The sequence below is a fragment of the Variovorax sp. ZS18.2.2 genome (assembly GCF_024701975.1).
Classification (GTDB): domain Bacteria; phylum Pseudomonadota; class Gammaproteobacteria; order Burkholderiales; family Burkholderiaceae_C; genus Variovorax.
Map to the genome: position 1 here is coordinate 221,186 of NZ_JANLNM010000009.1, position 57,210 is coordinate 278,395.

The 57,210-nt window shown below is 65.7% G+C and carries 51 protein-coding genes (2 of these 51 only partly in view); 36 read left to right on the forward strand and 15 right to left on the reverse strand.

All coding sequences use genetic code 11. The annotated features are described in order from the left end of the window. From NU688_RS28420 to NU688_RS28520, 21 genes are all read left to right on the forward strand, one after another. A protein-coding gene (locus NU688_RS28420; protein ID WP_042578717.1) for a PTS sugar transporter subunit IIA crosses the window boundary here: on the forward strand, positions 1 to 192 show its end. 264 nt of this gene lie to the left of the window's left edge; the window shows 192 of its 456 coding nt (coding positions 265-456); the start codon falls outside the window, past its left edge; the stop codon is at positions 190 to 192. Further along, positions 161 to 430: an HPr family phosphocarrier protein gene (locus tag NU688_RS28425; RefSeq protein ID WP_257864180.1), complete on the forward strand. Its 270-nt coding sequence runs from the start codon at positions 161 to 163 to the stop codon at positions 428 to 430. Before NU688_RS28420 ends, NU688_RS28425 begins: the two co-directional genes overlap by 32 nt. Before the next feature lie 103 nt (positions 431 to 533). Beyond that, positions 534 to 2,333: a phosphoenolpyruvate--protein phosphotransferase gene (gene ptsP, locus NU688_RS28430; protein ID WP_257864181.1), complete on the forward strand. Its 1,800-nt coding sequence runs from the start codon at positions 534 to 536 to the stop codon at positions 2,331 to 2,333. Positions 2,334 to 2,355: 22 nt separating this feature from the next. Then, positions 2,356 to 3,075, forward strand: a complete 720-nt coding sequence (locus NU688_RS28435; protein ID WP_257864182.1) for a YoaK family protein — start codon at positions 2,356 to 2,358, stop codon at positions 3,073 to 3,075. A gap of 101 nt (positions 3,076 to 3,176) precedes the next feature. Beyond that, positions 3,177 to 3,551, forward strand: a complete 375-nt coding sequence (locus NU688_RS28440) for a DUF4148 domain-containing protein (protein WP_257864183.1) — start codon at positions 3,177 to 3,179, stop codon at positions 3,549 to 3,551. Positions 3,552 to 3,692: 141 nt separating this feature from the next. Then, positions 3,693 to 4,157 (forward strand): Spy/CpxP family protein refolding chaperone, encoded by a 465-nt coding sequence (locus NU688_RS28445; RefSeq protein ID WP_257864184.1) that lies wholly within the window; start codon positions 3,693 to 3,695, stop codon positions 4,155 to 4,157. Next, the gene (locus NU688_RS28450; protein ID WP_257864185.1) at positions 4,150 to 4,626 is read left to right on the forward strand and encodes a DUF4260 domain-containing protein; all 477 of its coding nucleotides are present in this window, start codon (positions 4,150 to 4,152) and stop codon (positions 4,624 to 4,626) included. The genes NU688_RS28445 and NU688_RS28450 overlap by 8 nt, the downstream gene beginning before the upstream one ends. Before the next feature lie 2 nt (positions 4,627 to 4,628). Continuing rightward, entirely contained in the window at positions 4,629 to 5,009 is a 381-nt protein-coding gene (locus NU688_RS28455; RefSeq protein WP_257864186.1) for a hypothetical protein, read from the forward strand. A gap of 50 nt (positions 5,010 to 5,059) precedes the next feature. Further along, positions 5,060 to 5,767, forward strand: a complete 708-nt coding sequence (locus NU688_RS28460) for a response regulator transcription factor (RefSeq protein ID WP_257864187.1) — start codon at positions 5,060 to 5,062, stop codon at positions 5,765 to 5,767. Continuing rightward, on the forward strand, positions 5,764 to 7,158 hold the full coding sequence (locus NU688_RS28465) for a HAMP domain-containing sensor histidine kinase (protein WP_257864188.1): 1,395 nt from the start codon (positions 5,764 to 5,766) through the stop codon (positions 7,156 to 7,158). The genes NU688_RS28460 and NU688_RS28465 overlap by 4 nt, the downstream gene beginning before the upstream one ends. A 283-nt stretch (positions 7,159 to 7,441) precedes the next feature. Next, positions 7,442 to 8,485 (forward strand): NADP-dependent oxidoreductase, encoded by a 1,044-nt coding sequence (locus tag NU688_RS28470; RefSeq protein WP_257864189.1) that lies wholly within the window; start codon positions 7,442 to 7,444, stop codon positions 8,483 to 8,485. A gap of 166 nt (positions 8,486 to 8,651) precedes the next feature. Next, positions 8,652 to 9,227 (forward strand): fimbrial protein, encoded by a 576-nt coding sequence (locus NU688_RS28475; RefSeq protein WP_257864190.1) that lies wholly within the window; start codon positions 8,652 to 8,654, stop codon positions 9,225 to 9,227. A gap of 207 nt (positions 9,228 to 9,434) precedes the next feature. Further along, entirely contained in the window at positions 9,435 to 10,220 is a 786-nt protein-coding gene (locus NU688_RS28480; RefSeq protein ID WP_257864191.1) for a molecular chaperone, read from the forward strand. Between the two features lie 20 nt (positions 10,221 to 10,240). Next, positions 10,241 to 12,952 carry a fimbria/pilus outer membrane usher protein gene (locus tag NU688_RS28485; protein ID WP_257864192.1) on the forward strand — a complete coding sequence of 904 codons (2,712 nt, stop codon included), beginning with the start codon at positions 10,241 to 10,243 and terminating at the stop codon, positions 12,950 to 12,952. Beyond that, positions 12,949 to 14,007 (forward strand): fimbrial protein, encoded by a 1,059-nt coding sequence (locus NU688_RS28490; protein ID WP_257864193.1) that lies wholly within the window; start codon positions 12,949 to 12,951, stop codon positions 14,005 to 14,007. Before NU688_RS28485 ends, NU688_RS28490 begins: the two co-directional genes overlap by 4 nt. 478 nt (positions 14,008 to 14,485) lie before the next feature. Next, positions 14,486 to 14,794, forward strand: coding sequence for a hypothetical protein (locus NU688_RS28495; RefSeq protein ID WP_374684700.1), 309 nt, complete (start codon positions 14,486 to 14,488; stop codon positions 14,792 to 14,794). Positions 14,795 to 15,004: 210 nt separating this feature from the next. Continuing rightward, positions 15,005 to 15,535 (forward strand): fimbrial protein, encoded by a 531-nt coding sequence (locus NU688_RS28500; protein ID WP_257864194.1) that lies wholly within the window; start codon positions 15,005 to 15,007, stop codon positions 15,533 to 15,535. A gap of 193 nt (positions 15,536 to 15,728) precedes the next feature. Further along, positions 15,729 to 16,514, forward strand: a complete 786-nt coding sequence (locus NU688_RS28505) for a molecular chaperone (protein WP_257864195.1) — start codon at positions 15,729 to 15,731, stop codon at positions 16,512 to 16,514. Positions 16,515 to 16,533: 19 nt separating this feature from the next. Beyond that, positions 16,534 to 19,203, forward strand: a complete 2,670-nt coding sequence (locus tag NU688_RS28510; RefSeq protein ID WP_257864196.1) for a fimbria/pilus outer membrane usher protein — start codon at positions 16,534 to 16,536, stop codon at positions 19,201 to 19,203. Continuing rightward, positions 19,200 to 20,276, forward strand: a complete 1,077-nt coding sequence (locus NU688_RS28515) for a fimbrial protein (RefSeq protein ID WP_257864197.1) — start codon at positions 19,200 to 19,202, stop codon at positions 20,274 to 20,276. Before NU688_RS28510 ends, NU688_RS28515 begins: the two co-directional genes overlap by 4 nt. A gap of 90 nt (positions 20,277 to 20,366) precedes the next feature. Then, positions 20,367 to 21,668, forward strand: a complete 1,302-nt coding sequence (locus tag NU688_RS28520) for a hypothetical protein (RefSeq protein ID WP_257864198.1) — start codon at positions 20,367 to 20,369, stop codon at positions 21,666 to 21,668. Positions 21,669 to 21,702: 34 nt separating this feature from the next. On the opposite strand, the gene NU688_RS28525 is transcribed toward NU688_RS28520, so the two are convergent. The 5 genes from NU688_RS28525 to NU688_RS28545 all read right to left on the reverse strand — a co-directional run bounded on the left by NU688_RS28525 (position 21,703) and on the right by NU688_RS28545 (position 26,450). Beyond that, positions 21,703 to 22,029 carry a hypothetical protein gene (locus tag NU688_RS28525; protein WP_257864199.1) on the reverse strand — a complete coding sequence of 109 codons (327 nt, stop codon included), beginning with the start codon at positions 22,027 to 22,029 and terminating at the stop codon, positions 21,703 to 21,705. A 103-nt stretch (positions 22,030 to 22,132) separates the two neighbouring features. Next, positions 22,133 to 22,984, reverse strand: coding sequence for a DMT family transporter (locus NU688_RS28530; protein ID WP_257864200.1), 852 nt, complete (start codon positions 22,982 to 22,984; stop codon positions 22,133 to 22,135). A gap of 70 nt (positions 22,985 to 23,054) precedes the next feature. Next, the gene (locus tag NU688_RS28535) at positions 23,055 to 23,762 is read right to left on the reverse strand and encodes an AraC family transcriptional regulator (protein WP_257864201.1); all 708 of its coding nucleotides are present in this window, start codon (positions 23,760 to 23,762) and stop codon (positions 23,055 to 23,057) included. A gap of 41 nt (positions 23,763 to 23,803) precedes the next feature. Beyond that, entirely contained in the window at positions 23,804 to 24,937 is a 1,134-nt protein-coding gene (locus tag NU688_RS28540; protein ID WP_374684701.1) for an SLC13 family permease, read from the reverse strand. Continuing rightward, positions 24,918 to 26,450, reverse strand: a complete 1,533-nt coding sequence (locus NU688_RS28545; protein ID WP_257864203.1) for a class I adenylate-forming enzyme family protein — start codon at positions 26,448 to 26,450, stop codon at positions 24,918 to 24,920. The genes NU688_RS28540 and NU688_RS28545 overlap by 20 nt, the downstream gene beginning before the upstream one ends. A 190-nt stretch (positions 26,451 to 26,640) precedes the next feature. Here NU688_RS28545 and NU688_RS28550 point away from each other — a divergent pair, with 190 nt between their 5' ends. Further along, the gene (locus NU688_RS28550) at positions 26,641 to 27,129 is read left to right on the forward strand and encodes a hypothetical protein (protein ID WP_257864204.1); all 489 of its coding nucleotides are present in this window, start codon (positions 26,641 to 26,643) and stop codon (positions 27,127 to 27,129) included. Between the two features lie 57 nt (positions 27,130 to 27,186). Here NU688_RS28550 and NU688_RS28555 read toward each other — a convergent pair whose 3' ends face one another. The 6 genes from NU688_RS28555 to NU688_RS28580 form a co-directional block, all read right to left on the reverse strand. Continuing rightward, complete coding sequence (locus NU688_RS28555; RefSeq protein WP_257864205.1) at positions 27,187 to 27,417, reverse strand: hypothetical protein; 231 nt, start codon at positions 27,415 to 27,417, stop codon at positions 27,187 to 27,189. A 294-nt stretch (positions 27,418 to 27,711) separates the two neighbouring features. After that, positions 27,712 to 27,834 (reverse strand): hypothetical protein, encoded by a 123-nt coding sequence (locus NU688_RS28560; protein WP_257864206.1) that lies wholly within the window; start codon positions 27,832 to 27,834, stop codon positions 27,712 to 27,714. 64 nt (positions 27,835 to 27,898) lie between these two features. Next, the gene (locus NU688_RS28565; RefSeq protein WP_257864207.1) at positions 27,899 to 28,951 is read right to left on the reverse strand and encodes a T6SS immunity protein Tli4 family protein; all 1,053 of its coding nucleotides are present in this window, start codon (positions 28,949 to 28,951) and stop codon (positions 27,899 to 27,901) included. A 134-nt stretch (positions 28,952 to 29,085) separates the two neighbouring features. Continuing rightward, positions 29,086 to 30,735 carry a triacylglycerol lipase gene (locus NU688_RS28570; RefSeq protein WP_257864208.1) on the reverse strand — a complete coding sequence of 550 codons (1,650 nt, stop codon included), beginning with the start codon at positions 30,733 to 30,735 and terminating at the stop codon, positions 29,086 to 29,088. Between the two features lie 3 nt (positions 30,736 to 30,738). Then, entirely contained in the window at positions 30,739 to 33,858 is a 3,120-nt protein-coding gene (locus NU688_RS28575; RefSeq protein ID WP_257864209.1) for a type VI secretion system Vgr family protein, read from the reverse strand. Between the two features lie 27 nt (positions 33,859 to 33,885). Further along, positions 33,886 to 34,698, reverse strand: coding sequence for a hypothetical protein (locus NU688_RS28580; protein WP_257864210.1), 813 nt, complete (start codon positions 34,696 to 34,698; stop codon positions 33,886 to 33,888). A 149-nt stretch (positions 34,699 to 34,847) separates the two neighbouring features. Between NU688_RS28580 and NU688_RS28585 the strand changes: the two genes are divergently transcribed. The 6 genes from NU688_RS28585 to NU688_RS28610 all read left to right on the forward strand — a co-directional run bounded on the left by NU688_RS28585 (position 34,848) and on the right by NU688_RS28610 (position 43,295). Beyond that, positions 34,848 to 35,693 carry a M15 family metallopeptidase gene (locus NU688_RS28585; RefSeq protein WP_374684702.1) on the forward strand — a complete coding sequence of 282 codons (846 nt, stop codon included), beginning with the start codon at positions 34,848 to 34,850 and terminating at the stop codon, positions 35,691 to 35,693. A 59-nt stretch (positions 35,694 to 35,752) separates the two neighbouring features. Further along, positions 35,753 to 36,046, forward strand: a complete 294-nt coding sequence (locus NU688_RS28590) for a PAAR domain-containing protein (protein ID WP_206175933.1) — start codon at positions 35,753 to 35,755, stop codon at positions 36,044 to 36,046. 87 nt (positions 36,047 to 36,133) lie between these two features. Next, positions 36,134 to 37,615 (forward strand): hypothetical protein, encoded by a 1,482-nt coding sequence (locus NU688_RS28595; RefSeq protein WP_257864212.1) that lies wholly within the window; start codon positions 36,134 to 36,136, stop codon positions 37,613 to 37,615. Between the two features lie 24 nt (positions 37,616 to 37,639). Next, positions 37,640 to 41,473: a type VI secretion system membrane subunit TssM gene (gene tssM, locus NU688_RS28600; RefSeq protein WP_257864213.1), complete on the forward strand. Its 3,834-nt coding sequence runs from the start codon at positions 37,640 to 37,642 to the stop codon at positions 41,471 to 41,473. Further along, a complete protein-coding gene (gene tagF, locus NU688_RS28605; protein WP_257864214.1) occupies positions 41,470 to 42,459 on the forward strand; it encodes a type VI secretion system-associated protein TagF in 990 nt (329 codons plus the stop codon). Before tssM ends, tagF begins: the two co-directional genes overlap by 4 nt. A 5-nt stretch (positions 42,460 to 42,464) precedes the next feature. After that, positions 42,465 to 43,295 carry an OmpA family protein gene (locus NU688_RS28610; RefSeq protein WP_257864215.1) on the forward strand — a complete coding sequence of 277 codons (831 nt, stop codon included), beginning with the start codon at positions 42,465 to 42,467 and terminating at the stop codon, positions 43,293 to 43,295. Between the two features lie 39 nt (positions 43,296 to 43,334). On the opposite strand, the gene tssA is transcribed toward NU688_RS28610, so the two are convergent. The 4 genes from tssA to tssJ all read right to left on the reverse strand — a co-directional run bounded on the left by tssA (position 43,335) and on the right by tssJ (position 47,314). Beyond that, on the reverse strand, positions 43,335 to 44,462 hold the full coding sequence (gene tssA / locus NU688_RS28615) for a type VI secretion system protein TssA (protein WP_257864216.1): 1,128 nt from the start codon (positions 44,460 to 44,462) through the stop codon (positions 43,335 to 43,337). After that, entirely contained in the window at positions 44,459 to 45,241 is a 783-nt protein-coding gene (icmH, locus tag NU688_RS28620) for a type IVB secretion system protein IcmH/DotU (protein WP_374684705.1), read from the reverse strand. Before icmH ends, tssA begins: the two co-directional genes overlap by 4 nt. 25 nt (positions 45,242 to 45,266) lie before the next feature. After that, positions 45,267 to 46,613, reverse strand: coding sequence for a type VI secretion system baseplate subunit TssK (tssK, locus tag NU688_RS28625; RefSeq protein WP_013543893.1), 1,347 nt, complete (start codon positions 46,611 to 46,613; stop codon positions 45,267 to 45,269). Between the two features lie 77 nt (positions 46,614 to 46,690). Next, on the reverse strand, positions 46,691 to 47,314 hold the full coding sequence (tssJ, locus tag NU688_RS28630; RefSeq protein ID WP_257864218.1) for a type VI secretion system lipoprotein TssJ: 624 nt from the start codon (positions 47,312 to 47,314) through the stop codon (positions 46,691 to 46,693). 234 nt (positions 47,315 to 47,548) lie between these two features. On the opposite strand from tssJ, the gene NU688_RS28635 reads away from it, so the two are divergent. The 8 genes from NU688_RS28635 to tssH form a co-directional block, all read left to right on the forward strand. After that, positions 47,549 to 48,226: a lipopolysaccharide assembly protein LapB gene (locus NU688_RS28635; protein WP_257864219.1), complete on the forward strand. Its 678-nt coding sequence runs from the start codon at positions 47,549 to 47,551 to the stop codon at positions 48,224 to 48,226. A 123-nt stretch (positions 48,227 to 48,349) separates the two neighbouring features. Continuing rightward, a complete protein-coding gene (gene tssB / locus NU688_RS28640; RefSeq protein ID WP_257864220.1) occupies positions 48,350 to 48,865 on the forward strand; it encodes a type VI secretion system contractile sheath small subunit in 516 nt (171 codons plus the stop codon). Positions 48,866 to 48,867: 2 nt separating this feature from the next. Continuing rightward, positions 48,868 to 50,358 (forward strand): type VI secretion system contractile sheath large subunit, encoded by a 1,491-nt coding sequence (gene tssC, locus NU688_RS28645; RefSeq protein ID WP_257864221.1) that lies wholly within the window; start codon positions 48,868 to 48,870, stop codon positions 50,356 to 50,358. A gap of 91 nt (positions 50,359 to 50,449) precedes the next feature. After that, positions 50,450 to 50,962, forward strand: coding sequence for a type VI secretion system tube protein Hcp (locus tag NU688_RS28650; RefSeq protein WP_042578745.1), 513 nt, complete (start codon positions 50,450 to 50,452; stop codon positions 50,960 to 50,962). Positions 50,963 to 51,069: 107 nt separating this feature from the next. Then, a complete protein-coding gene (gene tssE, locus NU688_RS28655) occupies positions 51,070 to 51,564 on the forward strand; it encodes a type VI secretion system baseplate subunit TssE (RefSeq protein WP_176661951.1) in 495 nt (164 codons plus the stop codon). A 6-nt stretch (positions 51,565 to 51,570) separates the two neighbouring features. Next, positions 51,571 to 53,421: a type VI secretion system baseplate subunit TssF gene (tssF, locus tag NU688_RS28660; RefSeq protein ID WP_257864222.1), complete on the forward strand. Its 1,851-nt coding sequence runs from the start codon at positions 51,571 to 51,573 to the stop codon at positions 53,419 to 53,421. Beyond that, on the forward strand, positions 53,385 to 54,503 hold the full coding sequence (gene tssG / locus NU688_RS28665) for a type VI secretion system baseplate subunit TssG (protein ID WP_257864223.1): 1,119 nt from the start codon (positions 53,385 to 53,387) through the stop codon (positions 54,501 to 54,503). The genes tssF and tssG overlap by 37 nt, the downstream gene beginning before the upstream one ends. 61 nt (positions 54,504 to 54,564) lie before the next feature. After that, a protein-coding gene (gene tssH / locus NU688_RS28670) for a type VI secretion system ATPase TssH (protein ID WP_257864224.1) crosses the window boundary here: on the forward strand, positions 54,565 to 57,210 show its 5' portion. 90 nt of this gene lie beyond the right edge of the window; 2,646 of the gene's 2,736 nt are visible here — the first part of the coding sequence; it begins with the start codon at positions 54,565 to 54,567; the stop codon falls past the right edge of the window.

The following is a 57,210-nucleotide window of genomic DNA, read 5'->3' on the forward strand; positions in this document are numbered from 1 at the left end:
AAGCTGGTGGCGGGCGTCAACCTGCCGATGCTGCTGCGCGCCGTCACCTACCGCCACGAACCGCTCGACACGCTCGTGCAGCGCGCCATCGCGGGTGGCACCGCGGGCGTGATGCAGGTGGCGGTGGCGGCTCCCCAGAACCAGGCAAAAAGAAAGCACAGTGATCAAGAAATCCGTGACCATCAGCAATAAGCTGGGCCTGCACGCACGCGCATCGGCCAAGCTGACCAAGCTCGCAGGCAGCTACCCCTGCGAGGTGTGGCTCTCGCGCGGCGACCGCCGCATCAATGCCAAGAGCATCATGGGCGTCATGATGCTGGCCGCGGGCATCGGCTCCACCGTCGAGCTCGAGACCAACGGCCAGCAGGAAGAAGAAGCGATGAACGCTATCGTCCAATTGATGGACGACAAGTTCGGCGAAGGCGAATAAATGTGGCCCCCACGCTCCGCACTGCGTGTCGTCGCTGCCCCCCGAGGGGGCTCGGCCGCCTTGGGGCGGCCCGGCGGCGGCCGATGACCTTCGGTCCACGTCCATGACCTTCGCAATCCACGGCCTCCCTGTCGCCCGTGGCATTGCCATCGGCCGCGCGGTGCTGGTGGTGTCGAGCCGCATCGACGTCGCCCACTACTTCATCAAGCCCGAGGAAATCGAGACCGAGATCGACCGCGTGCGCACCGCGCGCAACGCCGTCGCCGACGAACTCGCCAAGCTGCAGACCAGCGTCGCGCAGATGGGTCCGAACGACGCGCCGCACGAGCTCGCCGCGCTGCTCGAGGTGCACCAGATGCTGCTGCAGGACGAGGCCCTCACCGGCGGCGTCAAGCACTGGATCACCGACCGGCTCTACAACGCCGAATGGGCGCTGACCACGCAGCTGGAGATCATCGCGCGCCAGTTCGACGAGATGGAGGACGAGTACCTGCGCGAGCGCAAGGCCGACCTCGAGCAGGTGGTCGAGCGCCTCCTGCACCGCATGAAGGGCACGGCCGCGGTGCTTGCGCCCAGCCCGCCGCGCCGCAAGCGCGCCGCCACCCACGACGACGACGACGATCCCACCGCGGGCGACGGCATCGACGTGCCGCTGGTGCTGATCGCGCACGACCTCTCGCCGGCCGACATGCTCCAGTTCAAGAAGAGCGTGTTCGCGGGCTTCGTGACCGACGTGGGCGGGCGCACCTCGCACACCGCGATCGTCGCGCGCAGCATGGACATCCCGGCCATCGTCGGCGCGCGCACCGCGAGCCAGCTGGTGCGCCAGGACGACTGGGTCATCATCGACGGCGACGCCGGCGTGATGATCATCGACCCCTCGCCGATCATCCTGGCCGAGTACGGCTTCAAGCAGCGCCAGGGCGACCTCGAACGTGGCCGGCTCGCGCGGCTGCGCCACAAGCCCGCCGTCACGCTCGACGGCCAGCGCGTCGAACTGCTCGCCAACATCGAGATGCCCGAGGACACCGTGGGCGCCCTCAAGGCCGGTGCGGTGGGCGTGGGCCTGTTCCGCAGCGAATTCCTCTTCATGGGCCGCGAGTCGTCGGCGCGCCAGACCCGCCTGCCCGACGAGGAAGAGCAGTACCAGGCCTACAAGCGCGCGGTCGAGGGCATGCAGGGCATGCCGGTCACGATCCGCACCATCGACGTGGGCGCCGACAAGCAGCTGGAGAACAAGTCCGGCAGCAAGCAGGAGCACCTGAACCCCGCGCTCGGCTTGCGCGCGATCCGCTGGAGCCTGGCCGATCCGGCGATGTTCCTCACGCAGCTGCGCGCCATCCTGCGCGCCGCGGCGCACGGCGAAATTCACCTGCTGATCCCCATGCTCGCGCACGCGAGCGAGATCCGCCAGACGCTCTCGCTGATCGACTTTGCGCGCACCGAACTGGACAACCGCGGCGCCGTGCATGGCCCCGTGAAGCTCGGCGCCATGATCGAGATCCCGGCCGCCGCGCTCACACTCAAGACCTTTCTCAAGCACTTCGATTTCCTGTCGATCGGCACCAACGACCTGATCCAGTACACGCTGGCCATCGACCGCGCCGACGAGTCGGTCGCGCACCTCTATGACCCCGCGCACCCCGCGGTGCTCAAGCTGGTGGCCGACACCATCGCCGAGTGCCGCCGCCAGGGCAAGGGCGTGGCCGTGTGCGGCGAAATGGCGGGCGACGTGGCCTTCACCCGCCTGCTGCTCGGGCTGGGCCTGCGCAGCTTCTCGATGCATCCGTCGCGCATCCTGGCCGTGAAGCAGGAAGTGCTGCGCGCGGACACCAGCAAGCTCGAAGCCTGGGCCAAGGGCATCCTCGAGTCCGACGACCCTGCCACGGCCCTCGCGGGCTGATGCGCGGCGAGCGGTTGCGGGAATGACGAACGCCACGCCCGCAACCCCTGCACCGGCGCCCACCGCCGGGAACCCGCCTGACAGCGCGTGGCGCGGCATGCTGCTCGCCTTCACGGGCGGCTTCGTCGACACCCTCGGCTTCGTGGCGCTGTTCGGGCTCTTCACCGCGCACGTCACCGGCAACTTCGTGCTGATCGGTGCGGCCCTGGCGGGCGGCGCGCATTCGGGCGTGGTCGGCAAGCTGCTGGCCCTGCCGATGTTCGTGCTCGGCGTGGCGGCCACGCGGATGTTCCAGTTGCGGGGCGAGCGCCGCGGGCTCGACACCGCGGTGCCGCTGATGGCCACGCAACTGCTCTTTCTCGTGGCCTTCATGGCGGCCGGCGTGTGGGCCGGCCCTTTCGTGAGCGGCAACGGCGTGTCGGCCATCGCGGTCGGCCTGGTGGGTGTGCTGACCATGTCGATCCAGAACACCGCCGCGCGCAGCGTCTTCGCACGGCTGACGCCCAGCACGGTGATGACCGGCAACGTCACGCAGCTTGTGATGGACCTCGTCGACATGGCCGCGCGCGCACCCGCTGCAGGCGCGGCCGCGGACCGCGTGCGCAAGGCCTGGCCACCGGTCGCCGCCTTCGCGGTGGGCTCGCTGGCCGGCGGCCTGGGCTATGCGCATGCGGGCTTCTGGGCACTGCTCGCGCCCTGCGCCGCGCTGGCCGCATTGCTTCGGTTACTGCGAAAGCAATAGCGCCGCAATAAAACGAAACACGCCGAAACCGCGGCGAAAGGACTTGCCGCGCATGCGCAAGCACGATCAGGGCTCCTCCAACCCCCTGAAAGGTTTGCATCATGAAGTCCCTCTCCCTGACCCAGATCATCACCGTCGGCTCATTCGCCATGCTTGCCGCAGCGGGCGCCAAGGCCGAGAGCTACCAGGGCGTGCAGCCCGCCGTGTCGGCCAAGAGCCGCGCCGAGGTCGGCGCGGAAGCCGTGCGCACCGCATCGGCGCCGAACCAGAACATCGTGCGCGGTTCGCGCGGCCCCGAAACCGTGGCGGTGTCGACCGAACGCGCCCGCGTCGTGGCCGAAGCCGTGCGCACTGCCGCAGCGCCCGACCAGAACGTGACCTCGGGTTCGCGCGTGAACAGCAAGGTCATCTCGACGATGCAGAACCCCGTCGATGCACGCGCCGAAGCCGCGCGCAACAACAGCAGCAAGCTCTGAGCAGCAGGGCAACCGCGGCCCGCGTTGTTGCCTCGCCTGTCGCAATAAAACGAAACACGCCGAAACCGCGGTGAGAGGACTTCGGAGCGCGCCAATCGCACCATTGAGCTTCCTCTTCTTCCGACAACACAAGGACGTCTCATGAAACACTGGATCAAGCGCACTCTCTTCGGTTTCGCCGGCGCGGCGATGGTGGCTGGCAGCATCGCCGGCTGTGGAGGCCAACGCCACGGCTGGGGCGGCGACAGCGCCGAGTTCCGCAGCAAGATGGTCGAGCGCGTGGGCAGCAAGCTCGAACTCGACACCGCGCAAAAGCAGAAGCTCACCGTGCTCGCCGAGAAGCTGCAGGCGCAGCGTGAAGCCCTGCGCGGCGCGGGCGGCTCGGGCGATCCGCGTTCGCAGTTCAAGGCGCTGTTTGCGGGCAACAAGCTCGACCAAGCAGGGGCTACGCGGCTCATCGACGAGAAGACGACCGCGGTGCGCAACGGCAGCCCTGAAATCATTGCGGCCGCCGCCGACTTCTACGACAGCCTGAATGCCGCCCAGCAGCAAAAGGTCCGTGACTTCATGGACCGAGGCGGCCGCCGCTGGAGCCATCGTGGCTGAGTCAGTCTCCGCGCACAGGCTCGTGGCGCAGCGTGCTCCGGCAGCTGCGCCATGGGCGACGCGGCTCACGCCCGCGGCTGACGCGCCGAACGCAGCCGCAGGCGGCGTGCGCACCTTGCTGCGACTCGAAGGTGCCTTCGTGCTGGCCGCCGCGCTGGCCGCCTACACGCAGTTCGGCCTCGGCTGGGGCGTGTTCGCACTCTGGCTCCTCGTGCCCGACCTGTCGCTGCTCGGCTACCTCGCGGGCCCGCGTGTGGGCGCGGCGCTCTACAACACGGCGCACTCGTATGTCGGCCCTGTCGCGCTGCTCGTGCTCGGTGTGCTCGCGGCCATGCCGTGGGCCGTGGCCGGCGCGCTGATCTGGCTGACCCACATCGGCTTCGACCGCGCGCTCGGCTATGGGCTCAAGTACGCCTCGGGCTTCGGCCTCACGCACCTGGGCCGCATCGGCCGCGCCGATCCGTGGTGACGATGAACGACACGGCCCCCGTGCTGCGCCCGCAGGCCGCGCGCGCCTGGATGCTGGCCGAAGCGTTCACCCTCGGCATGGCGTCGATGGTGCACGCCGGCCTGCTCGTGCCGGGCCATGCCCATCCGCAGGCCCGCACCGCCGAGGCGGTGATCGCCGCCGTGCTGGTGCTGGCGGCGGTCGAGACCTGGCTGCGCCCCGAGCACGCGCGCCGCGCCGCGATCTTCGGCCAGGGCTTTGCGCTCGCCGGCACGCTGCTCGGCCTGTTCACCATCGTGGCCGGCTTCGGCCCGCACACGATGTCCGACGTTGTCTATCACACGCTGCTGATCGCATTGCTCGTGGCAGGCCTGGCCATGGCGGTGCGATGCCGACCGGTCTGATGGTCAGCGAAGTCATTCGCCACATGTTTGCCAAGAGGCACAATCCCGCCATGCCGCGCATCCTGCTGATCGACGACGACGAACACCTCGCCGCGCCGCTGACCACCTACTTCGCCCGCTTCGGCTGCACGCTCGAGAGCGCCGTGCGCCCGAGCGAAGGCCTCGCCAAGCTGCGCGCCGGCCAGTACGACGCGGCCATCCTCGACGTGATGCTGCCCGAGATGGACGGCTTCGCGCTGTGCCGCGAGATCCGCAAGGAGAGCGACATTCCCATCGTGATGCTCACCGCGCGCGGCGAGGTGATGGACCGCGTGGTCGGCCTGGAGCTCGGCGCCGACGACTACGTGCCCAAGCCCTTCGAGCCGCGCGAGCTGGTGGCGCGGGTGCAGACCATCCTGCGGCGCCAGCGCAGCACGCCGGCGGTGGCGAACGGGCATGGCAACAACGGCACGCAACTGCGCGTGTTCGACGGCCTCGCCATCGACCTCGACCGGCGCCAGGTGCTGCGCCACGGCGAGCGCATCGAGCTCACCGGCACCGAGTTCGAGCTGCTCGCGCTGCTGGCGGCCGAGCCCGGCAAAGTCTTCAGCCGCGACGACATCCTGAACCGCCTGCGTGGCCACGAGGCCGAGCTCTACACCCGCGCGGTCGACATCGTGGTGAGCCGCCTGCGCAAGAAGCTGGAGCCGCTGGACTGCATCAAGACGCTGCGCAATGCCGGCTACGCGCTGGCCGTCGCACGCAGCGAGCCTGCATGAGGTTCGGCGGAAGAGACCACCGCGAAGCGTGGCGCGAGATGGCCTGCCGCCGCGCCGAAATGCGCAAGCAATGGCATGCCCAGTGGCACGAAAAGGTGCAGGGCAAGCGCCGCTGGCGGCGGTCGCTGCGCATCCGTCTCGTGATGATGTTCGTGCTGCTCGCGCTGGTGATGGCCGGCGTCTTCATGGGCGGCATGAAGAGGGCCTTTTCCACCGGCTGGGCCGAGGCCGCCAAGCCGATGCTGGTGGACTACGCCGACCGCCTCGTCGCAGAGATCGGCACGCCGCCCGACGTGACGCGCGCGCAGGCGCTGGTGGCCCGGCTGCCGATCACCATCCGCATCGTCGGCCCCACCGTCAACTGGGACTCCAACCCGGGCGGCTCGAACAGCCCCGGCGGCTGGATGCACGACCGCGAAGACGTGTTCGGCGGCGAGAAGTGGTTCATCCGCCCGACAGCCGACGGCCACCGCGTGATCTTCGGCTGGGCGCCCAAGCTCTGGCAGCTCGCGCCGCGCGCAACCGGCTGGGCCACGCTCGGCGTGCTGCTGTCGTGCGTGCTGCTGGGCTACGCCTATGTGAGCCGCCTGCTGCGGCCGCTGATCGACATCCGCGAAGGCGCGCAGCGCTTCGGCCGGGGCGAGTTCACCGAGCCGATTCCGGTGCGCCGCAACGACGACCTGGGCGACCTCGCGCAGCGCATCAACACCATGGCCGACGACATCCAGGCCATGCTCGATGCCAAGCGGGGGCTGCTGCTGGCGTTGAGCCACGAGCTGCGCTCGCCGCTCACGCGCGCCCGGCTCAACGCCGAGCTGCTGCCCGCCACGCCCGAGGGCCAGGCCGAGCGCGAGGCGCTGCTGCGCGACCTGAACGAAATGCGCGACCTGATCAGCGACCTGCTCGAAAGCGAGCGCCTGGCCAGTCCGCATGCGGCGCTGCAGCGCGAACCGGTCGACCTTGCGGTGCTGGTGCGCCAGATCGTGGCCGAGATGCCCGGCGCCGAGAAGGTGCACCTCGACCTGGCCGAGGGCCTGCCGCCGCATTCGATCGATCGCATGCGCGTTCGCCTCCTGGTGCGCAACCTGCTGGACAACGCCATGCGCTACAGCACCGAGGCGCCCCGGCCGCCGTGCGTGTCGCTGCGCGCGGTGGTGGACGGCCAGGTGCAGGGCGTGGAGCTCGAGGTGCGCGACTTCGGCCCGGGCGTCGACGAGGCGCAGCTCGGGCGGCTGACCGAGCCGTTCTACCGCACCGACGGTGCGCGGGCGCGCGCCACCGGCGGCGTCGGGCTGGGCATGTATCTGTGCCGGCTGGTTGCCGAGGCGCACGGCGGCTCGCTGACCGTGCGCAACGCGAATCCGGGCCTGCAGATCGTCGTGCGGATCTGAGACAAAACTTACCCCCAGTCTTCGCGCACTTCGTGTCGCTTCGCCAACCCCCTTTCAGGGGGGCGACACCAGCGGCCCGGCAAAGCCGGTTCCGCGGTGTCTCCCGACTGGATCGCAGCAGTTTCATGTGTCACGGGTCGCGCGATAGCGTGGTGAAAAGCTGAGTTTTCCCTTGGCGCGGGCCCTGTCGCCTGCGCTACCAGCGGGCGCGATGGGCGCGGCTACGATGCGCCTCCAACCCGCGTCCGGCGCACCTGTCGCGCCCGTCAATCAAGGAGACACCATGAGCAGCTCACTCACCAACCACCAGGTCCGCCTCGCCAAACGCCCCGAAGGCACGGCCACCCGCGAGAACTGGAAGTTCACCACCGAGCCCGTCGGCGAGCCGGCCGAGGGCGGGGTGCTGGTCAAGACGCTGTCGCTGTCGCTCGACCCCGCGATGCGCGGCTGGCTCAACGATGCCAAGAGCTACATCGCGCCCGTGGCCATCGACGAGGTGATGCGCGCCGGCGGCGTCGGCCGCGTCATCGCCTCGAAGAACCCGCAGTTCGCGGTGGGCGACACGGTCTACGGCACGCTGGGCGTGCAGGAATACATCCTGATCCCCGAAGACCAGGTCAAGCGCAACGGGCTGGTCAAGATCGACCTGAGTGTCGGCACGATCACTCAATGGCTCAACGTGCTGGGCATGCCGGGCATGACCGGCTATTTCGGCCTGATGGACGTGGGCCAGCCCAAGGCGAGCGAAACGGTCGTCATCTCCGGCGCGGCCGGTGCCGTGGGGCAGACGGTGGGCCAGCTCGCGAAGATCAAGGGCTGCCGCGTGGTCGGCATTGCCGGCGGCGCTGCCAAGTGCGACTGGGTGGTGAAGGAGCTGGGCTTCGACGCCTGCATCGACTACAAGGCCGGCGCCGGTGCGGTGCGCGAAGGGCTCAAGACTCATTGCCCGAAGGGCGTGGATATCTACTTCGACAATGTCGGCGGCGAAATTCTCGATGCGGTGCTGGCACGGCTCGCGCGCAAGGCCCGCGTGATCATCTGCGGCGCGATCAGCCAATACAACAATGCCAACAGCATGCCAGGCGCCGGCCCAAAAAATTACCTGAGCCTCCTGGTGAACCGGGCGCGAATGGAGGGCATCGTGGTGTTCGACTATGCCGATCGGTACCACATCGCCATCGCGGAACTCGCCGGATACCTGAAAGATGGCCGCATGAAGAGCAAAGAAGACGTCGTTTCGGGGATTGACACTTTCCCGGAAGCGCTCAACCGGTTGTTCAGCGGTGAGAATTTTGGAAAGCTTGTTTTACAAATATCTAATGTTTAAGCTTATTTGCAATTGGGTGTTTTTCACGATCAGTCGACCAACATAATTAACTACTGTAATTTTCGATAAATTGGCGTCTCCTTGCTTCTTTAGGTTAATTAGACTGCGGCCTGCCTTGCATAAGGCAATCGCAATTCAATTAAATTCAATTCCTAGAGAACGCAAAATGAAGAAGTCTGCATTCATTAAATTCGCATCGCTGGCCGTGGCCGGCCTGTTGTCGCAGGGCGCTTTCGCCGCCGATGGCACCATCAATTTCACCGGTGAAATCACCGACGCACTTTGCTCGGTTTCGCCCAGCAGCCAGAACCTGACGGTGCCCCTGGGCAAGGTCTCGCGCAATGTGTTCGGCATTCGCCCCGCAGTTGGTACGACGCCCGCAGTCAACAATGCGACCGTCGGCACGAAGTCCACGCCTGCCAAATTCAGCATCGATCTGCTGGGTTGCGGCGCTTCTGCCACGGGCGCGACCGTGACCTTCACCGGCCCTACCGACGCCGTGGTGGCGACGGCTCTGCGTGTTGGCGCAGGTGAAGTAAACGGCGGGTTCGCCAGGGGCGTTGCCATCGAATTGGGCGACTCGAGCGGCAAAAAGATCGACGTGGGTTCGCCTTCGGGCGAGTACATCCTGACCCCTGGCGATAACTCGCTGAAATTCCAGGCTGCCTACGTTGCGACCCTACCGGGCGTGACGGCCGGCCCGGCCAACGGAAGCGCGCAGTTCACGATTGCCTACAAGTAAGTAGCACCCGAGGCATTCGCTGCCAGCCGAAGCGCCACGCGCTCCGAGCCGGCAGGCGCAGCCAGCCTTTACCGCCGCCGTGCCCGGACTGAAACGTCCCGGTCGGCGTCGGTACCCCTCTTTTACTTTTTCCCGACGGTGCCTTGATGCGCCGCGGTGCCGGGCTGCGCGCGTTTCCATGTGCCTCCCGCCAAGGATTTTTTTCTTATGTGCAGCAACAATCGCTTCCGCTGGGCCTTCGTCCTCCTGCTCACGCTGGGCCTGCAGTGGCCCGCCGTCGCGAGCGTGATGCTCGGCGGCACCCGCGTGATCCTCGGCGAGAGGGACCGCGAAGCCTCCATTCCGGCGAAGAACACCGGCACCTCGCCCTACGTGGTCCAGGCCTGGATCGACGCCGGCGAAGGCAAGAACAAGACCCCGCTATTGGTCACGCCGCCGTTGTCGCGGCTGGACCCGGGCATGGAAAACATCCTGCGCATCATGCGTGTGGCCGGCGAGTTGCCGGCCGACCGCGAGTCGGTCTTCTGGCTCAACGTCAAGGAGATTCCCGAGAAGTCGAACGAAGAGAACGTGCTGCAGATCGCGGTGCGCAGCCGCATCAAGCTGTTCTACCGGCCTTCGAAGCTCGTGGGCAAGCCCGAGGAATCGCGCGCCCAACTCAAGTGGGCGGTGAGCGCCGGCGCCGAAGGGCAGGGCGCCGTACTGAAGGTCGGCAACCCCACGGCCTATCACGTGACCTTCACCGGGCTGAACATCAACAGCGGCCAGCAGTTGATCAACGCTGACATGGTGCCGCCGTTCGGCGAGATGAGTTATCCACTGACCGCGGTGAAGGCGCCGCAGGCTGTCCAGGTCAACTTCACCACGCTCAACGACTACGGCGGCGAGACGCCAGAAGAGCGCGTGCAGGTGCCGGCAGGCGCCGAGCCCGTCGCCGTGAAGGCCGAACTGGTTCCCCAGCCTGCACCTTCCGCCGACGGCGACAAGCGCTGAAACGCGGGAGACACGCCTCCATGCGCCGCTCACCCGCGCTTCGTGCGCCATTCCGACTGACCCTGTGCGCTGCCTTGCTGGGCGCGCTTGGCGCGCCTGGCCATGCACAGGAGAAATCCCAGCAGTCGGCCGGCTCCAGCTTCAACGAGGAGTTCCTCGGCATTGGCGGCGACCAGCCGCACGCCGATCTCTCGCTCTTCTCCTTCGGCAACCGCGTGCTGCCGGGCAAGTACATGGTCGACGTGTCGCTGAACGAGCGCGGCGCAGGGCAAACCGAGATCCGCTTCGTCGCGAAAGAGGGCAAGAACGACGCCGAGCCGTGCCTCACGCGCAGCATGCTCGACGCCTGGGGTGTCAACGTCCAGGTCTTTCCCGCGCTGTCCGTGGGTACCGAGGTGATTGCTGCGCCCTCCCCGGACGACGATCGCTGTGTCGACCTGGGCGCGATCATTCCCGATGCGACCTTCTCCTACGACGCCGGCAAGCAACGCCTGTTCGTGAGCATCCCGCAGGCGGCACTCAGACGCTCGGCACGCGGCGCGGTCGGTCCCGAGAAATGGGACCAGGGCATCACCGCCGGCATGGTGGACTACCAGATCAACTTCGCGCGCTACAGCGGCGACAACACGCGCAACGACCCGAACCCCTTTGCGCCCCCGCAGAACGTGTTCGACAGCAACTCGATCTTCGACCGCAGCAGGAACCGTCAGCGCAACACCTTGTTCGCGGGCCTCCGAGCCGGCTTCAACTACGGCGACTGGCGCTTTCGCCACTTCTCGACCTACAACCGCGGCATCGACGGCAAAAGCCGCTGGCAGGGCATCAGCACCTACGTGCGGCGCGACATCGCCTCGATCAACGGCGGCCTGCTGATCGGCGACGGCAACACGCCGGGCAACTTCTTCGACAGCCTGCCGTTTCGCGGTGTGCAGCTCTCGTCCGACGACGCGATGCTGCCCGACAGCCAGCAGGGCTACGCACCCACCATCCGCGGCGTGGCGCAGACCAACGCGCGCGTCACCGTGCGGCAGAACGGCTACGTCATCTACAGCACGTTCGTGGCACCGGGCGCGTTCGTCATCGACGACCTCTACCCGACCTCATCGAGCGGTGACCTGGAGGTGACTGTCCTCGAGGCCGACGGCCGCCAGACCAGGTACACGCAGGCCTTCTCGGCCGTGCCCACGCTGCTGCGCGAGGGCACCTGGCGCTACTCGGCCACGGTCGGCAAGTACCGCAACAATTTCGGCGGTGGCAGCGTGCTGGGCATTCGGTCGTCGCTTTCGCAGCCGATGTTCATGCAGGCGACGCTCGCGCGCGGGCTGGGCAACGAGTTCTCGGTCTACGGCGGCTTGCTGATGGCGAACATGTACCAGTCGCTGCTGGTCGGCATGGGCAAGAACCTGCGCGATTTCGGCGCCGTATCGGTCGACCTGTCGAGCGCGCGCACCACCGATCGCACGCCCGTCAATGGACAGAAGACCTACGACGGCCAGTCAGTGCGCTTCCTCTATTCAAAGTCCTTCATCGACTCGGGCACCAACTTCCGCGTGGCGGGCTATCGCTATTCGACCAGCGGTTACCGCACCTTCCAGGAAGCGGTGCAGATGCAGGATCTGCGGCCCTTCGAGTCGTTCAACAGCCGCCGCAACGAAGTGCGTTTCGAGGTCTCGCAGCAGATCGGCAATCTGGGCTCGGTCTTTGCCTCGGCGCGCCAGCAGAGCTACTGGGGTACCAGTGCGAAAGATCGGCTGGTGCAGGTGGGCTACTCGGGCAATTACAAGCAGTTCGGCTACAGCGTCTTCTACAACCACACCTCCAACCTGAACGGAGCGGCCGGGCGACAGGGACCCGCCGTGCGGCAGGTGATGTTCACGCTGAGCATTCCGCTGGGCGACACGCGCGCCAGTGCGATGTACACGGTCAACCGCGACAGCACCGGGCGGGTCAACCAGCAGGCCAGCGTCTACGGCTCGGCCTTCGACGACAGCCGCCTGACCTACAACATGACGGCTGGCGCAGCGAATCAGGGCGGCGGCAGCAGCGGCAGCGCGAGCGCGAGTTACCTGTCGCAGATTGGTCGCTTCGACGTCGGCCATTCGAAGGGCCGCGGCTTCGGCCAGAGCACCTTCGGCGTGTCGGGTGGCGTGCTGATCCACGGCGGCGGCGTCACGATGTCGCAGGCGCTGGGTGAGAGCGTCGCGCTGGTGCAGGTGCCCAAGGCCTCCGGCGTTGGCTTCGAGTCGCAGCCGGGCGTGTCGACCGACTGGGCCGGCAATACGGTCATTCCCAACCTGAGCCCGTACCGGCTCAACCGGCTGGCGTTGCGCACCAGCGACCTGGGCGACACAGTGGAAGTGAAGAACGCGGCCACCGAGGTGGTGCCCACGCGCGGTGCCGTGGTGGTTGCGAAGTTCGAGACCTTGGTGGGCTTCCGCCTGCTGATGACGCTGACCGATCAGCAGGGCCGCGTGCTGCCGCTGGGCTCCAAGATCGAGAACGAGGCGGGCCTGGAGGTCGGCATCGTCGGCCCCGACGGCCAGGCCTTCGTGACCGGTGCGGCCAACAGTGGCCGGCTGACCGTGCGCTGGGGTCGCGATGCTGCCGACCAGTGCGTCGTGCCGTACAGCCTGCCTGATGAAAAGAATCCGTCGCCGATCCGTGAATTGAACGGTCGGTGTGAAGTCCCCGCGGCGGCCATGCCGAAAGAGCCTGAGCAAGGAGTGAAATGAATCCCAGCAATACATCCAGCATGGTGAAGGTGAAGGCCCTGGCCTGGAAAATGCGGTCTGTCGCGCCACTCGTTTGGGGCATGGGACTGCTGTTCACTGTGAGCGGCGTCGAGGCGGCCTGTTTCAAGCCTGACAACTACCAGATGAAGGAAATCTTGATGGATATGGGGAGGGTGATCATCCCGAACGAGACCCCCGTGGGCGCGGTTTTCAAAACCGAGCGATTCCCCATTCTTATTAATGGTGCATCGGAAGTAAGTTCGAACTGCTTCGGTGGTGGCTCCGTCAGCGGGCGCATATTGCAGGGAAACCCCGTGCCTGGCAGAGACAACGTTTTCACCACCCAAGTGCCTGGCGTAGGGATCAGGTTTTCGCGCGAAATCACCTCGGGCGATGGCCGCAGCACCCAGACTTTCTACCCACACAACCTTGCACGCATCGGCGATGTCGATACGGCTATCTACAGCCCATCGTACTTTACGGTTGATCTGATGAAGATCGCTGCCACGACGGGCAACGGGCCGCTGGCAGCGGGTACCTATACGACCTATACGAGAGATGGTGATAGCTCAGTGATCATCAACTCCTTCCTGTCCGGCTTCGGCATCACCATCATCACGCCCTCATGTTCGGTGGATGCAGGCTCGAAAAATATCGTCGTGGATTTCGGCAAGGTGCCGCAGAGCAACTTCAAGGGCAGGGGCACCACCACGGGCGACCGCAATTTCAATATCAGGCTCAACTGCAGGGCAGGTGTTGGCGAGCGAAATATCGTGCACCTACGCATGGATGCAACCAAGGACCCGGCGGCGGTGGGCGACGATGGCGTGCTGCAGATCACCCAGGGAGGCGCCAACAACGCCACGGGCGTGGGCATCCAGATCGTCGACGGAAACAGCAGGACACCTGTGAAGTTCGGCGACGAAGCGCTGGTGGGCCCGTCGAAGGACGGCGACTATGTGCTGCCCTACACCGCACGCTACTTCCAGACCGGCGAGAAGGTCACGCCGGGGCGCGCCGACGGGACGGCGACTTTCACGCTCGACTACAAGTAGCCGTCAAGGGCGCGTTCGACTGATCCCAAGGCGGTTCGTCGTCGCGCCGCATCGAAGGTCGGCGCACGGCCCAGCCTGAATCACCCCGGGGAAAGAAAAGAAGCTTTCGCACCTTGCGAGAGCATCTCTGCCGAATCGAAAAATCTGTCGTGTGATGAACGACGGGCCGCCTCGCCTTCAGAGCCGTCGCAGCAGCGCCATGCGGTCCATCGCGTCCGCGCTTCATGCTGTGCGGCAGCCATCCGTATGGCATCGACAAACGCCCCGAGCGCAAAGCGACGGGGCCACGGCCAGATTCATATCGTGATGCGTGTTGAGCCGGCAAGGCGCTCGCATCGCATTGCCAAAAGTACTGGCAGGCCACCCGAAGTGAGCCGCGCGCAGGCCTGGTGGATCGATTGCCGATCACTGTCCGCATCGCTGGCCCCGCTGGCAACTGGAACTCCAGCCCGGGCGGCGCGAGCAGCCCGGCGGCTGAATGCACGACCGCGAGGACATCTTCGCGAGTGAAAAGTGCTTCATCCGTCCGACGCTGGACGACCATCGAGTCATCTTCCACTGCGCCACGCCCTGCCTGCCGCTGTCGTGCGTGAAGAACTGGCTGAGCCTCTTGGTGACCCGGGTTCGGATGGAGGGCGTCGTGGTGTTCGACGATGCCGATCGGTATCGCATCGTCATCGCAAAACGCGCGAGGTATCTGAAAGATGGGCGCATGAAGAGCAAGGAAGACGTAGTTTCGGGCTCGGCACCTTTCCGGAGGCGCTCAACCGGCTGTTCAGCGGAATGAACTTGGCAAGCGCATTCTTCGAAGTTGCAAACAGTTCGTTTCCATTTGTTTTCTTTCGGATGTATGTCACGCTCGGTTCGACAACACTGTTAACTACTGTGAACTCACGGTAACGACTGTTTATCTTGCGTCATCGGATAACTAGACTGCGGCCTGCCCTGCATAAGGCAGGTTGCAATTCAGTTATTTCATCTCCTCAGGGAACGCAAAATGCAAAAGTCTGTAATCATCAAGTTCGCATCGCTGGCCGTGGCTGGCGTGTTGTCGCAAGGCGCTTTCGCCGCCGATGGCACCATCAATTTCACCGGTGAAATCGTCGACGCACCTTGCTCGGTCTCGCCCAACAGCCAGAACCTGACCGTGCCGCTCGGCAAGGTTTCGCGCACGGTGCTTGACGGCGGTGTGGGCAAGAAGGCCGCGCCGGCCAAGTTCAACATCGAACTGCTGAATTGCCCCGCGGCCTCCAAGGGCGCCAGCGTGACCTTCACCGGTCCCGCCAATGCAGCCGGGCAACTGCGCATCGACGCCGGCATGGCTGCTGGTTCGTTTGCCGAAGGCGTGGCCATCGAACTTCGCGACTCCGGCTCCAAGCTGTTTGCTGTCGGCGCAGAGTCACCCGTGTACGTCCTGGCTGAAGGCTCCAATGCGTTGAAGTTCGAGGCCGCCTATATCTCCACGGCCGCCAAAGTGACCACTGGCCGCGGCGACGCGACCGCCCTGTTCACGGTCAACTACAAGTAAGCAATGTTCGCGGCGCCTGCGGCCGGCTGAAGCTTTTGAGCATTCAGTCCCGCGTGCCGCTCGCCCAGGCCTGACGTCGTCCCGAGGCCTCGCTCTCGCGGTTTCGTCAGGCCCCTTTTTCCCTTTCGCTTTCTCTCGACTGTGCGTCGACACGCGCTCGGGCTCGTGCGGCTCCGTGCGTCGAGGACTATTTATGTACAGCAAGAACAGCTTTCGGTGGGCCTTCGGCATGGTGCTGATGCTTTGCCTGCAGTGGTCGGCCAGCGCGGGCGTGATGCTCGGCGGCACCCGCGTGATCCTCGGCGAGAGGGACCGCGAAGCCTCCATTCCGGTGAAGAACACCGGCACCTCGCCCTATGTGGTCCAGGCCTGGATCGACGCTGGCGAAGGCAAGAACAAGACACCCCTGCTCGTCACGCCGCCGTTGTCGCGGCTGGACCCGGGCATGGAAAACATCCTGCGCATCATGCGCGTGGCTGGCGACCTGCCGGCCGACCGCGAGTCGGTGTTCTGGCTCAACGTCAAGGAGATTCCAGAGAAGTCGAACGAAGAGAACGTGCTCCAGATCGCGGTGCGCAGTCGCATCAAGTTGTTCTACCGGCCCTCGAAGCTGGCGGGCAAATCGGTGGAGTCACGCGGCCAACTCAAGTGGGCGGTGAGCGCAGGGGCCGAGGGCCAGGGCGCAGTACTGAAGGTCGGCAATCCGACGGCCTATCACGTGACCTTCACCGCGCTGAACATCAACAATGGCCAGCAGTCGATCAACGCCGACATGGTGCCGCCCTTCGGCGAGATGAGTTATCCGCTGACCGCAGTGAAGGCGCCGCAGGCCGTCCAAGTGAACTTCACCACGCTCAACGACTACGGCGGCGAGACGCCAGAAGAGCGCGTGCAGGTTCCCGCAGGCGCCGAGCCTGTGGCCGTGAAGGCCGAACTGGTTCCCCAGCCTGAACCTTCCGCCGACGGCGACAAGCGCTAAGGCGCTGGAGATGACCGCCATGCGCCGCTCACCCGTTCTTCGCGCGCCGTTCCGGCTGACCCTGTGCGCCGCCTTGCTGGGCGCACTCGGCGCGCCTGGCCATGCGCAGGAAAAACCACAGCAGTTGGCCGGCTCCAGCTTCAACGAGGAATTCCTGGGCATCGGCGGCGACCAGCCGCATGCGGACCTCTCGCTCTTCTCTTTCGGCAACCGCGTGCTGCCGGGCAAGTACATGGTCGACGTGTCGCTGAATGAGCGTGGTGCCGGGCAGACCGAGATCCGCTTCGCCGCCAAAGAGGGCAAGAACGACGCCGAGCCCTGCCTCACGCGCGGCATGCTCGAGGCATGGGGCGTCAACGTGGCGGTGTTTCCCGAATTCGCGAGCGCCGCGGACGAGACCTGCATCGAGTTGATCAAGGTCATTTCCGATGCCGCGGTCACCTACGATGCCGGCAAGCAGCGCCTGTTCGTGAGCATTCCACAGGCGGCGCTCAAACGATCGGCGCGCGGCGCGGTCGGTCCCGAGAAATGGGACAAAGGCATCACCGCCGGCATGCTGGACTACCAAGTCAACTTCGCGCGCTACAGCGGTGACAACTACCGCAACGACCCGAACCCTTTTGCGCCCCCGCAGAACGTCTTCGACGGCAACCCCTTCGCCGATCGCAACAAGACCTTGCAGCGCAACACTCTGTTCGCGGGCCTGCGCGCGGGCTTCAACTACGGCGACTGGCGCTTTCGCCATTTCTCGACCTACAACCGAGGCATCGATGGCAAGAGCCGCTGGCAAGGCATCAACACCTACATGCAGCGCGACCTGGCCTCGATCAACGGCCAGCTTCTGATCGGAGATGGCAATACGCCGGGCAACTTCTTCGACAGCCTGCCGTTCCGTGGCGTGCAGCTCTCGTCCGACGACGCGATGCTGCCCGACAGCCAGCAGGGCTATGCGCCCACCATCCGCGGCGTGGCGCAGACCAATGCGCGCGTCACTGTGCGCCAAAACGGTTATGTGATCTACAGCACCTTCGTGGCGCCGGGCGCGTTCGTCATCGACGACCTGTACCCCACCTCATCGAGCGGTGACCTGGAAGTGAGCATCGCGGAAGCCGACGGCCGGCAGACCAAGTACACCCAGGCCTTCTCGGCCGTGCCCACGCTGCTGCGAGAAGACACCTGGCGCTACTCGGCCACTGTCGGCAAGTACCGCAACAACTACGACGGTGGCAGCGTGCTGGGTGTTCGGCCCTCGCTCTCGCAGCCGATGTTCATGCAAGCGACGCTGGCACGCGGGCTGGGCAACGAGTTCTCGGTTTATGGCGGCGTGCTGATGGCGAACATGTACCAGTCGGTGCTCGTGGGCATGGGCAAGAACCTGCGCGACTTCGGCGCCGTGTCGGTCGACCTGTCGAGCGCGCGCACCACTGATCGCACGCCCACCAATGGCCAGAAGACCTATGACGGCCAGTCGGTGCGCTTCCTCTATTCGAAGTCGTTCCTCACCTCGGGCACCAACTTCCGGGTGGCGGGCTACCGCTATTCGACCAGCGGCTACCGCACCTTCCAGGAGGCGGTGCAGATGCAGGACCTGCGGCCCTTCGAGTCGTTCAACAGCCGCCGCAACGAAGTGCGCTTCGAACTCTCGCAGCAGATCAAGGACCTGGGCACGGTGTTCGCGTCCGCACGCCAGCAGAGCTACTGGGGCACCGGCGCGAAAGACCGGCTGGTGCAGGTGGGCTATTCGGGCAGCTACAAGCAATTCGGCTACAGCGTCTTCTACAACCACACCACGAACCTGAACCGCCCTGCGGTGCGCCAGGTGATGTTCACGCTGAGCATCCCGCTGGGCGACACGCGCGCCAGTGCGATGTACTCGGTCACCCGCGACAGCGCCGGCCGCGTCAACCAGCAGGCCAGCGTCTACGGCTCGGCCTTCGACGACAGCCGCCTGACTTACAACATGACAGCCAGCGCTGCAAACCAGGGCGGCAGCAGCAGCGGCAGTGCGAGCGCGAGCTACCTGTCGCAGGTCGGCCGCTTCGACGTCGGCCATTCGCAGGGCCGCGGCTATGGCCAGAGCACCTTCGGAATGTCGGGCGGGGTGCTGATCCATGGCGGCGGCGTCACGATGTCGCAGGCGCTCGGCGAGACCGTCGCGCTGGTGCAGGCGCCCAAGGCCTCCGGCGTGGGCTTCGAGTCGCAGCCGGGCGTGGCGACCGACTGGGCCGGCAACGCGATCATTCCCAACCTCACGCCGTACCGGCTGAACCGCCTGGCCATCCGCACCGAAGACCTCGGCGACACGGTGGAAGTGAAGAACGCGGCCACCGAGGTTGTGCCTACGCGCGGAGCCGTGGTGGTCGCCAAGTTCGAGACCTCGGTGGGCTTCCGCCTGCTGATGGTGCTGACGGACGCGAAGGGCCGCGTGCTGCCGCTGGGCTCCAAGATCGAGAACGAGGCGGGCCAGGAGGTCGGCATCGTCGGCCCCGACGGTCAGGCATTCGTGACCGGCGCGGCCGACAGCGGCCGGCTGACCGTGCGCTGGGGTCGCGACACTGCCGATCAGTGCGTCGTGCCCTACAGCCTGCCTGATGAAAAGAACCCGCCGCCGATCCGCGAATTGAATGGGCAGTGCGAAGCCGCCGGGGTAGTCAACCCGAACGAAATGCAACCGAAGGGAGCGGAATGAACCGCAACAGTCCATCCTCTGATGCGATGAAGAGCGTACGCCGCCTCGTGCGTTTCGCCATGTCGGCCTTTGTGCTGCTGCTGGGCACGCAAGGCGCTTGGGCGCAATGCAAGGTGAATCCGGGCTACAAAGAAACACTCGTCCCCATGGACATGGGCAGGGTGGTGATTCCGAACGAGACAAAGGTGGGAGAACGGATCACCTTCAGGGACTTTCCCATCCGTCCGCCGGGCTCCACCAACAAGCCGTGGAACTGCCTCCCCAATGGAGGACAAGTGCAGGGTGACATTCTGAACGTCAGGGAAATGGTGACGAATATCGGCCTAAGCAAGGTGTTTGCAACGGAAGTGGACGGTGTCGGCATCCGGTTGTCGCGAGTTTTCAGGGACGACACCGGCGCCGGTGGCGGTGCTTTCGAGGAGACCCAGTATCCGCACACGCGCTCGACCTCCACCGACTTCGGCGACTTCAATGCAACGTCGCGCTTCCGGGTCGAGTTGTTCAAGACCAAGTCTGTGACAGGTAACGGACCCATCGGACCGCCCGGGAACTACACCCAGTACTACAGTCTGTTCGTTGACGTCCTCAACCCCAGGCAATCGGTGCTGACCACAACGCTTAGTGGCCTGGGCATCACGATCATCACGCCATCGTGCACGGTGGACTTGGGCTCGAAGAACATCCCGGTGGACTTCGGCAAGGTGCCGCAGAGCAACTTCAAGGGCAAGGGCACCACAACGGGTGACCGCAAGTTCAACATCAAGCTCAATTGCAAGGCGGGGGCGAATGCGGAGAACACGGTTCTCCTGCGCATGGACGCGACGCAGGACCCATCGAACGAGCAGGGCGTACTGAAGATCACGCCTGCCGGTTCGACCACCGCCACCGGCGTGGGCATTCAGGTGATGAATGACAAGAGCGTGCCAGTGAAATTCGGCGAAACCGTGGAGGTGGGTCCGTCGATGACCGGCTCCTATGTGTTGCCCTATACGGCGCGCTATTTCCAGACAGGTGACAAGGTAACGCCGGGTCGTGCCGACGGTACGGCGACCTTCACGCTGGACTACAAGTAGCGCCCCGGTCCAACGCGGGGCTACCTCATGCCGGGAGAGGCATGCGAGCGAATCTGTGTTTGTTTTAACTTTTACAACAGGGAGCGCGTCATGAGTTCGACTGTGGGATGGAAGAGGTTCGGTGCGGCGTGGATCGCCGCCGCAACCACGTTGCTGGCCGCATGCGGAGGCGGCGGAGGCAGCGATGGAAATACGGGGCTGGGCGGTGCTATGGGGGGTGGAACTGCGTCATCGCCGGTATCGGGCATCCAGAAGGAGAAGGGGACTCAGGAAGAGTTACCTCTTCTTCCCCTTAAGCAACGTGTCGACGGCCCGCTGCAAGACGCTCGATTTGTGGGGCCGATGCGCATGACAACCGACAGCCTTGGCAACACCTATGTGGTCGACCAACTGGTCATCACCGAGTACGGTTCCACCGTCAACATCATCCGCAAGATCGATTCAAGGGGAAACGTCACCACGTTGAAAGCGGCCGAGAAAGATGGAGGCATGTTGCAGTTCGAACGAATTGCAGACATCGCGGTGGACAGCCAGGGCACGTTGTATGTCCCGAGCGAGCACGCGATCAAGAAGATCGACGCACGAGGAAACGTCAGCGTCTTCGCGGGGAAGCCAGGCGAGCCAGGCGAACAGGATGGTGCTGCGGGGGAAGGGCGCCTCGCTTGGCCAAGCTCTATCGCGGTTGACGCCGATGGCGCGGTCTACGTCTCCAGTTCAATGGCCAGAACGATCAGGAAGATCAGCCCGGAGGGGAAAATCACGACCATCGCGGGGAGCAGCAAGGATGGTCGAACTTGGAGGCAACGTCCTGGTGGAGACGATGGTGATGGACTGGACGCCAGGTTCGTGGATCCGACTTCGCTGGCAGTCGATGGCAAAAAGAATGTCTACGTGTTTGACTTTGGACGTGTTCGCAAGATTGCGCCGAACGGCGCGGTCTCTACCTTGGCCGGACCACCAGCGTTCAGCACTTGGAAACGCTATGCGGATGGTCTCGGCGAGCAGGCGATATTTGGCTTTGCAGAAAGTGCTATGGCAGCCGATGCCGATGGGACTGTCTATGTGGCGGATCGCGAGAACAACGTAGTCCGCAAAATCAGTCCTGCAGGAATGGTGACGACCATCGGCAAGCGCTACAACCTTCAAGCTCAGAATGAAGATGGCACATTGACACCGCCGAAACTGACCAGCTACTACGAAGATGGTGCGAGCTCGTCTGCCGTCTTTGAAAACCTTGTAGGCATCACGATTCGGGCGGGCATGGTGTATGTGTCGGAGATATCCAGCGCCACCATCAGACAAATTTCCGCAGATGGCGTTGTCAGTACATGGGCCGGTGTGCGCAGTCGATCACCCGAGTATCCCGAGTACCCGGGCACGATCCCTCCGTGAGAGTGAGAGGGCCGCGCCGACTGAACGACGAGAGTCAAGAATCGCCGGCCGGCCGCATGGGGATGTCCCCCATCGCGTCATCCTCACGCAGTCCGCGCGCGGCCTTCAGCAACTCGATCGACAGCCCATCGCCCTGTCCAGCAAAGCCCTTGGCGACGCCTTCCAGCACCGTCGACAGCCCGGCTTCCCCGTCGGCGCGGGCGTCCATGCTGATGTTGAGCACCCGGGCCGCCATCTGGCGGTAGGTGATGGCGCCGGCGCCTTCGAGCGCGGCCACCAGGTCCAGGTACAGCGCCAGGTTCAGGTCGAACACCAGCTTGGGCGTGATTTCGAAGTCGTCGTTCTTGTTCTTGCCGTCCATGGGTGAGCTCCTTGTTTTTTCTGAGCCTCCACTCTAGCCAGAAAAAGCGCCTCGATCCGTTGGACGCGAGCGTGATTCGTTCATTCGCTCACGCGTTCGTTGTTCAGCGGGCGCGCGTGCCCATGACGGCCGCCGCGATGATCAGCGCCGCGGCGAGCGCGATGCTCCAGGTGAGCGGGCGGCCGGTCACGACCAGCAACAGCGACGTGGAGGCCAGCGGCGTGATGTAGCTCAGGATGCCGATCTGCCGCGCATCGCCGCGCTTGAGCGCCATGTCCCAGACGAAAAAAGCCGCGCCCAGCGGGCCGAGGCCGCAGAGCGCGACCAGCAGCCAGTCGCGGGCCGACATCGCGACCGAGGGCTCCAGCAGCGCATGACAGATCAGCGACAACGCGCCCGAGACCAGCCCGAACAATCCGATCGCCGAGGTGGGAAACGCCGCCACCCGCTTCGTCCACAGCGAGTAGCTCGCCCAGATGAAGGCCGAGCCCAGCGCCGGCAGGAAGCCCCAGTACCCGGCGGCTGCACCCGAAGCCGGGGCCGTGCCGCCGCGTGCGCCGAGGATCGCGATCGCCGCCCCCGCGAACCCGAGCAGCGCCGCCACCACGTGCAGCGGCCGCAGCGACATGCGCGGCAGCAGCACCGGCGCCAGCACCACCATGAGCAGCGGCCACAGGTAGTTGACGAGATTGGCTTCGACCGGCGGTGCATACCGCAGCGCGATGAACAGCAGGAAGTGGTAGCCGAACAGGCCGTAGATGCCGAGCGCCAGCGTGCGCGGCGGCACCTTCCAGGCGCGGCGGTCGCGCAGCACGAGCGGCCAGCTCGGCACGCTGCCGATCATGAGCGCGAGCCCCGTGAGCAGGAACGGCGGCAGGTGCGACAAGGCCGTGCCGAGCGAGGCAAGGGAGGTCCAGAGCGCGATGGCGAGCAGGGCGTAGACGGTGGAAGACATGACCGGCGAGGCTAAGCGATGGCGTCGTCGCGCAACGCCGGTCGATCGTCGCGCGGCGACGGTCTTGCCGTCAGACGCCCCGGCGCCGCAGCGCGGCCGTGAGCGCCGACGGCGAGCGGTAGCCCGTGCGCCGCGCCGTTTCCGCGACGCCCATGCCGTCCAGCCGCAGTTCGCGCGCATGCGCCAGCCGCAGCCCGCGCAGCCAGTGCATCGCGCTCACGCCTTGCTCCTCGCGGCAGCGCTGCGCGAACTGGCTGGGGCTCAGGCAGGAGACCTCGGCCAGGTCCGAAACAGTCAAGGGCTCGTGCCAGCGCGCCCGGGCCCAGGCCGCGAGCGCCGGCCAATCGATGCGGCGGCGGCGCGTGTCCGGCAACGATGAAGGCGCGGGACTCCAGGCTTCCAGCAACAGCGCGGGGCCGTGCTGCAGGGCGAGTGCGGCGTGCTGCGGCTGCTTCATGCAATGCGCCAGGTAGCGCGCGAGCGCGTGCAGCTGCGGCACGTCGGCCGGCGCGCGCTCGGTGCAGCGGGCCCATGGCGCGTGCGTGGTGTCGAGCACCAGGCACACGCTGCCCAGCCCGCGCGCCTCGAAGTCGTGGCGGTCGCCCGGCGCGACCACCTGTGCCTCGCCCACGCCGATGCCCGCGCCTCGGCCTTCGACCTCGATGTCGAGCACGCCATCGAGTCCGATCAGCACCTGGAAGTGATCGTGCGCATGGCTGCCGCGCGACGTGCCGTAGTCGCGCAGCGAAAGGGTGTGGTGGGTGGCGGGCGCGCGCATGGCGGGAAGGCGCAGATTGTCTCCCCCCGGCTCGCCGCCTGTCACGCAAGCCGCAGCAGCAACGCCGAGGCCGCGCACACCAGCAGGAACGGAATGCTGATGCGGTGGAACTCGCGCAGCCCGTTCGGCAGCTTCGCGAGCCGCAGCGCGATCAGGTTGGCCAGCGAGCCCAGCACGCAGCCGAAGCCGCCCACGCTCACGCCCGCCGCCAGCGCGGGCAGGTCGCGCACATGGCCGTCCAGCAGGATGGCGGCCGGCACGTTGCTGATGAACTGCGAAGTGACGATGGCCGCGAGGTAGGCGCGCCATCCCTCGGTGATCGGCCAGTGGCCGAGCAGCGCGGTGATGGCCGGCAACTCGGCCAGCTGGCGCAGGTCGACGAACATCAGCGCGATGATCGCGAGCAGCGCCCAGTCGATGCCGCGCAGCACGCGCGGATACGTCACCAGGAACACGCCGAACACCACGCCCAGCCCCGCCAGCAGCCAGTGCCGGTCGAGCGCGACCACGAAGCCGATGAAGAGCACGCCTGCCAGTGCCAGCAGGCGCGGCTGCACCGGTGCTGCTTCGGTCTCGGGCTTGAGCGCGATCGGCGTGCGCGGCACCAGCAGCCACACGGCCACGAAGAGCCAGAACAGCATCACTGCCACCGTCGGCCCCATCATCCCCATGAAGGCGAAGAAGCTCTCGCCCGAGCGGTGCCAGAGATAGAGGTTCTGCGGATTGCCGATCGGCGTGAGGGCCGAACCCGCATTCACCGCCAGCGCCTCCAGCACCACGAGCCGTGCGAGCGGCAGGTGCGCCTGGTTGGCGAGCACGCGCGTGAGTGGCACCAGCAGGAACAGGCTCACGTCGTTGGTCACCAGCGCGGAGAGCAGCGCCGCGCTCGCCGTCAGCAGCATCGCCAGGCTGCGCTGGTTGTGCGTGCGCGCGAGCAGGCGCTGCGCGGCGGCCTGCAGCATGCCGCTCTTCTCCACGCCCTGCGTGATGGCCAGCAGCCCGGCCAGCGCGCCCACGGTCTGCCAGTCGACCAGCTGGAGCCACGCCATCGGTGCGCGTGGGCGCAGAAACGCGAATAACACCGCGACGGTGACCAGCACCCACAGCAGGCCGTTGCCGCCGCCGTGCTCTTCAGACAGCGGCCCGGCTTTGGCTTCAGCGGCCGACAAGGTCACGCAACTCGCGCTTGAGCACCTTGCCGATCGCGCTGCGCGGCAGCTCCTCGATGAAGTGCAGGCGCGCCAGGCGCTGCGTCTTGCCGAGCTGGTCGTTGGTCCATTGCAGCAGTGCGTCTTCGGTGGTGGCGTCGCCCTCGCGGCGCACCACGAAGGCCACCGGCGTCTCGCCCCATTGCTCGGAGGGCACGCCGACCACCGCCGCGTCGGCCACCGCCGCATGGCCGCGCAGCACGGCTTCGAGGTCGCTCGGGTAGATGTTGAAGCCGCCGCTGATGATCATGTCCTTCTTGCGATCGAACAGCGTGAGAAAACCGTCCGCATCGAAGCGGCCCACGTCGCCCGTGCGGATGAAGCGCTTGCCGGTGGCATCGAACCACTCGGCCTCGCGCGTCTTCTCGGGCTGACGGTGGTAGCCGGTCATCATGCCGGCCGAATGGCCCACCACCTCGCCGGCCACCTCGGTGTTGCCCTGCGGCAGCTCCCTGCCTTCCTCGTCGATCAGGCGGATGTCGCTGCCCGGTGCCGGCTGGCCCACCGTGTGCAGCTTGGTCGGGTGCAGGTGCGCCTCGAGGATGCAGGTGCCGCCGCCTTCGGTCATGCCGTAGAACTCGATCAGCCCGCCGGGCCAGCGCTTCAATACGTCGGCCTTGAGCGCGGCGTTGAAGGGCGCGCTGGTGCTGAACTTGAACTCGAACGACGAGAGGTCGTGCGCGTCGAAGCGCGGGTGCGCCATCAGCCGCTGGTACTGCACCGGCACCAGCATCGTATGCGTCACGCGCCGCTGCGCGGCCAGCTGCAGGTAGCCGCCGGCGTCGAACTTGGGCATCAGCACCACACAGCCGCCGAACGAGATGGTGGGGAAGAACACCACCAGCGTGGTGTTGGAGTAGAGCGGTGTCGACAGCAGCGTGACGGTGTCGGCGCTGTACTCGTACTTGGCGCCACGCTGCACATGCGACCAGCGCATGCCGTGGCCCTGCACGATGCCCTTGGGCTCGCCGGTGGTGCCCGAGGAGTAAATGATGTTGAAGGCCCACGAGGGCTGCACTTCGATGGCCTCGGGCTGGGCGCCGACCGGTGCAAGCCAGGCGGCAAAATCGCGTCCCGCCGAAGAACCGTCGAGCGCGACGCGCGGAATGCTGCCTTTCTTCGCCGGGCCGACCACGTCGGCGGCCGAGGCATCGGTGAAGAGGATGCGCGCGTCGGCGTCCTCGATCATGCGGGCGAGGCTCGCGGGCGTGGAGCCGGGCGCGAGCGGGGCGACGGCAATACCTGCACGCAATGCGCCGAGGAACACCGCGGCGTAGTTCACCGACGACGTGGCGCAAACAGCGACGGCGTCGCCGGCCTTGAGGCCGTCGCGCTGCAGGCTGGCGGCGATGCGGTCCATCAGCGCGTCGAGTGCGCTGTAGTTCAGCGCGTACTGCGCGTCCGCGAGCGCGGGGCGATCGGGGGCGTGCTGGGCGTGGAGGCGAATCAGGTCGGCAATGGCGCCGAAATCGCGTTCCATGGCGGCTTGAATGGCGGGGTGCGTTTGCAAAATCGAATCCTTCGTCTTGGCCAGCCGGCAGGATAGCGAAGAAGCCTCGCAGCCGGTGAGCCGCGCGCGACGGCCGCGCGCAGTCATTCAGTCAGTCAGCCACCGCTCAGGGGTGCAGGTCGAGGATCGGCGTTTCGTTTCTCCAGGAAGGAGCTCCGACATGGGACTACTCGACATCCTCCAAGAGACCATCGGCAGCGATGCCGGTGCGCATGTGGACCCGATCACCCAGCATGCCTCGCCCGACGCGATCGGCGCGGGGCTCGCGGCGGCCATGCGCTCGGACCAGACGCCGCCGTTCGGCGACACGGTGGGCCGGTTGTTCGGCCAGTCTTCGCCGATGCAGCAAGCCGGCGTGCTCAACCAGATATTGGCGACGCTGGGGCCGGCCGCTGCGTCGATGCTGGCGGGCGGGGTGCTCGGGCGAATGCTGCAGCCCGGGCAGACCCAACTCACGCCGGAGCAGGCCTCGCAGCTGTCACCCGCGCAGGTGACGGAGATTGCAGCGCATGCCGAAGAGCAGCACGCGGGGGTGATCGACGAGGTGAGCCGGTTCTATGCGCAGCACTCGGGGTTGGTGAAGACGCTGGGTGGGGCGGTGTTGGCGATTGCGTTGGCGAAGATGAAAGAGAACGCGACGCGAGGGTGAGGGTTGGTGTGGAGACAGGACAGGTTCCCTTTGCGAAACCGGGCCGGTGCACCATCGTCACCTCGTTGGCAGATTCGCCAACTCCGGCATCGGCGGCGCAGTGGGCCGCAGGCGAATGCTCTTGAGCAGCGCATTCAATCGTTCCATGCTCTGCTCGAACGGCGGCGGATTGACGGAGAGTTCGGGCGCTTCGAGTCGTGTGTAGCTGCGCATGTCCACCAGGATCGAAGGCAGCACGAAAGTGTTCTGCCAGCCGCCGTAGCCCGTGAACACGCTGTAGACATTCATGGGCTTGGCGCGCTGGTAATTTTCCGCTTCAAGATGTTGCTTCGCCAACAGGGCGCGTTGAGGTCTGATCCCATCGCGCTTGCGGCACCATGTGGTGCGGTACGTCGATCAGGTAACGGCCGATGCATCGGGTCACGGGGTTCTGCGTCAATCGATCCATGTTCAGTTTTTCTTGAGGAGTGAGTGCCGCAACCGGGGCCGGTTTGCAGCCGGCAACGAACAGAAGGACGAAGAGGGCTGAGAGCGCGACCGCCGATGCCCGGTGGCCCAACCGAAATGGGTGTCTCGCGCGATTCACTTGCTGTCCGGGTAGGCCAACGGCGTCTTGGCAACGCCCTGGGCGATGTGCACGATGGACTGAAGCGTGAACTGGCGGGCTGCCTCGGAGTCTTTATAGGCCAGTTCAGTGGCTGGCATGGGGCAGGATCATGGGGATGCAGCGGGTCATGACTTCAATGCAGAAATCGCACCAGTGCATCAGTCAGAAGGCCCCGGTGCGCAGCCGGAGGGTTTTTGTGACCACGTCCCACAAGCCCACTGCCTCCGCCTCGGTCAGCGGCGCCTTCTCCAGCGGTGGGCGCATGTTGTATTGGTCCGGGTCTTTCGGGTCCGGGGGCTGGAGTTCTTCCTTGCCGTTGAAGAGCTTCATCGTGAAATACGGTTTGCGGAACCCGCTGTCCAGCGAATGCCCTTCGGCCAGAAATCGATGTCCTCGGACACGCGCATCGGTGCGAACAGCAGCCAGCCATTCGTCGAAGGGCTCGCCGGCATCGGTGCGCGTTTGCTTGCGCAGCGTCCGGAACAAAGGGTCGTCCTTGATCTCCATGGGCTCCACTTTGCGGACCCGATCCAGCAGGGTGTCCTCCCCGCCGCCGATCTGGTCCGAACTGAAGGTCAGCAGAAGCCCCCTGACTTCTGTCGAATACCAGATCTCCCGGGTGACATAGTCCTTTTCTTTTGCTGGTCGGCCCGTATCGCTGACAAAGCCGTTGTGAATGCAGATGCCGGGATCGGTGGGCACTTCGGCCTCGGCGCGGCCCCTCACTCGAGCGTAGACGCCTTGCAGCTCGGCGAGCTTTCTAGGCACATCACCAATCATTCCCTTGAACAAGGGTTCGTCACGATCTTCAGGATATGAGAAGTCAGATCCCTCTATGGTGGCAACTATCAGATGCCCCTCCTTCCATCCAAACACTTCAAGGTTCCGGTCATATCTGCCAGAAGTGCCTTTGGCTGAATTGAAAAGCATCGCTGGCGCAACGTCGTTACCTATCCGTGTGGCAGATTGCAAAACAGGCAATTCCGGCGTTCCAATGAGCTTGGCATCCTGCAATTCTTGGTGTCGCTTTTGAAGCGCCACATCAAATGCGCCCCGCTCCATGGGCTCAACAAAAACTGACACACCGTCCCGGTAGTGGCCTACCTTCTCTGCTGGCAATCGATCCCATCGCGACTGCGGCACCATGTGGCGCGGCACGTCGATCAGGTAGCGGCCGATGCATCGGGTCACGGGGTCTTGCGCCAGTCGATCCATGTTCAGTTTCTCTTGAGGAGTGAGTGCCGCGACCGGAGCCGGTTTGCAGCCGGCAACGAACAGAAGAACGAAGAGGGTTGAGAGCGCGACCGCCGATGCCCGGTGGCCCAACCGAAATGGGCGTCTAGCGCGATTCACTTGCTGTCCTGGTAGGCCAATGGCGTTTTGCTCACGCCCTGGGCGATGTGCACGATGGACTGAAGCGTGAACTGCCGGGCGAGCTCGGAATCTTTGTAGGCTGGCTCATGGCCCACGCTGACTTTAAGCGTGGCGTTCATGCGGGCCTTGAGCGCCACGCCGGAGCGCTTGGGCACAGTACCGTCGCCAGGCTCGTCGGGGCCAGCCAAGGTGAAGTGTTGAATCTGGAATCGCGCGTAGCTGTTTGAGTCCTTGACTGGCGTTGTCACAGTACGCGTATCTTCCAGTTGACCCTTCAAAGGCAGACCTTGCAGCGGATCGGCCTCGGGTTGATTGGGCTTGATGCGCCCACTGCGTCGCCATGTGACGGTGCCGAATGCCTTGAACGCATCGCTGTCGCCGTAGAAAGCGTAGCTGCAGGGGTGGTATTTTTCTTTGATCTCCTGGTGGAATTCTTTGACTCGCCTCATTTGCTTAGTGAACTTGAGCCAATCTCCATCGAGCTGTGCCTTCTTCTCCGCAGACCCCTCCGGATGATTCGGCTTGAGCGGATTGATGAGGTCCTCTTCGCACATGCTCCACCACTGTCCGCGCGAAGCGTAAATTTGAGAGTAGGGGTCGATGCCACCGGCCCCGTCGGCCTTGGGCAGGCTCAGCACCACCCGGTCGCCGTCCATGATCTTCAGCCAGTCCGCGCCGTATTCGGGTGTCGGCAGCAACTGAAGCGGACCCGCCGCCTCCGACAAGACGGCGGTCATTTCCGCCGCATCGCCGCCCAGAATCTCGGCAGTCTGCTTGCCCGCAAAACTGCCGTCGCTCTCGGTGCCTGCTTTCATGCGCCGGTAGACCGCGCCCGAGCCGATGGTAGGCATCACGCCATGCACCACGCCCATTACCTTCTCTTTCATGCCGGCAATGTGCTCGATGCAGTAGCGGGCCACAAAACCACCCATCGAGTGCGTCACCAGAATGACCTGGTCGCACATCTTCTTGTCCCGGATATAGCGCGCCCTGATCTCCGAGATGCGCTGCGCAAGGCGCTTTGCCGATATGGCGTTGTCCTGCAGCCAGTTGTAGCCGCACGCATACACCGGAAGCCGGTATCTGTAGCTCAAGCCGACCTCATCGCGCGTGATCGCAGCTTCGCCTTCGGCACCCAGGAGCGTTGCGATCAAGGCGCTGCGCTGGCCGTTGCCTGCATTGTCGAAATTGTTGAGCTCATGCTCCAGCCAAACCAGAAACGGGGCGTAGCTCATCGCACCCACTTCACCCCAGCCGCGCCGCTTCAATTCTTCGTCGCTCTGTGCGGTTCCCTCGGGGAGTGCGCCGCCGTCATAGACTTTGCACTCATCGGGAACCAGCAGCTTCTTGCGCTCCTTCGCATCCACCGTTCGCCAGCTCTTGAGCATCGTCCCGGCGCCATCGAGCAGCCACCGGGTCTCCTCGTCAGCACAGGTGAGATTGCTCCCCATCACCCCCGGCACGAAGATCACCGGAATGATGCGATCCGGCACCATCGAAACGACGGCCGCGCTGTTGTCTGGCGGGCTCATCGGGGATTTCCACTCCGGGTTTCCCTTTCGGTCGTAGGTTGCGTTAACCGGTCGATCTTGTGTCGGGGTTGCTTTGGTTGCTTGGGTGGCCATGCTTCAGCTCTCGGGTAGAAGCCGAAATGAAAGTTGTTCGATTCCGCTGCTCTTTTGCACGTCGGTCCGGCCTTGGGCATCGGTCGTTCCGCGAACGACGGTTCCATCAGCACGCGCTATTTCGTACTTGCGGTTTGCAACAGGCCGGTTGTCGAAGGGCCAGCGCAATACAAATTGCTCATCGAATGGCGCTGTATCCCATCTGTTGAGTTCATAGCTCAGCGTGGTCGGCCCTGCAAGCTTCCTTTGCACCGCGTGATAAGTGATCTTCCCCGGACACTCGAACGTGATGTCCCCGTTCTGCAACGTGATCGATGCACCCTGCGCAGTGGCAATGCGAATCTTCTTCTTCGCCGCGAACTCCACCGTCTTGTCGGTACTCGCGATCTTCAGCGCATCCTTCGCCTGTACCCGAAGCTCGTCATGCTGCGCCTGAAAGTCCAGGTCATCACTGCCCGCGATGATCGACAGGCCCGCCTCAGCATCCGCCTTCTGCGCCCCGGCCAACAACCCGATGGCCTGCCCGCTATGCACCCTCAGCACATCGGCCAACGCAAGGTTGATATCCCCACCGCTGGCCAACGTCGCAGTCTCACCCGCCACGATCTGCAGTTGCTGCCCCGCCACCATCGCAAGCCCGCCGCGCGCGGCCAGCGCCACAACGGCATCGGTCGTGTGCGGCACCTTGCCATCGCCAGTGGCAACGGACTTGTCCGACGCATCCAAATAAGCCGTCTCCAGCACATCGCCCGTCACCATGCCGCCCGCCGCGTGCTGCATCGCCGCGTAAGGCGCGCGCTCCTTGTCGAGCTGTGAAACGTTGGCCTTTTCAGCACCGATATGTCCGGCCAGTTGCACTGTCTCGTGCTTCATCGCTGCTTCGCTCAGCGCCTGCCCCAGCTGCTGCACTTGCTTTAGCAACGCCATGCCAGCGGCAAAGTCGCCAACGGGTTCAAGTTGCTTTCCACCCGCCCCGTGATACGTACTCAACAGCACGCCCTTGCCGCCACGCAACGCCGCATAGCCATCGGTACGCAGCTCGAGCCCCTGCCCCCGGAAGCTTCCACGGAAGTTATCCGCCTGATGAATCAGATGCCCCAGGTTCAGCTGGCTGTGCGCCGTGCTCGCATGCAGTTGCACACGCAGTTGCTGGTTCGAATCGTCGAACACCAACTGGCTGAACCCGTCGCCGCCGAACTCCTTCGTCTTGAAGCCACTCAGCGCCGCGGCGTTTCGATGGCCCTTGTCATCCGCGCTCGAACCGTGCCAAGCCGGCGCGTGGCCAGCCGCAAGATTGGCCTGCGCGCTCGACGATGCGTTGCTCGCTTGCGCAAAGACATCGCTCTCCTGACCCTGGCTCGAGCCTTCCTGATTGCGCGATGCACCACCAGGCGTAGGCTCGATGCCGCCATCGCCGCGTCCGTTGTAGAGCGCACCGACGATCACCGGCTGGTCGACATCGAGGTCGACGAACTTCACCAGCACTTCTTGCCCGATGCGCGGCAGCCATTGCCAGCCCATGCCGGGACCGGCCTGGCGTTGCGCCACGCGAATCCATCGCGTGCTGCGATTGTCCTTCGCGTCGCCGCTGTTGTTCTGCGTATCGCCGCCGGCCGACTCGGTCTGCCAGTGGAATCGCACGCGCACGTCGCCGCGGTCATTGCAATAAAGCTCGTCGGCACCGTTCGGCGAAGTCTCGCCAGAGGGCCCGACGACGATCGCGCTGTGCACGCCACTGGCCGTGGGCTTCGCATGGAGCCGCGCGCCATCGGCGGCCGCGAGCACGGGTCGCCAGGGGCGATCCACATGCACGGCCGAGAAGCTGTTGGCATAGCCGAGCGTCTTCGCCGCGGCAAGGCTCTGCGCTTGCGGATGGACATCGTTCGCTTCGTCGTGCGCACCGCCCGTGGCCGTCGGCACCAGCCCGAACACATCGTCTTCGGCAGTGACGGATGCACAAGGCCTGTCGAACACAAGGTGCTCCGACAGGTCACCCAACTGCGCGGCAATCGATGCCGCGGTGTCCTTCGGCAGATTGTTGATGCCCACATGCTCGACGGTGTCCAGCAGCAGCGCGGGCTTCGCCTGCAAGCCAAGCGCCGGTGCATCGTCGACTTCGATGCGCGTGCCCGCGCGCAGCGTGCGCACGGTGCTGTGGCCGAGCATCACGTCGGCGCGGCACTCGGCTGCTTCCATCATCAGGCCGGCATAGCGCTCCAGCGTGCGGTTGCTGTCCCAGCCGCGGCTGCGGTCGTTCAGGCCGAGCACGTCGTCGTATTCGATGCGCGGCGCATTCTTGCCGCCGACCGCAAACCGCGCGGCGGCGCTGCCCGCCAACTGGCGCTTGCCATCGACGTTCCACGCGCTCAGGTGCACCTGCGCCACCGACTGCCGCATGCGGCGCACCAGCGCCTGCACGGCATCGCTGCGCTCCTGCGAACTCTTGCGATGAAAGCGGATGGGCGAACCCGGGTCCGCGGGCTGCGCATCGTTCGCCGAGAAGATCACGAGCTTGTGCCCCATGGGCGCCTTCTCGTCTTCCTCGATGCGCCAGGCCAGGCCCTCTTCGGTCAGCAAGCGCGAGAAGAAATCGAAGTCGCTCTCGCGGTATTGCGTGCAATAGGTGCGAACCGGCGCATCGGCCAGGAAGCCGCTCACCTCGGAAGAGAAGGCCCAGCTGCCCGCGTCGGCATACGGAGCGAGCGCGCGCTCGATGATGTCCGCCACCGAGCGTTGCTGGAACACCTGGCTGCGCCCCTGCTGCGTGGCCAGCCAGATCCACGGCACGAGCGTGAGGCGATAGCGTGCGAGGCCGCCGTCGGAGCCGAGCGACTCCACCGCGCGGATGAGGCCGGTGCGCTTGCCGGTCGAGCCGTTGGCCAGCACGGTGATCAGCGTGAGAGGCTGGTCGATCATCGACGAGAGCGCGAGATCGGCGCGCAGGCTCAGGCAGACGATGCGCATCTCGAACGGCTGCGACACGGCCTCGCGCTGCACCCAGCCCTCGACACGCAGGGCGTCGATGCTGGCGTTCGTTGTGGAAGCGCCTGGAACCTCGAGACGGTAGAGCCGGTTGGTCTGACTGAGTTCGGCCCAGAGCGCGCTGCGGTCAGCGGATGGCATCGTTGTGATTCGCGTCGGCGCGGAAGCTCATGGTTTGCATCGCTGGCCGGACTTGCAGTCCGCCGCGACCTCGGCCAGCGCCGCCGGCTGCGGCGCGGGGTCGGGTGCCTTGCTGCGCTTGAGCAGGGCCGTCAGCAGATCGGTGTCGGGGTCGGGCTTGCCGGAGCGCGGAGTCGCTTGGGTGGCATCGTTGGTTCGCCGCGGCGTCTTCGGTTTGTTGGCGGCCGTCTTCACGGACTTGCCGTTGGCCGCATGCGCGGGCTGCTTCGACGATGCGACATTCACCGGCTTCTTTGCAGCCGCAGTGCTCGTCGTCTTCTCGGCGCGCGGTGGCTTTGCGGCCGCGGCGCGCGCCGACTTGCCCGCAGGCGGTACGACCATGGGCTGCGCGCCGATGGCCGCGAACGGCGTGGATTGTTGCTGCTGTTGAGAAGGTGACGCTGTGTCGCCCTCGACGATGCGTGCTGTGGACGGCTCAGGCGCAGCGGGTGCCGCAGCACCAGCAGGAGCGGGTATCTCGGGCGCCGGCGGTGCAGCGGGCGCAGCCTCGGCGGCCGGTGCAGGTTTCGCTGGCGCAGCAACTGCGATGTTCACCGACGCATCGGCGCGTTTCGATTGCAGCTGGTAGGTCGTGGCACCCGCAACGCCGATCAGCAGCGCGAGAGAAGCCCACACGCCCGGCCGCTTGAAGAAGGACCGCGCACCGCTCTCGCGGCCGCCCAACTGCGCGAGCACGCGCGTGGATTCCGCGTTGGGTGTCGCAGACGATGTGTCTGCGGCGGGAGTGCTCGAACCGAGCAGGCTCGGCCGTCCCTTGTTGTCGTCTGGCGCGCCCATCATGGATGGGTGGTCCCGAAAGCAGGCATGTTTTTTCTCCCCGCGGCTTATGGTGTGACCCACGCAACGTTGCAACTTGGATGCAGTTGTTGCGTGCGAGTGGTTCGAAGTGTTGTGCGACTCATACAATGAATTGCACTCTCCGAACACCGTTGATCTTCTTCACTCTCTTTTGTTATTTTGCCTTGATGGTGGCCGCGCTTGCCATCTTCTTGTTCCCTTCTTTTCGTGAGCGTGTGTTGCGAGCCACGATCACTTTGACGACTGCAACTGCAGTCTTTTTCATCAAGATTGGCCATCGATTCGGCTTGGTGTCCGAAGCAAGTTTTCAGTTGGTGCGCGATGGCGGATTGGGTGTGCGTACTTTCGCCGTACGCCATCGCTATCTGCTGTTGTCGGGCATGGGCCTGCTCGTCATTCCGGTGCTGTTGAGCGTGGCCTTCGGAACCGGGCGCGTCCTGTTTTTCGATGACTGGGCCACGACGAGCGATCCGAAGATCGAGGCGCTTCTCAAGGGCGAGCAGCTCGTGCCACCGCCTGCACTGCCTCCTGAAATCTTCGCAACCGCAGAGGTCGAACAGGTCCGTCCGCTCACGAAGGAGGGCAGCCGCGACTGGGCCGTGCTCGATGCGGACTTCCGCAATCGGCTGCTCCTGGTCTACAAGATCATGAAAGAGAAACACGGCTACGACCTCGCGTTGCTCGAGGGTTATCGCAGTCCCGAACGGCAGGCCAAGCTCGCTGCGTTGGGCAACACGGTGACGCTCGCCAAGGCGAATCAAAGCTATCATCAATATGGACTTGCGGCAGACAATGCGTTCTATCGCAATGGCAAGCTGGTGATCTCGGAAAGAGACCCGTGGGCCATGGAGGGCTACCGTCTTTATGGCGAGGTGGCCGAGTCCGTGGGGCTTGTGTGGGGTGGTCGTTGGTCTTCAATCAAGGACTACGGTCATGTGGAGTACCGCAAGCCCGGTTTCAAATTGCCACGCGACTGAATGCCGGCACGGCATCGGTCGCATCGACAAACCAACGAGGCAAGCAAGGGGGAGTTCGAATGGAAGAGGATCAACCCGCAGCGGACAACGATCGTCCGTGGATCGTCCTGCACGACAAGACCGACCACGGCGGCATCGTGATCACCGCATCCGAGAACACGAGCATCGACGAGCGCCGCGTGGCTCGCATCGGCGACCTCGTGTCTTGTCCGAGGCCCGGCCACGGCATCAACCCCATCGTGACCGGCAGCCGCTACGTCACGCTCGATGGCCGGCGTGTTGCGCGGCACGGTGACAAGGCCCGCTGCGGCTGCACCTTGCTGTCGAGCCAGATCGCTTCCGCGTCCGAATGACAAAGGCCATCCGATCGGCTGCACGCACGGCATGCGGCACGGCAGCCGCGCGCGCCGTCGCATGACGAAGGCATCGACGAACTCCTGATGCTGGCGCGACTGGTCAAGCCCACCCTCATGTTCTCCGCCGTGTTCATCACGGTGTGGGTGATCGTGGTCGTCTACTGGAACTACACGGCGCGCATGCCGAGCACGAGCGACATCGCGCTCTACCTCGTCGTGCTGCCTCTGGCGCTGGTGGTGTTCTATCTCCTGCTGCGACGGATCTTCACGGGCGCACCGCCTTCCGCTGCATTGCCTTCGGCTGCGCGCGGTGCATCCGCTGCAACTGGTGCCGCCGCATCGACGGGGGCAACGGCCGATGCACAACAGCAGGAGCGCCTGCAGATGTCGGTGCTCGCATTCGCTCTTCACACGCCGCGCGGCAACGATGCCGACGCGGTGGCCACCGCCATTGGCCAGGCGCAGGCGCCCGAGCTGGTGCCCGAACTGCGTGACGGCGAAGGCTTTCCCATGCTCGCAGGCTGTGTCGCTGGCATCGATGCGAACGAACTTCGCGAACACCTGCGCGAGTCGCTGCGGCCCGCGCCGGAGGACTTCGATGCCGACGCGCTGACCGACGACAGGCTGCGCGCCATCCACCTGATGTCCGACGTGCTGCAGGAGCTGCTCGCTTCGGCGACCGACGCGCTGCTGAATGCCGGCGACGCGCTCTCGGTGCGCGCGCCCGGGCGTTTCGTGTCGAGCGGCGCGATCGTTCCCGGTTCCGCCACCGCGCCGCAGCTGTGCATCTCGCTGCTGTTGCCCGGTGCATGGAGCGAGAACGAGCGCGCGGTCGCCACGCAATGGGTGCAGCAACTGGCGCGCGAGGCCGATCCTTCGCAGCATTGGACCGTCGACTGCTTCAAGAGCGAGGCCGGCGTTTCCGCGATGGCGCTGCTCGACCGCATCAACCTCGCGCTTCATCGCGAGCAGCGGCCCGCACTGTGGATGGCGTTGGCTGCCGACTCCGCGATTTCCAACGAATGCATCGCCCGCTGGGAGGCTGAAGGCCTGCTTCATTCGGCCGCGCGCCGCAACGGCCGCGTGCCCGGCGAAGCAGCCGCGGGCCTGCTGCTGGCGCGTGCCGGCGATGCGCTGTTCGCGCAGCCCCAAGGCGTGGTGCTCTCGCGCAGTGCGAGCGGCCAGCGTGACGAGTCCGCCGACACCGCGCGCATGCCCGATGCCAGCCTGCTCGATCTCTTTGCCCAGCGCCTGCTCTCGACTTCGGCGCTGCAGCCCGACGCCATCGACTGGGTCGTGAGCGATGCCGACCACCGCACGAGCCGCGTCACCGAAGTGGCCCAACTCGTGCAGGAGCGGCTGCCGCACCTGCCTTTCGAAAACAACCTTTCCGTCTGCGCGAGCCTGGGCCATCTGGGTGCCGCGGCGGACATGACCGTCGTGGCACTCGCGTGTCACCTCGCCGTGCGAGATTCACGGCACGTGCTCGCGCTTTCCGTGCAGGACGCGCGCGCCCGGACAGCCATGCTGGCCGGCCTCGCGAGCCCTGTGCCACAAGCTACTTAAACCGGACCGATTCCAGAAACATCTATGCGGCGATTCTTCAGTTTCCTGGCCGATCCGCGCACCCTCTCGGTGATCGGCGCCATCGCGCTCGGCGCGTTCCTCCTGATCGGCGCGCAGACGCTCGAGATCGGCGCGATCTGGGCGGTCGGCATCTTCGTCGTGCTGCTGCTCCTGTGGCTGCTCGTGTGGTTCATCCGGCGCATGCGCACCCGCGCGGCGAACCGCAAGCTCGGCGACATGCTCGAAGACCAGGCCGATGCCGCCGTGCGCGACAGCGACCCCGAGCGCAAGGCCGAGATCGACGAGCTGCGCGGGCGCATGGTCGAGGCGGTCAAGACGATCAAGACTTCCAAGATCGGCCAGATGTCTGGCAGCGAGGCGCTGTACGAGTTGCCCTGGTACATGGTCATCGGCAACCCGGCGGCGGGCAAGAGCAGCGCCATCCTGAACTCGGGCCTGCAGTTTCCGTTTGCCGACAAGGGCAACGCGGTGATCCAGGGCATCGGCGGCACGCGCAACTGCGACTGGTTCTTCACCACCGAAGGCATCGTGCTGGACACCGCGGGCCGCTATTCCATTCACCAGGAAGACCGCAAGGAGTGGTTCGGCTTTCTCGACCTGCTCAAGAAGTACCGGCCGAAGGCGCCGATCAACGGGATCATCATCACCGCCAGCATTCCCGAGCTGATCGGCAGCCGGCCCGATTTCGCGGTCCAGCTTGCGAAGAACCTGCGCCAGCGCATGCAGGAGCTGACCGAGCGGCTCGAAGTGTTCGCGCCGGTCTACGTGATGTTCACCAAGGCCGACCTGATCACCGGCTTTGCGGAGTTCTTCGGCGACAGCGACAAGATGGAGCGTGACCGCGTGTGGGGCGCGTCGCTGCCCTACGACGGCGACGAGAAGCAGGATGCCGTCGCCCAGTTCGACAAGCGCTTCGACGAGCTCTACATGGGCCTGAAGGAAATCAGCGTTTCGCACTTCGCGAGCCACCGCGGCAGCGACCCGTCGCCTGAGCTGCTGATTTTTCCGCTCGAATTCGCGGCCATCAAGCCCGCACTGCGCGCCTTCCTGGCGACGCTGTTCGAGAGCAATCCGTTCCAGCACAAGCCAGTGTTCCGCGGCTTCTACTTCACCAGCGCGCTGCAAGAGGGCACGATGCGCAGCCTGTCGACCGAGCGCATCGCCAAGCGCTTCGGGCTCACGCTGAACAACGCGGCCACCAAGTCCAAGGAAATCTATTCGCAGAACGGGTTCTTCCTGCGCGACCTGTTCTCCAAGGTGATCTTTGCCGACAAGAAGACGGTGCGGCAGTTCTCCAGTCCGGTGAAGGCGCGCGTGCGCTACGTGAGCTTCTTTGCCTTCGTTGCCGTGCTGGGGCTCCTGCTCGGCGGATGGACGTGGTCGTACCTCGGCAACCGGCAACTGGTGGAGAACGTGCAGGCCGACCTCGACAAGGTGGTCAAGCTGCAGGCCAGCGACAACGGGCTGCGCACGCGCTTCGAGGCGCTCGGCATCCTGCAGGACCGCATCGAGCAGCTGGAGAAATTCCGCAACGACCGGCCGCTGTCGCTCTCGCTGGGCCTCTACCAGGGCAACCAGCTCGAAGACAAGCTCGTCGCCGAGTACTACGGCGGCGTCAAGCAGCTGATGCTGGCGCCGGTGTCCGACAACCTGCAGGCGTTTCTTCGTGAGGTCAACGCGCATCCGGAGCGCCTGAAGCGCGCCGACGCGGCGGGCAACCCTGCCGCGCCGGTCGCGGTCTCGGCCGCCACGCCGGCAACGCCGCCGGCCGCGGAGAGCGGCGGCCTCTATGCGGGCTCGTCGCCGGCCGATGTGCAGGACGCCTACAACGCGCTCAAGACGTACCTCATGCTGTCCGACAAGCGGCAGGTGGAGACCGCGCACCTGACCGACCAGATCTCGCGCTTCTGGCGCGGCTGGCTCGAGAGCAACCGCGGCGACATGCCGCGCGCCGCGGTCATCCGCGACGCCGAACGCATGATCACCTTCTACCTGCGCCGCGTGGGCGACGACAACTGGCCCGCGCTGGCCGACACCAACCTCGCACTGGTCGAGCAGACGCGCGACAACCTGCGCCGCGTGGTGCGCGGCATGCCGGCGCGGGAGCGCGTCTACGCCGAGATCAAGGCACGCGCCTCCACGCGTTTCGCACCGATGACGGTGGCGCGCATCCTGGGCGCCACGGCCGGCGCCGAGAGCGAAGGCACCATCGCCGGCAGCGTCGCCATCTCGGGCGCGTTCACGCGCGAGGCGTGGCAGCAGTACGTGGACGACGCCATCCGCGATGCCGCCAACAAGGAAACATCGAGCAAGGACTGGGTGCTCAACGTCGCGGGCAACGACGACCTGACGCTCGAAGGCAGCCCCGAACAGATTCGCAAGACGCTGGCCACCATGTACAAGCTGGAGTACGCCAAGGAGTGGCAGCGCTTCCTGCAGGGCATCGCGGTCAAGGACATGGGCAGCTTCGAGCAGGCCGTGGTGGCGATGAACCTCCTTGGCGATCCGCAGAACTCGCCGATCCGCAAGGTCTTCGACACCGTCTATGACCAGACCTCGTGGGACAACCCCTCGCTGGTCAACGCCGGCCTGCAGCAGGCGCGCACGGGGGCGCTGAACTGGTTCAAGAACCTGTTCAGCCGCGCCACGCCGTCGCAGGTCAACGTGAACATCGACGCGAGCGGCAACCGCACCGAGATTCCGATGGGCCCGATCGGTCGGGAGTTCGCGGGCGTCGCGCGCCTGGTGGTCGAGCGCGACAACACCTCGCTCCTGCGCGGCTACCTCGGCACGCTGTCGAAGCTGCGCGGGCGCTTCAACCAGATCAAGAACCAGGGCGACCCCGGGCCGGGCGCGCGCCAGCTCATGCAGCAGACGCTGGAGGGCAACGGCTCCGAGCTGGCCGATGCGCTCAAGTACGTCGACGAGCAGATGCTCACCGGCATGGACGCCTCGCAGCGCCAGGCCCTCCGGCCTTTGCTGGTGCGGCCGCTGCTGCAGGCCTATGCGGTGACGATCCAGCCGACGGCGGTGGAGGTCAACAAGATCTGGAGCGCGCAGGTGCACCAGCCGTTCCAGCAGTCGCTCGCGACCAAGTACCCGTTCGCCGCGGGCGCGAAGATCGAGGCTTCGCCGGCGGAGATCGCGCAGTTCTTCGGACCTGAAGGCGCCATCGGCAAGTTCGTGACGACGACGCTGGGTTCGCTGGTCATCCGTCGCGGCGACCTGCTTTCGCCACGCGCCTGGGGCGACCAGGGCCTCACGCTGAGCCCCGATTTCGTGAACGGCTTCTCGCAATGGGTGGCGCCGCTTTCGGGCGGCGCAGCCGGCGGCGGCAGTGCCGCGCAACCGCAGACGCTGTTCCAGATCCTGCCGCAGCCCGTGTCGGGCCTGACGGAATACATGGTGGAGATCGACGGCCAGCAACTGCGCTACCGGAACACGCCGCCGCAGTGGTCCAACTTCGTGTGGCCCAACGCGCAGGGCACGCCGGGTGCGCGGATCACCGCGGTCACCTTCGACGGGCGCACTGTCGAACTCATCAACGAGCCGGGCAACTTCGGGCTGGAGCGGCTGCTCAGCACGGCCCAGCGCTCGAAGCTGCCGGACGGCAGCTTCGAACTCACCTGGACGCGCGACAACGCGAGCGTGACCGTCAAGCTGCGCGTGGTCCAGAACACGCAGTCGGGCGGTTCGGCCGGTGATTCACCACAAGGCAAGGGGCTGCGCGGCACCGTGCTGCCTTCGTCGGTGGCGGAGATCGGCGTGCCTACGCAGTCGCGCGCAACGCCTGTGGCAACTGCACCGGGAGCAACGGCACAGGGAGCTGGCAAATGAGCGCGCTGCAGACACAACAGCTGTGCTACTTCGGCAAGTTGCCCGGCCGCGGCGACTTCGTGAAGGGCCTCTACAACCCACAGCTCATCAAGGTGTTCGACAACTGGCTGTCGCAGACCATGGAGATGCTGTCGGAAGACCCGCGCTGGAAGATCATCTACGACAACGCGGCGCCGATCCATTTCGTCTGCCTCGGCTCGCGCAGCCGCGTGGCCATTGCGGGGCACCTGAAGGCGAGCCGCGACGAGTCGTCGAGGCGCTATCCGTTCCTCGCGGCCACCTCGGTGGAGGTCGACGAGGCGCTCGATTTCATGCGCGGTGCGCCGATGCTCATCGGCCCCTATTGGGACCGCATGGCGGTGCAGGTCAACGCGCTGGCCGAAGGCACCGACCTCGACGGCGAATTGAAGCGCTTCGAGGCGCTCGATCCGGCCATCGAGACGGGCTTCAAGAAGTCGGCCTCGCGCTCCACCTATGCGGCCTTCACGCGCGACACGAGCTTGCTGCGCATCGAGCAGATGCTCAACTTCGACGGCCACAAGGTGTCGTTGCGCCGCGCCATCCTGGCGCTGGGCCTGCTGCTGCAGCCGGTGATGGCCAGCGCCGTGTCGCACCTGGAAAAAGGACTCACGCTGCCGCTGCCGCGCGACCCGGTCGATCGCTCGCTGATCGCCACGTTCTGGCTCGAACTGGTATCGCAGTTCCTCGCCAAGGCCGACTTCGAGCTGGTGCTGATGGCCACCGAGATCGACGGCCGCTCGCGCCTCGTGATCGGCTTCAACGGTCTCTCGCCGCGCAGCCTGCAGAGCGTGCTGCATCCGCAGGTCTACACAGAGCACAACATCGACATCGACAACCCGGAGTGGGTCGAGGACACCATCCACAGCAACTACGCGATGTTCAAGCTGGTGAGCTACCTCGACCAGCCGCAGCTGCCGCTGGACATCGTGCTCACGGCTTTTCGCGAAGTCTTCATCGGGGAATGACGGTCATGAAAAGTTATTTGCGTGTTCTGTCGCTGGCCCTCGGGCTCGGGCTCCTAGTTGCCGCGGCCGCCGTGCAGGCCCAGACGGCGGGCGCCCCCGGCGCCCTGGTCGAAACCACGCCTGCGGCTGCCGGCAAGGGCGAGCAGGTCGTGGCCGGCGGGCAGGTGCCCGACGAGGCCACGCGCGTCGCCGTCATCGAGGCGCTGCGCCGCATCTACGGGCCGAGCGGCGTGATCGACAAGATCGAGGTGGTGAACACCGTCAGCATGCCGGCCAACTGGTCCGCCAACGTGCAGCGGCTGATCACGCCCTCGCTCAAGGACATCCATCGCGGCCAGTTCCAGATCGAGGGCACGCAGATGGCGCTGAGCGGCGAGGTGAGCAACGAGGCGCTGCGCCAGAAGATCGTGAGCGACATGGCGAACTCGCTCAACCCGACCTACACCATCAAGAACAGCCTGCGCGTGCCCGTGTCGGAGCAGATCACGGTCGACCAGGCGCTGGCCAACCGGACCATCGAGTTCGAACTGGGCAGCGCCACGCTCACGCGCAAGGGCCGCGACATCCTGGACGAAATGGCGCCGATCCTGCAGAAGCTCACGAACAAGTCGGTGGCGGTGGTCGGCCACACCGACAACGCGGGCAGCCGGGCGTCGAACCTGGCGCTGAGCCAGTCGCGCGCCGAGGCGGTGAAGGGCTATCTGGTGGGCAAGGGGATCGATCCGATGACGCTCACGACTTCGGGCGTCGGCCCGGACCAGCCGGTGGCGAACAACGCGACCGACGAGGGCCGCTCGCGCAACCGACGCATCGAGTTCCGCGTCGGGCGTACCTGACGATCGAGCGCTCGGCGACCCGCGTTCGCGGGTTGCTGCTCAGCGCGACTCGTCGTCGCTCTTGGGCAGGTCGAGCAGGTCCACCAGCTGGGCCAGTTCCTGCTCGTTCTTGATCACATTGCGCAGCCAGGCGTGCAGCGGCATGTCGGCCCAGCGCGCGGCCTTGTTCGCCATGTAGGCGGCGGGGCTCGAAGGCTCGGTCTTCTCGAAATACGCCGCCACTTCCTTGAGTTGAGCGATGGCCTGCGCGCGGCTGTGGATGCCTGGCGGCAGCGCGGCGGGCGCCGCCGCTGGCGCGTGATGCGGCACCACCGCATCGAACACCGGCTCGATGCGCGATGGCGCAAGCGTACCGGCGGCGGGTGCTGCTGCGGGCGCTGCTGGCGCGCCGCTGTCGATCGGCACGCCGGCTTCGCGCGCGAAGCGCTCGACCGTCTGGCGGATGGCCGCAGCTGCGTCCTTCGCGGCGCGGAAGCTCGGGCCGTTGGAAGCGGTGCGCTCGTCGAACACCGCCTCGAACTCGGCCAGCGCCTGTTCGCAGGCCTGCACGTCGCGGTGCGTCTTCTGCAGGAACTTTGCGGGCGTCGCGCGGCGGATGCGGTCGAACTGCTCGACAGTCACCTTGTTGCGCTGCAGCTCGTCGGCCTGCGCCGGCGTGCGGCGGATGCTCTGGTCGAGCGCGAGCGCGGTCTCCCAGACCAGCGCGCTGTAGCCGGTGTTGGCATCGCTCACGACGGGCGCGCGCTGCAGCAGCTCGACCGAACGCCCGATCAGCCACGTGACGTTGCCCACGCGCATCTCGATGTCGCCGCCCTCGGGCAGCGGATGCAGTTGGTCCCAGTACTGCTGGCACAGGCCGGTGAGCAGGCGGTAGCCGTCGGCCAGGCCCTCGAAGCCGCGCTGGCTGGCCAGCGCGTCGGTGAGCCACACGGCAAGGCGCAGGTCCTTGGTGGATTCGCGCAGCAGCTTCTCGCACTCGGAGACCACGAAGGGCCAGTTGGCTTCCTTCAGCTCGATGACCCACTCGCCCTGCTCGAGCGACGGATCGTCGTGCTTGCGCGCCTCCTGGATGGCGTCGAACTGCCGCGAGAACAGCATGTCCTCGCCGCAGGGCGAGGCTTCCGAGATCGGGGCCAGCAGGGCCGGCAGGTCGAGCCGCGTCGTCATGGCAGCGAGATGGTCAGGTTGGCCTGGCGCGGGCCGAGCTTCACGATGTCCTGGTAGCTCGCGAGCGTGCCTTGCGTGGTGCTGCCGATGTGGGCCGACAGGCCGATGAAACCGAGCAGCCCGATCAGCGCGAACAGCGCGGCCACCACCCACTGCGGCGCCTCGCGCTTGAGCGAGTGAGAAATCAGGTCGGGCAGCGGCCAGTGCGGTGCGAAGGGCGTGCGCTTGCCGCGGGCATTGGCGATCTCGTCGCCCACGCGCGCGGTGAGGTAGGCCAGCTTCTCGGTGCCGTCGATGGCGTACTTGCCCTGGAAGCCCAGCAGCAGGCACATGTAGAACACTTCGAGCGTCTGGATGCGCGCGGCGCCGTGCGCCCGCTCGACCTCGAGCATGTTGAAGAAGTTCTCGCCGGCCAGCTGATCACCGAACAGCGTGAGCTGCAGCGGCCGGCGCTCCCACTCGGAGCGGATCGCGAACTCGGGCGCCGAGAGCACGAACTCGTCGATGGTCGCGCAGAAGGCGTACTTGGCCGCGTGGATCTGCTCGGCCGTCGCGTCGAGCTTGCGCGCGTTGCGCTCGAATTCGCCCAGGTAGTTGCGGATGCCGGTGAGGAACTGCTCGGTGGTCGCGGGCTGCTGCTTTTTCTTCAGCAGGAACAGCATCACGAAGCCGTCGTACAGCAGGTCGAGCAGGCTTGCGTCGGCGTCGGGGGCGGCGCCTGCGGGCGTGAACGACGCGGTGGGCGCGTCGGCACCGAGCAGGGAGGGAGCCTTGTTGATGGTGGTGTTCATTGCGATCAGGGGATCAGCCGGTCACGGCAATCAGTTCGAGCTGCATGTCGGGAATGCCGGCCGGCGCGTAGATGGTGACGCTCTGCGCCTGCAGCATGCGGTCGTACAGCTGGCTCTTGCTGTCGATGGAGAAATAGCAGGCACCCGCGCGGATCGGAATGGCCGGCGGCACCTGCGGCGCGTAGACGATGCGCACGCCCGGCATGGCCGAGAGCACCAGCTTGTCGACGTCTTCCGGTGCGCCGATCTTGAAGCGCTGCGGCACCGCCTCGGCCAGCTCGGCGGCCGGCATGCTCGCGGTGACCGACATGTAGAACACGGTCTTCTCGTCGATCTTTCCGGAATCCAGGCGCCCGAGGTAGAAGGCGTTGCGCGTCTCGGTGAGCGCGATCGCGAAGTAGCGCGTCGAGATCACCGTGTCGAGCAGGTCGCGCACGATGCGGTCAAGCTCGGCGAAGGCGGGGCCCGGCTTTTCGTGGTCGTACACCGGCAGGTCGTTCAGCGAATAGGTCTTCGCGAAGGTCATCAGCGCGCCGGCCAGGCTCAGCAGTTCCTGGAACAGCCGCTCCGGGTGCAGCGACGGGTGATGGAACAGATGCGAGAGCGAGGCAAAGGCCGAGTTGGCCGTGTGCAGCAGCCAGAACGAGGCAATGTCGCCCGAGCGGAACTCGATGATGTTCTTGCTCGGCTCGCGGTGGATGCCATAGAGCGAGTTGACCTTGGCCTGCAGCACGTCCAAGAGGCGTCGCAGCTGCTGGAAGATCGTGGCCGAGGCATCGATGGAGGTGCACGGCGGCACGAAGCTGCGGTCGATCTCGAAGCCGCCCGCGGCGGTGCGGCGGATGCGGATCACCGGAATCGAGACGAACTGCTCGCGCGGCTCGGTGTCGGCGAGCAGTTTCACGCTCTTGCGCAGGAACACCACCTCGGCGCTCACCGCGTTCGTAAAGAGATCGAGCGACTGCGTCGCGTCGCTGGTGTAGCGCGCGGCAAAGCCTTCTTCGTTGGGGTCGGTGTAGTTCTTGCCCAGCTCCTTCACCGGGTGCAGCACCAGATAGAAGGTGATCTCGTTCTGGCCCGGGTTGAGCGTATCGAGCGAGATGGGCGGCGGCAGCGCATCGGCCTGCGGCGCCGAGTAGGGCTCGCCGTCGGGGAACACCAGCGACAACTGCGAGGCGCGGAGCATGCCGCTCGCGAGCGCGTCCAGGTCGAAACTGATGGAGCGCACGCCCCAGAAGTACGGATGCAGCGTCTGCGCCGTGGCACGCAGGCGTGCCTCGTGGTACGCGTCCTGGCGCTGGAAATGCTGGGGGCGTAGAAACAAGCCCTCTCCCCAGAGGACCTTGGCGGCATAGCTCACGGCGGATCAGCTCCCCTTAGTTTTTCGGCAGGCAGTATCGCATCGTCGATTGCTGGCGGACAAGCGCATCGGGCGCATCACGCCGGCGAAGGCCGGCAGGTCACCGGGCCGAGGAGGTTGAGCGCGCTGCCGGTCGCAGCGCCTCCTTGCGCATTCTGCTGGCCGACCACCGCGCCCTGCGTCACGGTCAGCGCACAGGCGTGCGCGCCCATCACGATGCCGGACTTTTCCGCGTCCGCGGCGTTGAAGGCGAAGCGCCAGCGCTGTGCGTCGGGCGAGTGGAACAGCACCACCACGCCCACCGCGTTGGCGGTGCGCGGCACGGTCTCGGTCCAGGTGTATTGCTGGTCGGGAATCAGCGTGATCTCGCGACTCTCGACGAGATCGTCACCCAGCTGCGTCTTGTCTCTTCCGGGGGTGACGAAGGCGTCGAACGACGACTGGTAGAACCCAGTGGTTTCCTTCAGCTTGTAGATGCGCACCACCACGGCGAGCGGGCGGTTGCGGCTGTCGGCGTTGAGGTTCTTGCCCGCGGCGATCGACATCGACACCTTGCGCGGCGGCTTCTGCGACTCGGGCAACTCGGGCTTCTTCAGGCCGCTGGCCTCCAGGGCGATGTTGGCGATCGTGAGGGCTGGAGAGCTGCATCCGCCGAGCATCAGCGTCACCAACAGCGCGCTAATTGCGACTGGTATTTTCATTAGGACTGCCGATGTAACTGCATTCAATTGGTTGTCATTAGGCTTAAATAATTAGCCGTACGGTTTCACAATTAATCAGTTTGGGTTACGTGACTTTAGTTATTCAAACGGAAACCAATATGTAGTATCGTGTATTGTCCATTGGCCGCAACGTAATGAATGGTTGCGGCCCGGCAAAAAAAGTCAGATCCAAGCGGAGGGATTGTGTTGATTCGAAAGTACATGACTTGCACGATGATTGCTGGTGCCATTGCGGCCACCAGCTTCCTGTCGGGTTGCACCACCACACCAGACGCCGCGGTGGCGCAGTCCGCCGATGCCTTCAACAAGAGCCTGGCGGAAGCCGACGCCGCTGCAGCCGCTGCCACCGGCGACAAGTCCGCTGCCATCCGCCAGTACCAGAAGATCGCCACCGACAACCCGACCCGCGGCGAGCCGTGGTCGCGCATCGCGCAGATCTACTTCAACGAAGGCCGCTACAGCCTGGCCATCTCGTCCGCCGAGGAAACGCTGCGCCGCGATCCCTCCAGCCGCCAGGCCAAGAGCATCACCGCCGTGGGCGGCTTGCGCCTGGCAGCCCGCTCCATCGAGGACCTGGGCAAGGACAGCACCCTGAGCGGCGACGTCAATGCCGACGCCTACCGGCTCGCCGCGCTGCTGCGTGAAACCCTTGGCCTCTCCGTGCTGGTGCCGACCGGCTCCGACACCAAGCCGCCTGTGCGCCGCCCCGTGGCCACCAATCCGGCCCCCGCGCCGACGCCCTCGGCTTCGACGTCAACGCCGACTGCTTCGCAGCCCACCCCGGTCGCCACGGCACGCCCGACGCCAGCACTGGCGGTGCGCCCGGCGCCCGCGCCCGCCGCTGCGCCGCGCGCGGGTGGAAGCGCCAATCCGTTCGACGCGCTCAAGTAATTCTTTTTGGCACATTGAATTGGTTTTCCGAACCAAAGTATTAATTGAAATGCGTGCGTGCTCGCAATAAGACGCACAAAGTAGTAATTCGTCTCGCAGTCCTATTGGGAAGGTATTGAAGTCATGGCGACCAAAAGACAGAGTGTGCAAAAGCGCCTTCAGAAAGTGCGCCCGCCGCGCGTGCAACTCACGTACGACGTGGAACTCGGTGACGCCATCGAGAAAAAGGAATTGCCGTTCGTCGTTGGCGTGGTCGCCGACCTGGCTGGCCAGTCCGAGGTGGAGCAGCCCAAGCTGAAGGACCGCAAGTTCGTCAATGTCGACCGCGACAACCTGGACGACGTCATGAAGGGGCTGGCCCCGCGCGCGGCCTACCAGGTGGAGAACAAGCTCGACCAGCGCGGCGGCACCTTCGCCGTCGACCTCACCTTCAATTCGATGGACGCCTTCTCGCCCGAGGCCGTGGTCGACCAGATCGAGCCGCTCAAGCGCCTGCTCGAAGCGCGCACCAAGCTGGCGGACCTGCGCAACAAGATGGCCGGCAACAGCAAGCTCGAAGACCTGCTGGCCGACGTGCTGAACAACACCGAGCAACTCCAGCGTCTGGGGCAGGACGCCGGCAAGAAGGACGGAAGCTGAACATGACTGCGCAAGCACTATCGGCATCCAGCGGTGCCGCCTCGCCCGAGGCTTCGGTCGACCTGCTCGACCAGATCGTCGAGAAAAGCAAGGTCGCCAAGTCCGACGCCGAACACACCCGCGCCAAGGACCTGATCGGCGAACTGGTCAGCCAGGTGCTCGAGGGCTCGGTGATCGTTTCCGACAACGTCTCGGCCATGATCGACGCCCGCGTGGCCGACCTCGATGCGCTCATCTCCGCGCAGCTGAGCGCCGTGATGCACGCGCCCGAGTTCCAGAAGCTCGAGAGCACCTGGCGCGGCCTCGAATACCTCGTGAAGGAAACGCCCACCGGCACGATGCTCAAGATCAAGGTCATCAACGCCACCAAGCGCGACCTGATCCGTGACTTCAAGGCCGCCGTCGAGTTCGACCAGAGCGCGATGTTCAAGAAGGTCTACGAAGAAGAATTCGGCACTTTCGGCGGTGCGCCGTTCGGCGCGCTGGTCGGCGACTTCGCCGTCACGCGCCAGCCCGAAGACATGTACTTCCTCGACCAGATGGCGCACGTGGCCGCTGCGGCTCACGCGCCCTTCATCGGCGCCGCGTCGCCCGAGCTGCTGGGCCTGGAGAGCTTCGACGACCTGGGCAAGCCGCGCGACATGGCCAAGGTGTTCGACACCGTCGAATACGCCAAGTGGAAGTCGTTCCGCGATTCGGAAGACTCGCGCTACGTGGGCCTCACGCTGCCGCGCTTCCTCGGCCGCCTGCCGTACCACCCGCGCGAAGGCACGGTGGTCGACAGCTTCAACTACGTGGAAGACGTCGACGGCACCGACCACTCCAAGTACCTCTGGTGCAACGCCGCCTGGGCCTTCGCTACACGCCTGACGGCCGCGTTCGACGACTTCGGCTGGTGCGCCGCGATCCGCGGCGTGGAAGGCGGTGGCCTGGTCGAAGACCTGCCCACGCACACCTTCAAGACCGACGAGGGCGAGATCGCCCTGAAGTGCCCGACCGAGATCGCCATCACCGACCGGCGCGAGAAGGAACTGAGCGACCTGGGCTTCATTCCGCTCGTGCACTGCAAGAACTCCGACTACGCGGCCTTCTTCGGTGCGCAGTCGCTGCAGAAGCCCAAGAAGTACAACACCGACAGCGCCAACGCCAACGCGGTGCTCTCGGCGCAGCTGCAGTACATCTTCTCCGTGTCCCGTATCGCGCATTACCTGAAGGCCATGATGCGCGACAAGATCGGCAGCTTTGCCTCGGCACACAACGTCGAACAGTTCCTCAACCGCTGGATCGCGCAGTACGTGCTGCTCGACGACAACGCGACGCAGGAACAGAAGGCGCAATTCCCGCTGCGGGAAGCGTCCATCCAAGTGGGCGAAGTGCCCGGCCGGCCTGGCGTGTACCGCGCGGTCGCCTTCCTGCGGCCGCACTTTCAACTGGATGAGCTGTCGATTTCACTGCGCTTGGTCGCCGATCTGCCGAAGTCAGTGAACAAGTAAGAAGAGGCGGATCGGACGCGCGGCCCACGGGCCGTGCATCAACACGTTAACTGTCAGTCAATCAATCAATCAATCGAGAAGGGGAAGAAACATGAAAGATATCTACGTCAAGTTCGGCAGCCCGGCCATCAACGGCGAGTCGCAGGACAAGGACCACAAGGACTGGGTCGAGGTCAGCTCGTGGCAGCACAGCATCGTGCAGCCGCGTTCGGCCACTGCATCGACCGCCGGCGGCCACACCGCCGAGCGCTGCGAGCACGGCGAAATGATCTTCACCAAGGACATGGACGTGGTGAGCCCGCTGCTGTACCAGCACGCGTCGGGCGGCACCACCTTCGACGAGGTGACGGTGCAGTTCTACCGCGCTGACGGCGAAGGCAAGCGCGTGCAGTACATGGAGATCAAGCTCAAGTACGTGCTGATCGCCAGCGTGAACCCCAAGGTCATGAGCACCGACGTGGCCAGCGTGCCGAGCGAGACCTTCTCGCTGAAGTACGCCGCCGTGCAGTGGAAGTACACGCAGCAGAAGATCGGCGGCAACCAGGGCGGCAATTCGCAAGGCGCCTGGAGCCTTACCAAGAACGACAAGACCTACTCGGTCTGACGCCCTTCGGGCAATGTCGACCGCGGCGCGAGGCCGCGGTTTCTTTTTGGCGCCGCGTCCACGCGCGGCGCCCATGCCCGATATCCAAAGCACGAGGCGAGAGACCCATGAATGGATTCGAACCGGGCTTGCTCGACAAACTCTTCGATGACGACTGGCGCGGGCCGGCTTCGCCGGTGCTCAGGCACCTGTCGCTCGAGGAGGTCAAGAACATGGTCGCGCGCGATCTCGAATCCCTGCTCAACACGCGCATGGTCTTCAACGACGCGAAGCTCGAGTCGTTTCCCGAGTGCCGTCGTTCCGTCATGACCTACGGCCTCAGCGATTTCTCGGGCCTGAGCCTCGCGAGCCACTACGACCGCTCATTCATCTGCCGCTCGCTGGAGCAGGCCATTGCGCGCCACGAGTCGCGCCTGCGCGATGTTGCCGTGTCGCTCGAGGTCGATGGCCAGACCAGCACCAACATGCTTTATTTCGGAATCACCGCCCTGCTCGTGCTGCCCGAGCTCGCCGAGCCGGTGAACTTCGACGCGATGCTGCAGCCCACGACGCTGCAGTACTCGATCACACGCGGCACCGGCAAGAGCCGCACCGCCGCCTAGGACGCCATGGACGAGTTGCTGCCCTTCTACGAACGAGAGCTGGCCTTCTTGCGCAGCTACTCGCAGGAGTTCGCCAAGGGCTACCCCAAGATCGCGGCGCGCCTAGCCATCTCCGCCGACAGCAGCGAAGACCCGCACGTCGAGCGGATGATCCAGTCGTTCGCGTTGCTCACCGCGCGCATCAGCAAGAAGCTCGACGACGACTACCCCGAGCTCACCGAAGCGCTGCTCGAGGTGCTCTACCCGCACTACCTGCGGCCCTTTCCTTCCTGCTCCATCGCGCAGTTCGATGCAGGCGGCGCGGCGCTCGCGAAGCTGAGCAAGCCCGTCACCATTTCGCGCGGCACCGAGCTCACCTCGCAGCCGGTGCGCGGCGGCGCGTGCCGTTTCCGCAGCGTCTACGACGTGACGCTGGCGGCCGTGCAGGTGTCCAACGTGGTGTTCCATTCGGTGGTCAATGCGCCCGCGCATGCCTCGCTGCCGCGCAACGCCACGGGCTGCCTGTCGATCACGCTCGAAGCCACCGGCGAGCAGAAGTCGCTCGGCACGCTCGCGCTCACCATGGCGCGCCTTCGAACCTTCATCGATGCCGAGCCCTCGCTCGCTACGGCGCTGGCCGATGCGATTTTTCTGAAGACGGCCGCCGTCTTCGCGGAACCCGAGCGCAGCGGCAAATGGACGCAGGTGCAGGGTGAGGCGCTGCATCCGGTCGGCTTCGATGAGGTCGATGCGCTCATCGAACTGCCGGCGCGCTCGCATCCCGCCTACCGCCTGTTGAGCGAGTACTTCGCGTTCCCCGAGAAGTTCAACTTCGTCGACATCGACCTGGCGAACGCGCTGCACCACATCGGCTCGTGCCGCTCGATCACGCTGCACCTCGTGATGACCGGCGTGCGCGCCGATTCGCCCGCGGCGCGGCTGCTCGAAGGCGTCTCCAGCCGCAACCTGCGGCTGGGCTGCACGCCCGTCATCAATCTCTTCAAGCAGCGCAGCGATCCGATCCGCGTCACGCACGCCGCGGCCGCCTACCCGGTGGTGGCCGATGCGCGCCGGGCCTTCGGCTTCGAGGTCTACAGCATCGACTCGGTCAAGCTCGTGAAGCAGACCGCCGAGGGCGACGCCTACATCGAGTTCCGGCCCTTCTATTCGCTGCACCACGGCGAGCATCCGAAGGAGGCCGAGCACTACTGGTTCGCGCGGCGCAACGAGCTCGTGGCCCAGAAGAGCCCCGGCTACGAGACCGAGCTCTCGATCGTCGACATCGACTTCCAGCCTTCGCTGCCGCAAACGGAAACGCTGAGCATCGACCTCACCTGCACCAACCGCGACCTGCCGCATTCGCTGGCCTTCGGCCTGCCGGGCGGCGACCTCTTCATCGAGGGCAACTCGGTCGCGCGCTCGATCCGCATGCTGCGCCGCCCGACACAGACGCTGCGCATGCCGCGCGGCAAGGGCGTGCAGTGGCGGCTGGTGTCGCACCTGTCGCTCAACCATCTGTCGCTGGCCACCAGCGGGTTGCCGGCGCTCAAAGAGATGCTGCGCCTGTACGACCTCGGCCGCTCGGCCGTGTCGGCGCGGCAGATCGAGGCCATCACCGGCATCGACCAGCAGGCCACCACGCAGTGGCTGCCGGGCAAGCCCTTCGCCACCTTCGTGCGCGGCATCGAACTCAAGCTCACGGTCGACGAGGCCGGCTTCGTCGGCAGCAGCCTGCAGGCCTTTGCGCGCGTGATGGATCATTTCTTCGGTCTCTATGTGCACCTGAACAGCTTCACCCAGCTGGTGATCGTTTCGGCGCGCGACAAGGAGGAGCTGGTGCGATGCAAACCCCGCAGCGGCGAATCGATCCTGCTGTAGCCGACCGGCTGCTGCGCGAACCGTACCGCTTCGAGTTCTTCCAGGCGGTGCGGCTGCTCGAGCTCGTGCTGCTGCGCCGCCAGGAGCGCGACGTGCACCATCGCCTGGTGCCCGGCGAGCGCATGGTGCCGCGCTGGCTGCGCTTTCGCAGCTCGATGAGTCTTACGTTCCCGCCCAGCGAGATCGAGGCGCTGGCGGTGCGCGATGCGGCGGGCCAGCTGGTGTCGAGCGCCGAACTGTGCGAGCCCACGGTGGCCGAAGACGGCCACGGCCTGGGCCGCATCGAGCTCACGCCCGCCTCCTTCGGCATGCTCGGCGTGTCGGGCGCCTTGCCCATCGTCTACACCGAGATGCTGATGCGCAGGGAGCAACACCTGCGCGACAGCTCGGCGCGCGCGTTCCTCGACGTGTTCACCAACCGCGCGACCGCGCTCTTCTATGCGGCCTGGCGCAAGTACCGCCTGCCGCTGCACTACGAGCACGAGCGCAGCCGCGCCTACCTGCCGGTGCTGCTGTCGATGGCGGGGCTGGAGCACACGGCCCAGCGCGATCCGCTCACCGACGGCACGGGCACGGTGTTCGACGAAACCGTCGCCGGCTACGCTGCCGCGGTGCGCCACCGGCCGATGTCGGCTGCCTACCTTCAGCGCGTGCTGTCCGATTACTTCCGCAGCAACATCCGCATCGAGCAGTTCCTGGGCAAGTGGTACGACATGCCCGTGCAGCAGCGCTCGCGCCTGGGCGAAGGCAACGTGAGCCTCGGGCAGAACGCGATGGCGGGCGAACGCATCTGGCAGCGCGACCTGCGCATCCGCCTGTGGATCGGCCCGCTCAAGCGCAGCGCGCTGCGCGAATTCTTTCCGGGCCGCGCGCATGCGAAGGCGCTCGAAAAAATGCTGGCACTGCTCGCCGGCGTGACCTGCGAATACGAAGTGCGGCTGATCCTCGCGCGCGAGGAAGTCGCCGCCGTGCAGCTGAGCGACCTCGGCGGCAGCCACCTCGGATGGGACAGCTTCATCACGACCGGTGAGGCCGAGAGCGACCGCAGCGACACCCAGTACGAACTCCAGCCCCTGCAGTAGTGCAGCAGCAACTGGCAGCGACCTTTCAACGAAGAAGACCGACAGAAGACAACCACCGTTCATGAGCACATCGCTGAAAACACTGATCACCAAGCTCAATGGCAGCGCACGCATGGCCACGCAGCGCGCCGCCAACCTGTGCCTAGCCAACGGCCACTACGAGGTGGACCTGGAGCACCTGTTCCTGGCCCTGCTTGAGCAGACCGACAACGACCTCGCGCGCGTGCTGCGCGCCAACCGCATCAGCGCGACCGCGATCCAGTCGGACCTGGAGCGCGAGATTCAGACCTTCAAGAACGGCAACACGCGCACGCCGGTGTTCTCGCAGCACCTGCAGCAGCTGTTCCAGCAGGCGTGGCTGCTGGCCTCGCTCGACGCGCATGTGGCGCAGATCCGCTCGGGCCACCTGCTGCTCGCGCTCTTGACCGAGCCCGACCTCGCCCAACTCGCGCAGCGCGGCTCGCCGCTCTTCGCGAAGATCCGCCTCGAAGACCTGAAGCACGACTTCGACAAGCTCACCGACGGTTCGAGCGAAGCGGCCGAAGCCGGCGCCTCGGGCGCTGCGGCCACGGAAGGCGACGCGCAGCAAGCGCCGGCCGATGCGCTGGCCGCGGGCGTGCCCGGCAAGACGCCCGCGCTCGACCAGTTCACCACCAACCTCACGCAGCGCGCGAAAGACGGTGCGCTCGACCCGGTGATCGGCCGCGACACCGAGATCCGCCAGGTCATCGACATCCTGATGCGCCGGCGCCAGAACAACCCCATCCTCACTGGCGAGGCCGGCGTCGGCAAGACGGCGGTGGTCGAGGGGCTCGCACTGCGCATCGCGGCGCAGGACGTGCCCGAGTCGCTGCGCGCGGTGGCGCTGCACACGCTCGACATGGGCCTCCTGCAGGCCGGCGCGAGCGTGAAGGGCGAGTTCGAGAACCGCCTGAAGAACGTCATCGCCGAAGTCAAGAAGAGCCCGCATCCGATCGTGCTCTTCATCGACGAGGCCCACACCATGATCGGCGCGGGCGGCCAGGCCGGACAGAGCGATGCGGCCAACCTGCTCAAGCCGGCGCTGGCGCGCGGCGAGCTGCGCACCATCGCCGCCACCACCTGGGGCGAGTACAAGAAATACTTCGAGAAGGACGCGGCGCTCGCGCGGCGCTTCCAAGTTGTGAAGGTCGAGGAGCCCAGCGAGACATTGGCCGCCGCCATGCTGCGCGGCATGGTGCCGCTGATGGAGAAGCACTTCAATATCCGCGTGCTCGACGAAGCCATCACCGAGGCCGTGCGCCTGTCGCACCGCTACATCAGCGGACGCCAGTTGCCCGACAAGGCGGTGAGCGTGCTCGACACCGCGTGCGCGAAGGTCGCGCTCGGCCAGAGCGCGACACCGGCGCTGATCGAGGAAGCCCACCGCGGCCTCGAACGCATCGAGGCCGAGAGTGCCGCGCTGGTGCGCGACACCGCGGCCGGCGGACGCCATGAAGCGCGCCAGGCCGAACTGGCGGAGCAGAAGGCCGCGCTGCAGGCCGAACTGGCCGCGAGCCAGCAACGCCTCACCGAAGAGAACGCGCTGGTCGAGCGCATCCGCGCGCTGCGTGCGCAACGCGATGCACCGACCGCGCAGCTCGAGTCCGAACCCGTGCCCGCATCCACGGAAAAGGCCGCACCGGCCCGCGCTGCCGGCCGCAAGAAAACCGCTGCCGCCGCCGACCCCGAACGCGACCAGCTCGATGCCCTGCTCGCCGAACTGCGCGCATTGCAGGGCACCACGCCGATGGTGCCGCTGCAGGTCGACGGCCACGTCGTCGCCGAGATCGTCTCGGCCTGGACCGGCGTGCCGCTGGGCCGCATGGTCAAGGACGAGATCAAGACCGTGCGTGCCCTCGATACGCTCTTGGCCGAGCGCGTGATCGGCCAGGACCACGCGCTCGCCGCCGTCGCCCAGCGCGTGCGCACCGCGAGCGCGCGCCTGGAAGACCCCAACAAGCCGCGCGGCGTGTTCATGTTCGTCGGCCCTTCGGGCGTGGGCAAGACCGAGACTGCGCTCGCGCTCGCCGACATCCTCTACGGCGGCGAGAAGAAGCTCATCACCATCAACATGAGCGAGTACCAGGAGGCGCACAGCGTCTCGGGCCTGAAGGGCTCGCCGCCCGGCTACGTGGGCTATGGCGAAGGCGGCGTGCTGACCGAAGCCGTGCGCCGCCAGCCCTACAGCGTGGTGCTGCTCGACGAGGTCGAGAAGGCGCATCCCGACGTGCTGGAGATGTTCTTCCAGGTGTTCGACAAGGGCATGATGGACGACGCCGAGGGCCGCGAGATCGACTTTCGCAACACGCTGATCATCCTCACCTCGAACATCGGTTCGTCGCAGATCATGCAGGCCTGCCTCAACAAGGCTGACGACGAGCGCCCCGCGCCCGACGCGCTGGCCGATGCGCTGCGCCCCGTGCTCATGAAGGCCTTCAAGCCGGCCTTTCTCGGCCGCATGAAAGTGGCGCCGTTCTATCCGATCACCGATGCGGTGCTCGAGCAGATCATTGCGCTCAAGCTGGGCCGCATCCGCGACCGCATCGCGAGCAACCACAAGGCGGTGTTCGAGTGGGACGACGCGCTGGTGGAGGCCGTGCTCGCGCGCTGCACCGAGGTCGATTCGGGCGCGCGCAACGTCGATCACATCCTGAACGGAACGCTGCTGCCCGAGATCGCCGAGGCC

What these genes read in the sequence shown, in the direction of transcription:
- NU688_RS28470 (WP_257864189.1), top strand. Translation starts at nt 7,442, where the DNA reads ATGAGCAGCTCACTCACCAACCACCAGGTCCGCCTCGCCAAACGCCCC.
- NU688_RS28510 (WP_257864196.1), top strand. Translation starts at nt 16,534, where the DNA reads ATGCGCCGCTCACCCGTTCTTCGCGCGCCGTTCCGGCTGACCCTGTGC.
- NU688_RS28535 (WP_257864201.1), bottom strand. Translation starts at nt 23,762, where the DNA reads ATGCGCGCGCCCGCCACCCACCACACCCTTTCGCTGCGCGACTACGGC.
- ptsP (WP_257864181.1), top strand. Translation starts at nt 534, where the DNA reads ATGACCTTCGCAATCCACGGCCTCCCTGTCGCCCGTGGCATTGCCATC.
- NU688_RS28505 (WP_257864195.1), top strand. Translation starts at nt 15,729, where the DNA reads ATGTACAGCAAGAACAGCTTTCGGTGGGCCTTCGGCATGGTGCTGATG.
- NU688_RS28465 (WP_257864188.1), top strand. Translation starts at nt 5,764, where the DNA reads ATGAGGTTCGGCGGAAGAGACCACCGCGAAGCGTGGCGCGAGATGGCC.
- NU688_RS28550 (WP_257864204.1), top strand. Translation starts at nt 26,641, where the DNA reads ATGGGACTACTCGACATCCTCCAAGAGACCATCGGCAGCGATGCCGGT.
- NU688_RS28500 (WP_257864194.1), top strand. Translation starts at nt 15,005, where the DNA reads ATGCAAAAGTCTGTAATCATCAAGTTCGCATCGCTGGCCGTGGCTGGC.
- NU688_RS28590 (WP_206175933.1), top strand. Translation starts at nt 35,753, where the DNA reads ATGGAAGAGGATCAACCCGCAGCGGACAACGATCGTCCGTGGATCGTC.
- NU688_RS28435 (WP_257864182.1), top strand. Translation starts at nt 2,356, where the DNA reads ATGACGAACGCCACGCCCGCAACCCCTGCACCGGCGCCCACCGCCGGG.
- tssG (WP_257864223.1), top strand. Translation starts at nt 53,385, where the DNA reads ATGCAAACCCCGCAGCGGCGAATCGATCCTGCTGTAGCCGACCGGCTG.
- NU688_RS28610 (WP_257864215.1), top strand. Translation starts at nt 42,465, where the DNA reads ATGAAAAGTTATTTGCGTGTTCTGTCGCTGGCCCTCGGGCTCGGGCTC.
- NU688_RS28560 (WP_257864206.1), bottom strand. Translation starts at nt 27,834, where the DNA reads ATGCCAGCCACTGAACTGGCCTATAAAGACTCCGAGGCAGCCCGCCAG.
- NU688_RS28555 (WP_257864205.1), bottom strand. Translation starts at nt 27,417, where the DNA reads ATGAATGTCTACAGCGTGTTCACGGGCTACGGCGGCTGGCAGAACACT.
- NU688_RS28565 (WP_257864207.1), bottom strand. Translation starts at nt 28,951, where the DNA reads ATGGATCGACTGGCGCAAGACCCCGTGACCCGATGCATCGGCCGCTAC.
- NU688_RS28490 (WP_257864193.1), top strand. Translation starts at nt 12,949, where the DNA reads ATGAATCCCAGCAATACATCCAGCATGGTGAAGGTGAAGGCCCTGGCC.
- NU688_RS28530 (WP_257864200.1), bottom strand. Translation starts at nt 22,984, where the DNA reads ATGTCTTCCACCGTCTACGCCCTGCTCGCCATCGCGCTCTGGACCTCC.
- NU688_RS28650 (WP_042578745.1), top strand. Translation starts at nt 50,450, where the DNA reads ATGAAAGATATCTACGTCAAGTTCGGCAGCCCGGCCATCAACGGCGAG.
- tssF (WP_257864222.1), top strand. Translation starts at nt 51,571, where the DNA reads ATGGACGAGTTGCTGCCCTTCTACGAACGAGAGCTGGCCTTCTTGCGC.
- NU688_RS28485 (WP_257864192.1), top strand. Translation starts at nt 10,241, where the DNA reads ATGCGCCGCTCACCCGCGCTTCGTGCGCCATTCCGACTGACCCTGTGC.
- tssM (WP_257864213.1), top strand. Translation starts at nt 37,640, where the DNA reads ATGCGGCGATTCTTCAGTTTCCTGGCCGATCCGCGCACCCTCTCGGTG.
- NU688_RS28570 (WP_257864208.1), bottom strand. Translation starts at nt 30,735, where the DNA reads ATGGCCACCCAAGCAACCAAAGCAACCCCGACACAAGATCGACCGGTT.
- NU688_RS28460 (WP_257864187.1), top strand. Translation starts at nt 5,060, where the DNA reads ATGCCGCGCATCCTGCTGATCGACGACGACGAACACCTCGCCGCGCCG.
- tssJ (WP_257864218.1), bottom strand. Translation starts at nt 47,314, where the DNA reads ATGAAAATACCAGTCGCAATTAGCGCGCTGTTGGTGACGCTGATGCTC.
- tssC (WP_257864221.1), top strand. Translation starts at nt 48,868, where the DNA reads ATGACTGCGCAAGCACTATCGGCATCCAGCGGTGCCGCCTCGCCCGAG.
- NU688_RS28495 (WP_374684700.1), top strand. Translation starts at nt 14,486, where the DNA reads ATGCACGACCGCGAGGACATCTTCGCGAGTGAAAAGTGCTTCATCCGT.
- NU688_RS28475 (WP_257864190.1), top strand. Translation starts at nt 8,652, where the DNA reads ATGAAGAAGTCTGCATTCATTAAATTCGCATCGCTGGCCGTGGCCGGC.
- NU688_RS28445 (WP_257864184.1), top strand. Translation starts at nt 3,693, where the DNA reads ATGAAACACTGGATCAAGCGCACTCTCTTCGGTTTCGCCGGCGCGGCG.
- NU688_RS28515 (WP_257864197.1), top strand. Translation starts at nt 19,200, where the DNA reads ATGAACCGCAACAGTCCATCCTCTGATGCGATGAAGAGCGTACGCCGC.
- NU688_RS28545 (WP_257864203.1), bottom strand. Translation starts at nt 26,450, where the DNA reads ATGGAACGCGATTTCGGCGCCATTGCCGACCTGATTCGCCTCCACGCC.
- NU688_RS28525 (WP_257864199.1), bottom strand. Translation starts at nt 22,029, where the DNA reads ATGGACGGCAAGAACAAGAACGACGACTTCGAAATCACGCCCAAGCTG.
- NU688_RS28520 (WP_257864198.1), top strand. Translation starts at nt 20,367, where the DNA reads ATGAGTTCGACTGTGGGATGGAAGAGGTTCGGTGCGGCGTGGATCGCC.
- tssA (WP_257864216.1), bottom strand. Translation starts at nt 44,462, where the DNA reads ATGACGACGCGGCTCGACCTGCCGGCCCTGCTGGCCCCGATCTCGGAA.
- NU688_RS28440 (WP_257864183.1), top strand. Translation starts at nt 3,177, where the DNA reads ATGAAGTCCCTCTCCCTGACCCAGATCATCACCGTCGGCTCATTCGCC.
- tssB (WP_257864220.1), top strand. Translation starts at nt 48,350, where the DNA reads ATGGCGACCAAAAGACAGAGTGTGCAAAAGCGCCTTCAGAAAGTGCGC.
- NU688_RS28575 (WP_257864209.1), bottom strand. Translation starts at nt 33,858, where the DNA reads ATGCCATCCGCTGACCGCAGCGCGCTCTGGGCCGAACTCAGTCAGACC.
- NU688_RS28580 (WP_257864210.1), bottom strand. Translation starts at nt 34,698, where the DNA reads ATGATGGGCGCGCCAGACGACAACAAGGGACGGCCGAGCCTGCTCGGT.
- tagF (WP_257864214.1), top strand. Translation starts at nt 41,470, where the DNA reads ATGAGCGCGCTGCAGACACAACAGCTGTGCTACTTCGGCAAGTTGCCC.
- NU688_RS28595 (WP_257864212.1), top strand. Translation starts at nt 36,134, where the DNA reads ATGCTGGCGCGACTGGTCAAGCCCACCCTCATGTTCTCCGCCGTGTTC.
- tssE (WP_176661951.1), top strand. Translation starts at nt 51,070, where the DNA reads ATGAATGGATTCGAACCGGGCTTGCTCGACAAACTCTTCGATGACGAC.
- NU688_RS28455 (WP_257864186.1), top strand. Translation starts at nt 4,629, where the DNA reads ATGAACGACACGGCCCCCGTGCTGCGCCCGCAGGCCGCGCGCGCCTGG.
- NU688_RS28635 (WP_257864219.1), top strand. Translation starts at nt 47,549, where the DNA reads ATGATTGCTGGTGCCATTGCGGCCACCAGCTTCCTGTCGGGTTGCACC.
- NU688_RS28480 (WP_257864191.1), top strand. Translation starts at nt 9,435, where the DNA reads ATGTGCAGCAACAATCGCTTCCGCTGGGCCTTCGTCCTCCTGCTCACG.